General features: G+C 44.2%; 46 protein-coding genes (1 of these 46 only partly in view). 22 read left to right on the forward strand and 24 right to left on the reverse strand.

Annotated features, from left to right (window positions below; all coding sequences use genetic code 11):
- Positions 1 to 810: 810 nt before the first annotated feature.
- Positions 811 to 3,093, forward strand: coding sequence for a formate C-acetyltransferase (gene pflB, locus Q1A86_RS13615; protein WP_299807449.1), 2,283 nt, complete (start codon positions 811 to 813; stop codon positions 3,091 to 3,093).
- Between the two features lie 64 nt (positions 3,094 to 3,157).
- Positions 3,158 to 3,898: a pyruvate formate lyase 1-activating protein gene (pflA, locus tag Q1A86_RS13620; RefSeq protein WP_299807451.1), complete on the forward strand. Its 741-nt coding sequence runs from the start codon at positions 3,158 to 3,160 to the stop codon at positions 3,896 to 3,898.
- 25 nt (positions 3,899 to 3,923) lie between these two features.
- Here the strand turns inward: pflA and yfbV are convergent, their stop codons facing one another.
- A complete protein-coding gene (gene yfbV, locus Q1A86_RS13625; protein WP_299807453.1) occupies positions 3,924 to 4,367 on the reverse strand; it encodes a terminus macrodomain insulation protein YfbV in 444 nt (147 codons plus the stop codon).
- Positions 4,368 to 4,561: 194 nt separating this feature from the next.
- Here yfbV and ackA point away from each other — a divergent pair, with 194 nt between their 5' ends.
- Positions 4,562 to 5,758, forward strand: a complete 1,197-nt coding sequence (gene ackA, locus Q1A86_RS13630; RefSeq protein WP_299807454.1) for an acetate kinase — start codon at positions 4,562 to 4,564, stop codon at positions 5,756 to 5,758.
- Positions 5,759 to 5,860: 102 nt separating this feature from the next.
- A complete protein-coding gene (pta, locus tag Q1A86_RS13635) occupies positions 5,861 to 8,008 on the forward strand; it encodes a phosphate acetyltransferase (RefSeq protein ID WP_299807456.1) in 2,148 nt (715 codons plus the stop codon).
- A 115-nt stretch (positions 8,009 to 8,123) separates the two neighbouring features.
- Here pta and Q1A86_RS13640 read toward each other — a convergent pair whose 3' ends face one another.
- The gene (locus Q1A86_RS13640) at positions 8,124 to 8,567 is read right to left on the reverse strand and encodes an energy transducer TonB (RefSeq protein ID WP_299807458.1); all 444 of its coding nucleotides are present in this window, start codon (positions 8,565 to 8,567) and stop codon (positions 8,124 to 8,126) included.
- An 890-nt stretch (positions 8,568 to 9,457) separates the two neighbouring features.
- Between Q1A86_RS13640 and Q1A86_RS13645 the strand changes: the two genes are divergently transcribed.
- Positions 9,458 to 9,922 carry a hypothetical protein gene (locus Q1A86_RS13645; protein ID WP_299807460.1) on the forward strand — a complete coding sequence of 155 codons (465 nt, stop codon included), beginning with the start codon at positions 9,458 to 9,460 and terminating at the stop codon, positions 9,920 to 9,922.
- Between the two features lie 787 nt (positions 9,923 to 10,709).
- Here Q1A86_RS13645 and Q1A86_RS13650 read toward each other — a convergent pair.
- Together Q1A86_RS13650 and Q1A86_RS13655 are read right to left on the reverse strand one after the other, a co-directional pair.
- Positions 10,710 to 11,621 (reverse strand): class I SAM-dependent methyltransferase, encoded by a 912-nt coding sequence (locus Q1A86_RS13650; protein WP_299807462.1) that lies wholly within the window; start codon positions 11,619 to 11,621, stop codon positions 10,710 to 10,712.
- A gap of 21 nt (positions 11,622 to 11,642) precedes the next feature.
- The gene (locus Q1A86_RS13655; RefSeq protein ID WP_299807464.1) at positions 11,643 to 12,791 is read right to left on the reverse strand and encodes an AI-2E family transporter; all 1,149 of its coding nucleotides are present in this window, start codon (positions 12,789 to 12,791) and stop codon (positions 11,643 to 11,645) included.
- Between the two features lie 89 nt (positions 12,792 to 12,880).
- Between Q1A86_RS13655 and folX the strand changes: the two genes are divergently transcribed.
- Both folX and Q1A86_RS13665 read left to right on the forward strand, forming a co-directional pair.
- Positions 12,881 to 13,252, forward strand: a complete 372-nt coding sequence (gene folX / locus Q1A86_RS13660; protein ID WP_299807466.1) for a dihydroneopterin triphosphate 2'-epimerase — start codon at positions 12,881 to 12,883, stop codon at positions 13,250 to 13,252.
- Between the two features lie 61 nt (positions 13,253 to 13,313).
- Positions 13,314 to 14,219 carry a TIGR01777 family oxidoreductase gene (locus Q1A86_RS13665; RefSeq protein ID WP_299807468.1) on the forward strand — a complete coding sequence of 302 codons (906 nt, stop codon included), beginning with the start codon at positions 13,314 to 13,316 and terminating at the stop codon, positions 14,217 to 14,219.
- A gap of 90 nt (positions 14,220 to 14,309) precedes the next feature.
- Here the strand turns inward: Q1A86_RS13665 and Q1A86_RS13670 are convergent, their stop codons facing one another.
- Both Q1A86_RS13670 and Q1A86_RS13675 read right to left on the reverse strand, forming a co-directional pair.
- Positions 14,310 to 16,763 (reverse strand): FtsX-like permease family protein, encoded by a 2,454-nt coding sequence (locus tag Q1A86_RS13670; protein WP_299807470.1) that lies wholly within the window; start codon positions 16,761 to 16,763, stop codon positions 14,310 to 14,312.
- Positions 16,754 to 17,485, reverse strand: a complete 732-nt coding sequence (locus Q1A86_RS13675; protein WP_299807472.1) for an ABC transporter ATP-binding protein — start codon at positions 17,483 to 17,485, stop codon at positions 16,754 to 16,756. The genes Q1A86_RS13670 and Q1A86_RS13675 overlap by 10 nt, the downstream gene beginning before the upstream one ends.
- Between Q1A86_RS13675 and Q1A86_RS13680 the strand changes: the two genes are divergently transcribed.
- From Q1A86_RS13680 to Q1A86_RS13695, 4 genes are all read left to right on the forward strand, one after another.
- The gene (locus tag Q1A86_RS13680; RefSeq protein ID WP_299807474.1) at positions 17,466 to 18,095 is read left to right on the forward strand and encodes an arylesterase; all 630 of its coding nucleotides are present in this window, start codon (positions 17,466 to 17,468) and stop codon (positions 18,093 to 18,095) included. The two genes, Q1A86_RS13675 and Q1A86_RS13680, sit on opposite strands and share 20 nt — an antisense overlap.
- 124 nt (positions 18,096 to 18,219) lie before the next feature.
- The gene (locus Q1A86_RS13685; protein ID WP_299807476.1) at positions 18,220 to 19,338 is read left to right on the forward strand and encodes a DUF481 domain-containing protein; all 1,119 of its coding nucleotides are present in this window, start codon (positions 18,220 to 18,222) and stop codon (positions 19,336 to 19,338) included.
- A gap of 333 nt (positions 19,339 to 19,671) precedes the next feature.
- Positions 19,672 to 22,326 carry a parallel beta-helix domain-containing protein gene (locus Q1A86_RS13690; protein ID WP_299807478.1) on the forward strand — a complete coding sequence of 885 codons (2,655 nt, stop codon included), beginning with the start codon at positions 19,672 to 19,674 and terminating at the stop codon, positions 22,324 to 22,326.
- Positions 22,327 to 22,436: 110 nt separating this feature from the next.
- Positions 22,437 to 23,624 carry an SO2930 family diheme c-type cytochrome gene (locus Q1A86_RS13695; RefSeq protein ID WP_299807480.1) on the forward strand — a complete coding sequence of 396 codons (1,188 nt, stop codon included), beginning with the start codon at positions 22,437 to 22,439 and terminating at the stop codon, positions 23,622 to 23,624.
- A 17-nt stretch (positions 23,625 to 23,641) separates the two neighbouring features.
- On the opposite strand, the gene Q1A86_RS13700 is transcribed toward Q1A86_RS13695, so the two are convergent.
- Both Q1A86_RS13700 and Q1A86_RS13705 read right to left on the reverse strand, forming a co-directional pair.
- A complete protein-coding gene (locus Q1A86_RS13700; protein ID WP_367277922.1) occupies positions 23,642 to 24,592 on the reverse strand; it encodes a helix-turn-helix domain-containing protein in 951 nt (316 codons plus the stop codon).
- A 307-nt stretch (positions 24,593 to 24,899) separates the two neighbouring features.
- The gene (locus Q1A86_RS13705) at positions 24,900 to 25,868 is read right to left on the reverse strand and encodes a dihydrodipicolinate synthase family protein (RefSeq protein ID WP_299807590.1); all 969 of its coding nucleotides are present in this window, start codon (positions 25,866 to 25,868) and stop codon (positions 24,900 to 24,902) included.
- A gap of 1,216 nt (positions 25,869 to 27,084) precedes the next feature.
- Between Q1A86_RS13705 and yqfB the strand changes: the two genes are divergently transcribed.
- Together yqfB and Q1A86_RS13715 are read left to right on the forward strand one after the other, a co-directional pair.
- Complete coding sequence (gene yqfB / locus Q1A86_RS13710) at positions 27,085 to 27,396, forward strand: N(4)-acetylcytidine aminohydrolase (RefSeq protein WP_299807484.1); 312 nt, start codon at positions 27,085 to 27,087, stop codon at positions 27,394 to 27,396.
- Positions 27,397 to 27,571: 175 nt separating this feature from the next.
- Positions 27,572 to 28,087 carry a GNAT family N-acetyltransferase gene (locus Q1A86_RS13715; RefSeq protein ID WP_299807486.1) on the forward strand — a complete coding sequence of 172 codons (516 nt, stop codon included), beginning with the start codon at positions 27,572 to 27,574 and terminating at the stop codon, positions 28,085 to 28,087.
- A gap of 153 nt (positions 28,088 to 28,240) precedes the next feature.
- Here Q1A86_RS13715 and sohB read toward each other — a convergent pair whose 3' ends face one another.
- Positions 28,241 to 29,269, reverse strand: a complete 1,029-nt coding sequence (gene sohB / locus Q1A86_RS13720) for a protease SohB (protein ID WP_299807487.1) — start codon at positions 29,267 to 29,269, stop codon at positions 28,241 to 28,243.
- A 151-nt stretch (positions 29,270 to 29,420) separates the two neighbouring features.
- Positions 29,421 to 31,919 (reverse strand): VolA/Pla-1 family phospholipase, encoded by a 2,499-nt coding sequence (locus Q1A86_RS13725; RefSeq protein ID WP_299807489.1) that lies wholly within the window; start codon positions 31,917 to 31,919, stop codon positions 29,421 to 29,423.
- Positions 31,920 to 32,181: 262 nt separating this feature from the next.
- On the opposite strand from Q1A86_RS13725, the gene Q1A86_RS13730 reads away from it, so the two are divergent.
- On the forward strand, positions 32,182 to 32,919 hold the full coding sequence (locus Q1A86_RS13730; protein WP_299807491.1) for a YciK family oxidoreductase: 738 nt from the start codon (positions 32,182 to 32,184) through the stop codon (positions 32,917 to 32,919).
- A gap of 126 nt (positions 32,920 to 33,045) precedes the next feature.
- On the opposite strand, the gene rluB is transcribed toward Q1A86_RS13730, so the two are convergent.
- The 5 genes from rluB to Q1A86_RS13755 form a co-directional block, all read right to left on the reverse strand.
- Entirely contained in the window at positions 33,046 to 33,918 is an 873-nt protein-coding gene (gene rluB, locus Q1A86_RS13735) for a 23S rRNA pseudouridine(2605) synthase RluB (RefSeq protein WP_299807493.1), read from the reverse strand.
- A complete protein-coding gene (gene scpB / locus Q1A86_RS13740) occupies positions 33,911 to 34,507 on the reverse strand; it encodes an SMC-Scp complex subunit ScpB (RefSeq protein WP_299807495.1) in 597 nt (198 codons plus the stop codon). The genes rluB and scpB overlap by 8 nt, the downstream gene beginning before the upstream one ends.
- Positions 34,508 to 35,296 (reverse strand): ScpA family protein, encoded by a 789-nt coding sequence (locus tag Q1A86_RS13745; RefSeq protein ID WP_239892815.1) that lies wholly within the window; start codon positions 35,294 to 35,296, stop codon positions 34,508 to 34,510.
- Between the two features lie 117 nt (positions 35,297 to 35,413).
- Positions 35,414 to 36,034: an L-threonylcarbamoyladenylate synthase gene (locus tag Q1A86_RS13750; protein WP_299807498.1), complete on the reverse strand. Its 621-nt coding sequence runs from the start codon at positions 36,032 to 36,034 to the stop codon at positions 35,414 to 35,416.
- Positions 36,031 to 36,903 carry a PHP domain-containing protein gene (locus Q1A86_RS13755; RefSeq protein WP_299807500.1) on the reverse strand — a complete coding sequence of 291 codons (873 nt, stop codon included), beginning with the start codon at positions 36,901 to 36,903 and terminating at the stop codon, positions 36,031 to 36,033. Before Q1A86_RS13755 ends, Q1A86_RS13750 begins: the two co-directional genes overlap by 4 nt.
- A gap of 426 nt (positions 36,904 to 37,329) precedes the next feature.
- Here Q1A86_RS13755 and Q1A86_RS13760 point away from each other — a divergent pair, with 426 nt between their 5' ends.
- Positions 37,330 to 38,733, forward strand: a complete 1,404-nt coding sequence (locus Q1A86_RS13760; protein WP_299807502.1) for a multiheme c-type cytochrome — start codon at positions 37,330 to 37,332, stop codon at positions 38,731 to 38,733.
- A 56-nt stretch (positions 38,734 to 38,789) separates the two neighbouring features.
- Here Q1A86_RS13760 and Q1A86_RS13765 read toward each other — a convergent pair whose 3' ends face one another.
- Positions 38,790 to 39,251, reverse strand: coding sequence for an energy transducer TonB (locus tag Q1A86_RS13765; protein WP_299807504.1), 462 nt, complete (start codon positions 39,249 to 39,251; stop codon positions 38,790 to 38,792).
- Between the two features lie 637 nt (positions 39,252 to 39,888).
- Here Q1A86_RS13765 and Q1A86_RS13770 point away from each other — a divergent pair.
- The 3 genes from Q1A86_RS13770 to xthA are packed head-to-tail and all read left to right on the forward strand — an operon-like array spanning position 39,889 to position 41,557.
- The gene (locus Q1A86_RS13770; RefSeq protein ID WP_299807506.1) at positions 39,889 to 40,434 is read left to right on the forward strand and encodes a septation protein A; all 546 of its coding nucleotides are present in this window, start codon (positions 39,889 to 39,891) and stop codon (positions 40,432 to 40,434) included.
- On the forward strand, positions 40,434 to 40,733 hold the full coding sequence (locus tag Q1A86_RS13775; protein WP_299807508.1) for a YciI family protein: 300 nt from the start codon (positions 40,434 to 40,436) through the stop codon (positions 40,731 to 40,733). Before Q1A86_RS13770 ends, Q1A86_RS13775 begins: the two co-directional genes overlap by 1 nt.
- A gap of 17 nt (positions 40,734 to 40,750) precedes the next feature.
- Complete coding sequence (gene xthA, locus Q1A86_RS13780) at positions 40,751 to 41,557, forward strand: exodeoxyribonuclease III (RefSeq protein ID WP_299807509.1); 807 nt, start codon at positions 40,751 to 40,753, stop codon at positions 41,555 to 41,557.
- Between the two features lie 131 nt (positions 41,558 to 41,688).
- Here the strand turns inward: xthA and Q1A86_RS13785 are convergent, their stop codons facing one another.
- From Q1A86_RS13785 to Q1A86_RS13795, 3 genes are all read right to left on the reverse strand, one after another.
- Entirely contained in the window at positions 41,689 to 43,137 is a 1,449-nt protein-coding gene (locus Q1A86_RS13785) for a methyl-accepting chemotaxis protein (RefSeq protein WP_299807511.1), read from the reverse strand.
- A gap of 146 nt (positions 43,138 to 43,283) precedes the next feature.
- Entirely contained in the window at positions 43,284 to 43,772 is a 489-nt protein-coding gene (locus Q1A86_RS13790) for a DUF1097 domain-containing protein (RefSeq protein WP_299807513.1), read from the reverse strand.
- A 355-nt stretch (positions 43,773 to 44,127) separates the two neighbouring features.
- Entirely contained in the window at positions 44,128 to 44,772 is a 645-nt protein-coding gene (locus Q1A86_RS13795; RefSeq protein WP_299807515.1) for an MBL fold metallo-hydrolase, read from the reverse strand.
- Between the two features lie 305 nt (positions 44,773 to 45,077).
- Here Q1A86_RS13795 and Q1A86_RS13800 point away from each other — a divergent pair, with 305 nt between their 5' ends.
- Entirely contained in the window at positions 45,078 to 46,379 is a 1,302-nt protein-coding gene (locus Q1A86_RS13800; RefSeq protein WP_299807517.1) for an alpha/beta fold hydrolase, read from the forward strand.
- Positions 46,380 to 46,603: 224 nt separating this feature from the next.
- Positions 46,604 to 46,798 (forward strand): DUF4250 domain-containing protein, encoded by a 195-nt coding sequence (locus Q1A86_RS13805; RefSeq protein WP_299807519.1) that lies wholly within the window; start codon positions 46,604 to 46,606, stop codon positions 46,796 to 46,798.
- A 90-nt stretch (positions 46,799 to 46,888) separates the two neighbouring features.
- Here Q1A86_RS13805 and galK read toward each other — a convergent pair whose 3' ends face one another.
- Complete coding sequence (galK, locus tag Q1A86_RS13810; RefSeq protein ID WP_299807521.1) at positions 46,889 to 48,061, reverse strand: galactokinase; 1,173 nt, start codon at positions 48,059 to 48,061, stop codon at positions 46,889 to 46,891.
- Entirely contained in the window at positions 48,061 to 49,119 is a 1,059-nt protein-coding gene (locus tag Q1A86_RS13815; RefSeq protein WP_299807523.1) for a UDP-glucose--hexose-1-phosphate uridylyltransferase, read from the reverse strand. The genes galK and Q1A86_RS13815 overlap by 1 nt, the downstream gene beginning before the upstream one ends.
- Before the next feature lie 344 nt (positions 49,120 to 49,463).
- Between Q1A86_RS13815 and Q1A86_RS13820 the strand changes: the two genes are divergently transcribed.
- Together Q1A86_RS13820 and Q1A86_RS13825 are read left to right on the forward strand one after the other, a co-directional pair.
- The gene (locus Q1A86_RS13820) at positions 49,464 to 50,357 is read left to right on the forward strand and encodes a LysR family transcriptional regulator (RefSeq protein ID WP_299807525.1); all 894 of its coding nucleotides are present in this window, start codon (positions 49,464 to 49,466) and stop codon (positions 50,355 to 50,357) included.
- 276 nt (positions 50,358 to 50,633) lie between these two features.
- On the forward strand, positions 50,634 to 52,505 hold the full coding sequence (locus tag Q1A86_RS13825; RefSeq protein WP_299807527.1) for a methyl-accepting chemotaxis protein: 1,872 nt from the start codon (positions 50,634 to 50,636) through the stop codon (positions 52,503 to 52,505).
- Positions 52,506 to 52,595: 90 nt separating this feature from the next.
- Here Q1A86_RS13825 and Q1A86_RS13830 read toward each other — a convergent pair whose 3' ends face one another.
- The 3 genes from Q1A86_RS13830 to Q1A86_RS13840 all read right to left on the reverse strand — a co-directional run.
- Positions 52,596 to 54,632 carry a glycoside hydrolase family 97 protein gene (locus Q1A86_RS13830; RefSeq protein ID WP_299807529.1) on the reverse strand — a complete coding sequence of 679 codons (2,037 nt, stop codon included), beginning with the start codon at positions 54,630 to 54,632 and terminating at the stop codon, positions 52,596 to 52,598.
- Positions 54,633 to 54,737: 105 nt separating this feature from the next.
- Positions 54,738 to 56,816 carry a hypothetical protein gene (locus Q1A86_RS13835; protein WP_299807531.1) on the reverse strand — a complete coding sequence of 693 codons (2,079 nt, stop codon included), beginning with the start codon at positions 56,814 to 56,816 and terminating at the stop codon, positions 54,738 to 54,740.
- Between the two features lie 167 nt (positions 56,817 to 56,983).
- Positions 56,984 to 57,671 carry the 3' portion of a helix-turn-helix domain-containing protein gene (locus Q1A86_RS13840; RefSeq protein WP_299807533.1) on the reverse strand. The gene runs 203 nt beyond the window's last position, so the window shows 688 of its 891 coding nt (coding positions 204-891); the start codon falls outside the window, past its right edge; it ends in the stop codon at positions 56,984 to 56,986.

The raw sequence follows: 57,671 nt of genomic DNA on the forward strand, positions 1-57,671 counted from the left end.
GAAAGATACCAGCCCTCTTCAGAGTGCGCAGCAACAAGCAACCACATGGCACAACAAAGCACACAGTTGCACCATGGCAGAGGCAAAGTTGAACAAGCTAAAAGTAACCATGGGAGCACAGTAAAACCTATAAAGTGAAGGCTAAGAGTTATTGCGCTGAAAACCGCGAAAATAACTTACACAGGCTTTTGTCGCTACAGATGACTTAGGCAAGCAACAACCGCAATCTCGCTACGGTTCAAGAAAAAATTCGCCTATCACCCACAAACTTAACATGGCGATTTTTTAATCTATAATTCATACCGCAGTCATAGTATTGTCCACTGACTAGGCTCTAATCTCGGTAGCTTTTATTACCATAAAGCGATAAAAGCAAAGGCTTGCTAACGATTTTAAAATGACCTGAAAGCTAAGCTGTGGGAATCTTGCGAAAACCAGACCAGTTTTAAGCTCAAGCAATTAAGCTAAGACGGATAAAGCGGCTATCGTTCAAAAAGTGCTACCTCGGTAACAGTTTTTGCATTTCTCAGCCAGATGAAGACTGATTTGAGTGCAGTGCTTCCTAGGTTATGCTAATATAATCATGGTTAATTGGTCTTACCAATTTAAATCTTCAGCCAGAGATGAGTGCTGGAGAATACAAGACAATTGAACTGAACAGATTACTGCGAAGTGAAATTACTTCGAAACGCGTTATATGTGAATTCACAGATCACGTGTTTAAGAATTTACTATTGGTGTATCGCGCGCCTCATTTAGAGCCAATATCGATACCCAACAACCTTATCTCAAACAGAAGGTAATTGTACGATGACCGAAAAAACTGAACAGTTTGCAGCCGCGTGGGAAGGTTTCACCGCTGGCGATTGGAAAACTGAAGTCAATGTGCGTGACTTTATTCAAGCTAACTACACTCCTTATGAAGGCGATGAGTCTTTCCTTGCTGGTGCTACTGAAGCAACAACCGAACTTTGGGACAAAGTTATGGTTGGTATTAAGGAAGAGAACCGTACTCACGCTCCTGTAGATTTTGATACTTCACGTGTATCTACTATCACTTCTCATGAAGCCGGTTACATTACTAAAGATCTAGAAACTATCGTTGGTTTGCAAACAGAAGCACCGCTTAAGCGCGCTATGTTGCCAAACGGTGGTATTCGTATGGTTGAAAGTTCTTGCGCTGCATACGGCCGTGAACTAGACGCTGACGTTAAATACGTATACTCAGAGCTACGTAAGACACACAACCAAGGTGTGTTCGACATCTATACGCCAGAAATCATGCGTTGTCGTAAGTCAGGCGTATTGACTGGTTTACCAGATGCATACGGCCGTGGTCGTATCATTGGTGACTACCGTCGTATCGCGCTATACGGTATCGATTTCCTAATGGCGGACAAGTTTGCTCAGTTCACTTCTCTTCAGTCTGATTTCGAAACTGGCGAAAACTTGTCTTACACTATGCAACTTCGTGAAGAAATTGCAGAGCAGCACAAAGCACTAGGTCAAATGAAGAAGATGGCAGCAAGCTACGGCTTCGACATCTCTTTACCTGCGACTAACGCTCAAGAAGCTATCCAGTGGACTTACTTCGGCTACCTAGCTGCTGTTAAGAGCCAGAACGGCGCGGCGATGTCTTTAGGTCGTACTTCTAGCTTCCTAGATATCTTCATTGAACGCGACATCAAGAATGGCGTGATCACTGAGCAACAAGCTCAAGAAATGGTTGACCACTTCGTAATGAAGCTACGTATGGTTCGTTTCCTACGTACTCCAGAATACGATGAGTTATTCTCTGGCGACCCAATCTGGGCTACTGAGTCTATCGCTGGTATGGGTCTTGACGGTCGTACACTTGTTACTAAGTCTAGCTTCCGCTTCCTACACACATTGTACAACATGGGTCCTAGCCCAGAGCCGAACATCACGGTTCTATGGTCAGAGCAACTACCGCTAAACTTCAAGAAGTACGCGTCTAAAGTATCTATCGATACTAGCTCTATCCAGTACGAAAACGATGACCTAATGCGTCCAGATTTCGAATCTGACGATTACGCTATCGCTTGTTGTGTAAGCCCAATGGTTGTTGGTAAGCACATGCAGTTCTTCGGCGCGCGTGCAAACCTTGCTAAGACTATGCTTTACGCAATCAACGGTGGTGTTGACGAAAAACTTAACGCTCAAATCGGTCCTAAGTCTGCTCCAATCACAGACGAAGTATTGAACTTTGATGACGTTATGGGTCGTTTAGACACTATGATGGACTGGTTAGCGACACAATATGTGTCTGCACTAAACGCTATCCACTTCATGCACGACAAGTACTCTTATGAATCAGCTCTAATGGCTCTTCATGACAGAGACGTACGTCGTACTATGGCGTGTGGTATCGCAGGTCTATCTATCACTGCTGACTCACTAGCTGCGATTAAGTACGCAACTGTTAAGCCAATCCGTGATGAAAACGGCATTGCTGTAGACTTCGACATCGAAGGCGATTATCCAAAGTTCGGTAACAACGACCCACGTGTTGATGATATCGCTACTGAATTGGTTGAGCGCTTCATGGCTAAGATCCGTCGCATGAAGATGTACCGCAACGCGATCCCAACACAGTCTATTTTAACTATTACTTCTAACGTTGTTTACGGTAAGAAGACGGGTAACACCCCTGACGGTCGTCGCTCTGGTGCACCATTTGCTCCAGGTGCTAACCCAATGCACGGTCGTGATGAAAAAGGCGCTATCGCTTCTTTAACATCTGTTGCTAAACTACCATTTGCTCATGCTCAAGACGGTATTTCTTACACATTCTCTATCGTACCTAACGCACTAGGTAAAGATGACGATGCACGTAAGACTAACCTTGCAGCACTTATGGATGGTTACTTCGCTCACAACGATAACCGTGAAGGTGGTCAACACTTAAACGTTAACGTTATGAACCGCGAAATGCTTGAAGATGCAGTAGTTAACCCAGATAAGTACCCACAGTTAACTATCCGTGTTTCTGGTTACGCAGTACGCTTTAACTCGCTAACACCAGAGCAACAGCAAGACGTTATTACCCGTACCTTTACTAAAGGTCTGTAAGTTTAATTAAGTGTCGATTGAGCTGATGCTAGCGTATGCGAGCATCAGCTAAACAGGAGTATAGATGGCAGTTATCGGTCGGATTCATTCAATAGAATCTTTTGGAACAGTAGATGGTCCTGGCATTCGGTTTATCACCTTTATGCAAGGCTGCTTAATGCGCTGCCTATACTGCCATAACCGCGACACTTGGGACTTACACGGTGGTAAAGAAATGAAAGTCGATGACTTAATGAGTCAAATCATTAGTTATCGACCTTTTCTTGAAGCCAGTGGCGGTGGTGTGACCGCAAGCGGCGGAGAAGCAATTTTACAAGCTGATTTCGTAGCTGAACTTTTCAAAGCCTGCAAAAAAGAAGGTATCCATACCTGTCTTGATACCAACGGCTTTGTTCGTAAACACACACCAATTATCGATGAATTACTCGATAATACAGATTTGGTGATGCTAGATATTAAACAGATTGATGATGCAAAACATATCGATCTGACGAATGTCAGCAACCAGCGCACGCTACAGTTTGCTGAATACTTACACAAGCGTGGGCAAAAAACATGGATTAGATATGTGGTTGTTGGTGGTTACACCGACGATATCCCATCGGCACAAGCCTTAGCTGAATTTATTAAGCCTATGACTAACGTGGAAAAGATCGAGTTACTCCCTTACCACGAGCTAGGCAAGCATAAATGGGAAGCCATGGGTGTGGATTATGAGCTTAATAATATCTCTCCGCCAAGCACAGAAACCATGGAACAGATTAAGAAAGTCTTTACCGATATGGGAATGAACGCGGTTTATTAACCGCGTTAAATATTATAACAATCAGCTAGAGCTCTTCCCAATAGCTGGCATCTAAGCGTTCGAAGGCGGCCTTTAAAATTAGCGCCATATCGAAATAACACGCTTTAGCACCAAGCGGCCGACAGTTAATCCCCATTTGCATTAACTTAGTCGATAACTGGTTACCCCAGTCGAGTAAAGATAACGGTAAAGGGTGGCGAGAACGCCAACCTAACCAAAGTAAGCCTTGTATAGGCAAACTGATAAAGAACAGTGCGATAGTTATCGCTTGGGGTAAATAACTCCAACCGTGTAGGTATAACTGGCTTGCTGCCGCTAATAAAGCCAAAAATGGCATTAACGGTAGCGCAAGTTTAGTGGCTCGCATAACGCGATACTCAGGAAAGTAATAACTGAGTTGTCGAACCATAGGCCAGGTCTTCATATAGCGACGACCTTCGCCCAAGGTTTTGAGAACTTGAATGCTCAAAGATGGCACCTATAAATAATAATACAGCCTAACTTTAGCATAAACACTCTGCCTGCCCCAAGGGCTAGCGCGAGTAAGAAACAAATGTTGCTCCTTTAAAGAGCATACTTTACGACTTCGGCTATAGTTGCCATATGAAGTTTTGTTATTCGGTGAGTCAAACGACTTCACCATTTATTGCGAAAGGTTTAAACATGTCAAACAAACTAGTATTGGTGCTTAACTGTGGTAGTTCATCTCTAAAGTTTGCAGTTATTGATGCACTTACTGGCGATGACCAAATTTCAGGTCTAGCTGAGTGTTTTGGTCTAGAAGATTCTAGAATCAAGTGGAAAGTTAACGGCCAAAAGAGTGAAGCTAGCCTAGGTGCTTTCACTGCTCACAGAGAAGCGGTTGAATACATTGTTAACGACATTCTAGGTGCTTACCCAGAAATCGCAGCTGAGATCCAAGCAATTGGTCACCGTGTTGTACACGGCGGTGAGAAATTCACTCGCTCAGTAATTATTGACGAATCAGTTATCCAAGGTATTGAAGATTGTGCAACTCTAGCACCACTTCACAACCCTGCTCACCTTATCGGTATTCGTGCTGCACAAGCATCATTCCCAGCACTACCACAAGTAGCTGTGTTTGATACTGCTTTCCACCAGACTATGCCTGAAAAAGCATACATCTACGCGCTTCCATACAAGCTATACCGTGAAAACGCTATCCGTCGCTACGGCATGCACGGTACTAGTCACCTATTCATCAGCCGCGAAGCTGCTGCTGCACTAGGTAAAGACGAAGCTGACACAAACATCATTTGTGCTCACCTAGGTAACGGCGCATCTGTTACTGCTATTAAAGGCGGTAAGAGTGTTGATACTTCTATGGGTCTAACGCCACTAGAAGGTTTGGTAATGGGTACACGTTGTGGTGACGTTGATCCTTCAGTTATCTTCCACCTAGTTAACCGTTTAGGTTACACACTAGACGAAGTTGAGTCTGTACTTAACAAGCAAAGTGGTCTGCTAGGTATTTCTGAACTAACTAACGATTGCCGTGGCATCGAAGAAGGTTTCGAGCAAGGTCATAAAGGTGCAACGCTAGCACTAGAAATCTTCTGCTACCGTCTAGCTAAGTACATCGCTTCTTACACAGTGCCATTAGAGCGTCTAGACGCAGTAGTGTTCACTGGTGGTATCGGTGAAAACTCTGACCTAATCCGTGAGAAAGTTCTTAACTCTCTAGCGATCTTCAACTTCAACGTTGATAAAGAGCGTAACGCTGCAGCTCGCTTTGGTAACGGTGGCCAAATCACTACTGATGAAGGTACTGTTGCTATGGTTATCCCTACTAATGAAGAGTGGGTTATTGCGCAAGACGCAATCGAGCTAATCAAGTAATTAAGCAAGAAAATGCAGCTAATACATAGTATTAGCTGCAGTTAGCGCAGTAAAGATTTTAGTCATACTTTGTATGACATCACCGAGTTTCAAGAGGTCAATATGTCTCGTAACATCATGCTCATTCCAGTGGGTACCGGCGTTGGTTTAACTTCCATCAGCCTAGGTATGGTTCGCGCACTTGAACGCCACGGCGTTAAAGTACGCTTTTTCAAGCCAATCGCCCAACAACGTCCAAACGACCACGGTCCAGAGCGCTCTACGACAATTTTGAGCAAGTCTCCAACCGTTAATCCACTCGAGCCATTCGAGATGGATCATGCAGAAAAGCTAATTCGTGCAGACCAAACTGACGTGTTGATGGAGCAGATCATTGCTCGTGCAACAGAATGCGCTGATGATACAGAAACCTTGATCGTTGAAGGTTTGGTACAGACTCGTAATCATCCTTTCTCTAGCGACGTTAACCATGCTATCGCTAAAGCACTTGATGCTGATATCATTTTTGTTGCCACACCAGGTAACGAAAGCCCAACAGCATTAATGAACCGTCTAGAAATTTCACATAACTCTTGGGGTGGCAGCGAAAACAAACGTCTAATTGGTGCCATTATCAACAAGATTGGCGCGCCAGTTGATGACGAAGGTCGCGCACGTCCAGATCTATCTGAAGTGTTTGATCACGACGAAATGCCTCGTCCAGATTCGGCGAGCATGTTCCAGCTTCCAGGTAAGAGCCCACTACGTATTTTAGGTAGCGTGCCTTACAACCTAGATCTTGTTGCCCCACGTGCATCAGATCTTGCTAAGCACTTAAGCGCTAAAATCATTAACGCTGGTGAGATGAATACTCGCCGTATGCGTAAAGTGACTTTCTGTGCACGTAGCATCCCGAATATGGTTACTCATATTAAAACTGACTCACTACTTGTGACTTCAGGCGACCGCTCAGACGTTATCGTATCTGCATGTCTTGCATCTATGAACGGCGTAAAAGTTGGCGCACTACTACTCACTGGCGGTTATGAGCCAGAGCCACAGATCATGGAGCTTTGTGAACAAGCTTTTGAAACAGGCTTACCAGTATTCTTAATCGATACTAACACTTGGCAAACAGCCCTAAACATCCAGCGTTTCGACCACGAAGTGCCTGTAGATGACGCGGTACGTATTGAACAAGTTCAAGAATACGTTGCAAGCCACATCGACCAAAACTGGGTTGAGAGCATCACTAAGAACTCTCCACGTGAGCACCGTTTATCGCCACCAGCATTCCGTTACAAGCTAACTGAACTTGCTCGTGCAGCGCGTAAGACTGTTGTACTACCAGAAGGCGATGAGCCTAGAACAATCGAAGCTGCAGCTATTTGTGCTGAACGTGGTATCGCTCGCTGTGTACTTCTAGGTAACCGTGAAGAGATCGAACGTATTGCTAGCCAGCAAGGCGTTGTATTAGGTGACGGCGTAGAAATCGTTGATCCTGAAACATCACGTAGCCGTTATGTTGAAGCAATGGTTGAACTACGTCGTGGCAAAGGCCTAACTGAAGTTGTTGCTAAAGAGCAATTAGAAGACAACATGGTACTAGGTACTATGATGCTTGCTCAAGGCGAAGTAGACGGTATTGTATCGGGTGCGGTTAACACCACAGCGAACACAATTCGTCCACCACTACAGTTGATCAAAACTGCGCCTGGCTCAAACCTAGTATCTTCAATCTTCTTCATGCTTATGCCTGATCAAGTATACATCTACGGTGACTGTGCGATTAACCCAGATCCAAGCGCTGAGCAGTTAGCAGATATCGCGATTCAATCTGCAGAATCAGCAATTGCATTTGGTATTGAGCCACGCGTTGCAATGATCAGTTACTCTACTGGTAGTTCAGGTACAGGTTCAGACGTTGATAAAGTACGTGAAGCGACTCGTATTGCTCAAGAAAGACGTCCAGATCTAATGATCGACGGTCCACTACAGTACGATGCGGCAGTGATGCCTAACGTTGCTCGCTCTAAAGCGCCTAACAGCCCTGTTGCTGGTCAAGCAACTGTATTCGTATTCCCAGATCTAAACACGGGTAATACAACATACAAAGCGGTACAACGTAGTGCTGACTTGATCTCTATTGGTCCAATGCTTCAAGGTATGCGTAAGCCAGTGAACGACCTATCACGCGGCGCGCTAGTAGACGATATCGTTTACACCATCGCTCTAACAGCGATTCAAGCGGCTCAAAACGAACAAGCCTAATTAGCTGCTTAGCTAACTCCATTAAAAAGCCTGCTGATGCAGGCTTTTTTGTATCTATTTATCAGAGCATAAAGTCTCTTCACGTCACTTCAAGCTTCAACTAATTTTCGCTTAGCTACATGTGCTCGTATTCACATTGCTTTACTGCAACATCTTGATTTCTTGCGTTTTCAACCATAAATTGCAATTTTATCGTCGATAATACTGGCTGCTTTGCTGTATTTTCCGGTGTCGACTGCCAATGCCACTGTGTAAGCGATGCTGCAGCATATTGATCAAACACACCTTCTGGATAAGAGTTCTTCACCTGATAGCCGCTCACTCTTCCTAGCTCATTAATACCGAAGAGAAGCTCAACACAACCCGATAGACGATCAATCGCAGCCTGAATCGGATATTGAGGCTCTACCCTTTTCGTTATCGTCCAGTATTGCTTTAATGCATCTTTCTTATCTTCAGTAGTCAAATTGAGATAATTATCAACATTAACCGTTTTTTCTGTGGTCTGACAGCCAATCGTCGCAAGCACGAAAAGGGCGAATAGTAATTCCTTGTACATTGTTGCTCCATTAAAATAGTCGTTCGGTTATAAGTATTAACGGGCTTCTTGTGAAATAAGATAGCCCTAGATAGGATAGTCCTAGATATAATGTTCGTAAATATGATGCTCTTAGACAGGATAGTGTAAATTTCCCCTTCATCGATATACGCTGTGACAATCGCATCTTCCAAGCCAGTTTCAACTTACACTGGATTTCAAAAAACTTAAATCTGTCAGAGAGTAACGTGCGCAGCCAAAGCTGCTGTACTTTGCCTGATTTCATTAATCACAATTGCGTATTCGTTGCGTGTCGCATTAGGGTGATCAATTTAGCGAGTCAGCATCTATAAAATTCAGTCCTCTTCTCAATATGAATCAGGCTCTAGCACTTTTAATACGTCGAATAACTCAGCTTCTTTACCTGTCTTTGCCTTCAATTGCGCTAAATCTAAATACAGGTAATCATAATTAGCCCCTTTACTTGTAGCCACAACATAAGCTGGACTTAAGAAGTTAAGGAACTAAGGAACTAGGTTTATGCAATTAAACCTATCATTTTTAACACTCAGTGCCACGAAACATTGAGTAAACAGAAAACGATCGCAGGATCTTTACCGTGCATCATACTGAAGGGAACCAGGGGATAAATTTGAAAGAAAACACTATCACGCATGAATGTGACAAAAAATGACCAGCCAATTTACTACTTATATTTTAGAGACTTACATAAGTTAAAAATAGTCGTCAACATACTTGTCCACAGATTCTGTGGATAACCTAAATAAGTTATTCATACAGATATGCCTTAGATCTTTCGCTAGGTCAAGCTTTTCGGCCGATCAAAATGAAAATCTTGCGTTAATGCACAGGAATCGTAATACTGCACAAAATTCATTATCTTCGATATTATGATTAAATCTGTACTTTTTGCAGCAGCCCTCTTAAGCCTAGCCGCTTGTAGCCCCTCAGAGCCCCATAGCGATGATATTCACCGTTCAGATAAGGCTTCCCTTCGTACTCCAGAGTTAACCTCTCTAGGGTTTTTAAACGCAATTTACGTTGATAAGGATGTCGAAAAAGCCAAGCTGTATGTCAATGACTCACTCAAGGAGATCTTAGGCCACTATTATATTGCCTCATCGGTACAGCGATATGTATTGAACCTGTCGATGACTGATGTTGAGCTTGAAGTTGATGACGTTGATATCGATTTCTTTCGTAAGTTTACCGATGACGTAACCGTTATAGTCAAAATTAAGGGAAAACGCGGTGGGCAAGATTGGATAGATGACCGTACCCTACGATTACACAAGCAGAATGGAAACTGGATAATAATTGAGATCATGCCTGAGAAGCGTCAGGTGAATGGTTAGTCGCTCCTTATCTGTGAGCGCAGATTTTATCTTTAAGCCCACTAGCTTAACGTCACGAAAACTCCCTACTGACATGAGTAGCTAATGAGATACTAGCGACAGAAGTCTATGTGCATAAGTAGACAACAAAAAATAGCAACCGAGTGGTTGCTATTTTAGTATTAAAACCAGCATCTACTGCTGACTTTAAGCGATTTTCCTTAATCTAAAAACGCTTCTTCATCCATTTCAACTGGTAGAGACTCTAACATCTCATCTTGTAGTTGGTAATATGCGCCTTCATATTCCTGAATTTCCATAACGACTCCGGATCTTTGATTAAGGTGTAGGGTACAAAAGCATGTCATCAATCGTGTGACATTTCGCCTTTTTTAAAAACATGCCAATTATGCATTGTCTTTAACGGCGAGTATAACAGCTTTGCCACCTGACTTACAAAAAACTTTCAGAATGAGATACAAAAAACAGCTAAAACTCACAAAAAAGCAGTGAAAAACCACAAAAGCCGGAAACCCAGGTGTAAGACTTTCAGTTTTTAATTCAAAAAAGTGATTAACAGGGAGTTTTTAACGACGAAATAATATACCTACAAGATACGATGATGTTGCTTAAGACCTCTCGTTTTCCCCTAAACTCGCCTCTACTCTCCCTCTAAAATCAAAAGTCATCTCTAAAATGAACTCATCAATCAATGCATAAGAGTAGAGCGACATAGTTAAACCAAATAGTTAAGCCATAAAAAAGGCCAAACATCATGTTTGGCCTTCAAAAAGCTGACTTTGACTAACTAGCAATGCTTTCGATATCGAAGCACCTTAAGAGCTTTGTTAGGATCCACATCTGCAAATACAGTAGGGTTTTCTAATTGCTCACAAAACACTAGGCTTGGGCTGTATTCGTTAACCTGATCCATTAAGAATTCGATACTCAGCTCTGGTGCATTTAAGCAAAGCAGCATATCGCCGTCATCTCTTAATAGCTCTGGTAGCCTCTTTAGTAAACGAGCATAATCTTTAGTCGCAACGAAGCTGCCCTTTTGATTGCTTGGCGGATCGGCAATAATCAAATCGTAAGGGCCTAACTTTGTTAGCTTACCCCATGACTTAAAGATGTCATGACCCAGAAAGCGTGCTCCGACTTTGAAATCGTTGAGTATATGGTTTTGCTTTCCAATAGAAAGAGCACCTTTGCTCATGTCGATATTCACAACTTCATCAGCTTTACCTTGCAAGGCTGCGACCGAAAAACCACAAGTGTAGGCAAATAAGTTCAGTACCTTCTTTTGAGCACTGTGTTCGCGTACCCATTGACGACCGTTTGCCATATCTAGAAACAAGCCGTGGTTTTGACCGCGCAACAAATGCACCTGAAAACAAGCACCGTTTTCAGTTACGATATGCTTTTCTGGCACTTCACCTTTAAGTATTTCTGTGTGAGTTTCACCGCCACGACGATATTGAAACACAAGATTGAGTGGCTCATTGCCTTTAAGCTCAAGCCAACGCTGTTCAATAGCTGCACATAAGCTGTCTAGCTCATCACTTTCTAATACTTTAAAACTGGTTAACAGTAAAACAGGCGAAAACCAATCGAGACAAAGATGCTCACAACCCTGAAAGCGCCCTCCTCGACCATGAAATAATCGCCCTACGTCTTCTGATAACTGAACTTGCTTTACTGCTTCAATAAATAACTGCATCAAACTCACTTTTCACTATTTTTACGAATTACTGTCTTGCTGCTCGCTCTCTACTCGAGATTGCTCTGGTTGAGCGTTTTCTAGCTGTTTATTTTCCACAGGGGCATTGGCGATGACTTTCGCCACCTGTAGCTGTTCTTCAGATACATCGTCTCCAAGTAATACAGCTAGCCAACGACCACCAGAGCTAGATTCTAAGGCGATTTTAACAATCATGGTCAATGGCACCGATAACAACATACCTACCGAGCCCAATAACCAGCCCCAAAAGATTAATGATAGAAATACCACTAAGGTCGACAAGCCAAGACCTTTACCCATATATCGAGGTTCAACTGCATTACCCATCACCATATTTGTACCTAAATACAATAAGGCGACTCCACCAGCGGCGCCAGGGCCTAATTGGATAAATGCCAACAGTACAGATGGAATAGCAGCAATAATAGAACCAATATTTGGAATATAGTTAAACAGGAATGCGATAACGCCCCATAGCAAGGCATAGTCAACACCGATAAAGTAAAGACCGACACCAATAATCAGGCCGGTGGCTAAGCTGACTAATGTCTTAATCACCATGTACTGATTAACAGAGTTCAAGAAACGATCGACTTGCTTTAAGCGCATATCGGGATCGTCTAAGGCTAGGTGCATCTTGGTCGAAAAACCATTCGACTCAAATAGGATAAAGACTACGGTCAAAATAATTAAGAACAAGTTTGCCATCACGCTCCCCACACCTGACAACATATTCGTCGTCATTGACAGGGCTACACCGGGGTCAAAATAGGCCAAGATCTGTTCTTTAGAGATCTGAATATTAAATGCGGCAAGCTTCTCAACTACCCAAGAAAACTGCTCAATTAACTGATCACGATACAGTGGCAGTTGTTTCGAAAATTCATTAATCGAAGTTCCCACCACCGAGGCTAACCATAGTCCCATCAACACAATAAAGACCATCAGCAGCAGCACAGCTAGACCACGCGGGGCACGATGACGCGTCATCCAACTAATCATTGGATTACAGATCACAGCAATAAACACTGAAAGTACAAAAGGTACAACAATCGGGCTAGCGGCTTTAATACCCGCTAGAATAACAACGATGAACGCTGAAATAGCGAAGCCTTTAAAGGCTACGCCTTGGTTCTCAAATCGTCTCATTACAATAAAATCCTTCTTGATTCACTATAATATTGATAGGGTTGTATAAACTGCTTCTAACATACACTGCAATAGGGACATCGTTTTATATGAAACCAGAAATCGCTGTGATCCGAATCAAAAACCTCAGGCTACGCACCTACATTGGGATCAAAGAAGACGAAATACAAAATAAGCAAGATGTCACCATAAATACTGTTATTCATTACTGCGCAGATAAGGCGAGAAACAGTGACAATATGGATGATGCTCTGAATTATCGCACGATTACGAAAAAGATCATTGCTTTAGTTGAAAACAACCGCTTTTCTTTGCTTGAAAACCTAACAAGCCAGGTATTGGAGATCGCAAGTGAACACTCGTGGGTTGATTTTGCCAAGGTCGAAATTGACAAGCCACACGCGCTGCGGTTCGCAGATTCAGTATCACTAGAGCTATGCTATCAAAAAGCACAGCTTTAACGGTCACTATCTCGCGCGCTGACAGCAAGGCAATTAACTTAAATTGTATCTATTTGAGCCTATGAATATTTTAATGACTGGCGCCAGTGGATTTATCGGTACGCAACTGGTCAGCGCCTTAGTACCTCAACACCAATTAACCATTCTCAGCCGTGATCCGCTTCGCGCGTCCATTAAACTTGGCGCTAAGCATCACTATTTGAGTTCATTGGATGAACTCGACGACTTAGATAAGTTCGATGCGGTTATTAATTTAGCAGGAGAGCCCATCGCCTCAAAACGCTGGACCGGAAAGCAAAGACTTGCTATCTGCCAGAGTCGTTGGACGCTCACCGAGCAACTCTCAGCACTTTTCCAAAAAAGTACCACACCACCTCATACTCTAATTAGCACCTCTGCCGTAGGTTATTATGGTAATCAAGAGCAAAATACTGTCGATGAGAGCTATCAAGCCAATCGCGCCAATAGAGCCGAGTTTACCCATCAAGTTTGTCATCGTTGGGAAGAAGGCGCGCTAAAGGCCAAGAGCGAGCAAACCCGGGTCTGTATTATTCGTATTGGGCTAGTACTTGGCCCCCATGGCGGCGCTTTGGCTAAGATGCTCCCGGCATTTAGACTAGGACTAGGTGGGCCAATTGCCGACGGAGAGCAAGGCATGAGCTGGATCCATCAATCCGATCTCGTTAACCTTTTTATCCACTTGCTCAACCATCCTAATTGTGAGGGCGTTTATAACGGCTGTGCTCCCAACCCAATTAGTAATAGCCTGTTTACTCAAGCCCTGGGCCATGTGTTAAATCGACCCGCTTTTATTCCAGTCCCAGCATTTGCCTTAAAGCTCATTCTCGGTGAGATGTCGAGCCTATTAATTGAAGGGCAATATGTTTTGCCTAAACGTACCTTGGCATCGGGATTCGAATTCCAATATCCTGAGCTTGAGGGCGCATTCAAACAGTTACTTGATTAATCTTTTCCTGTAACATAATGCGTTGACAGATAGAATAAAAATAAAAAGGGATAGCTTAGCTATCCCTTTTTATTTCGAACTAATATTTTGCTAATGCGCTTTAAGTAACTCACCGCAAGACTTATTCAGCAGCTGTCTACATCGCCATATTCCTAAAGTAGCAACAACCAAGCCGCCACATAATGGAGCAATTCCCCACCACGGCCAATGCATATATACATTAAGCTCAAACACCTGAGTCTTTAACAGGTATAGAGTGAACTCGGCAACAATCACCGCCAATATTCCCGCTATCGTCCCTAGCAAAGCAAACTCAAGCCCTGTTGCAGCACGCAGCAGCCAACCTGAGGCCCCAAAGGTTCTGAGCACGGCAAGCTCTCTTTGTCTTGTCGCCATACCCGCCTCAGTTTGCGCTATCATCACTAAGGCACTCGCTAATAACACTAAAATTAACACCAGAGATAATGACAGGGATACCTGATCGATTATTTGTCTGAGCTGGCTCACCATAGCACCGACATCAATGATAGACACAGTCGGAAACTGCTTAATTAAATCTAAAATAAGCCCGCGCTGCGACTCATCTAAGTGAAAACTCGACATAGAGGTATAAGCAAACGGCGCTAATGCTTCTTGAGTAAAGATCATAAAAAAGTTTGGCTGCAGTGTTTCCCAGTGGACCGCACGAATGCTTGCAACCTTCACAGTGAGCGTCTGATTATCTATGGTATAAGTTAAGCTATCGCCTATTGATAGATCTAAACGCTCCGCCACACCAGACTCTACCGAGACATCAAACTTATCTTGATTGAACGTTCCCTCTAAGATCTCGTTATTGGGCGGCATGGTGTCGCGATAGGTCAGATTTAACTCGCGAGAGATCCCGACTCTACCCTTTACGCCATCTTGCTTTTGCGCGCTAGAGATCAACCCTTCACCATTTATCTCGGTTAAACGACCGCGAACGACAGGATAAATAACCGGTGACGATTTCAGATGCGGAGCTAAAAAATCTGAAATCATTTGCGTCTCTTCTGGTGCAATATTGACTAGAAAGTAGTTGGGTGAATTTTCAGGAAGCTGCTTTTGCCACTCCAGTAATAAGTCTTGCCGTAACGCCAAAATCGTCAACAGCAATACCAAAGCACTACTAAACCCTACTAGCTGCACCGCATTTTGTTTAGCTCGGCGCCTAAGGCCTGCTAACGCTAGCTGCAAAGGGTTGGTCGTTTTCATGCCCACACTATGACCCAAACGGATCATAAAAAAGCCCAATACGCTTAATAACACTCCAAGCAGCAATACCGCCGCAACAACCGTTAAGGTTAATGCCAAGCTTTGCGAGTAGAGATAACCCAGTAGCGCCATGGCACTCAGGCTTAAAATAAGGTGCAACCACATGCCAAGTTGCAAGCCCTCAAGCTGTCTTTGTAGCACCCTTAAAGGAGGAATAGCCAATAAACGCATTAGCGGGTAAGCAGAGAACATAAAGGCGCTGATAAACCCCGTACCTATACCTAACAGAATAGGCCTGCCAATGGGCGGCGAATAAGCCGCTATTTCTGCGGGTAAGAATGCGGTTATGCCTCTATCTAAGGCAAAACCACCGAGCAGACCAAGCAATACGCCAACGGCGGTAACCAATAGTAAATGCGTGCCAAATAGCACTCTTATCTGTTTAGCTGATGCGCCAAAGGTCTTCAGCATAGCCACCACATCATAATGGCGCTGACAGTATCTTTGCGCCGCAATACCAATGGCCGCACAGGCCAGTGCAATGCCTAATAGACTGGCTAGCAATAAGAATCGCTCAGCACGTTTTACCGCTCCAGCGATTGGCGAGTCTCCAGATTGCACATCGACCCATCGCTGACTGGTATTAAGCAGTGGTTTAGCTTGCGCCTCAAATGCCGTTAGTTGCTGGCTATCACCGGTAAACTGGTATCGATAGGTCACACGGCTTCCAGGCTGGATCACCTGAGTTTGCGCCACGTCTTCGATACGCATCAACACCACGGGAGATGATGCAAACGGATTAAAACCAGCATCAGGCAGGCGAATAATCTCCTGCGATAAAGCAAAGTTGGCGTTACCCAATTCAATCTGCTTTGGGTAACCTAGTAAGCCACCGAGCCGAGTCTCGAACCAGATGGTATTCGCTTGCGGTAAGCCCTGGGCTTTACCACCACTCAGCTCGATATCGCCCTTAAGTGGATAACCTTGCTCAACGGCTCTTACTGTAACCAGTTGAAACGCATCACCTGCGTACACCATGGAGTTAAACTGCATGCTGCCAACGCGAGACAATCCAAGCTCATCGGCCACGGCTAGCACCTTAGGATCTATCTTCTCTGGCGAGTCGATGATTCGGTCGGCAGCGATGAATTTAGATGCCTGACCATTAATCGCCAGCTGTAAGCGCTCGCTTACACTCGCAAGGCCTGTTACCGATAATACCGCCAAGGTAATGGCAAGAATAATCAATAACAACTGGCCTTGAGATAACTCCCTTTTAAACAATCGCCAAGCTAAACTTAACTCCATACCCTTGCCTCTTCTGCTCCTTCAGGGTCGAGCACAGACTCGCTTTGCTTTTCACTCAAGCGGCCAGAATCCATGATGAATTGACGCTGACAACGACTGGCAAGCTCCATATCATGAGTGACGAGTACCAAAGTCGTATCACTTTCTCGATTTAGTTCAAACAGCATATCGGCAATCTTATCGCTATTGGCCGAGTCTAGATTCCCCGTCGGCTCATCGGCAAACAACACTTTAGGCTCGCAAATAAAGGCTCTAGCAATCGCTACTCTTTGCTGCTCACCACCGGATAATTGATTAGGAAAGTGAGTGAGTCTATGGCTTAGTCCCACCCGTTCTAGCATCGCCTCGGCCTTTTCTTTTGCCTTAGCGACACCGGCGAGTTCTGCTGGCAACATCACATTCTCAAGGGCATTTAAGGTATCAACCAACATAAAAGACTGAAAGATAAAGCTGACCTTTTGCTTACGCAGTGCAGCCTTCGACTCTTCGTTTAGCAGCTCTAACGCGACACCATCGAGCTTTATCGAGCCACTCGACGGTGAGTCAAGTGCAGCAAGCAGACCGAGCAAGGTCGATTTACCAGAACCTGACGGCCCAAGGATAGCCACACTCTCTCCCTGCTTGACATCCATATTAATGCCGTTGAGGATAGTCAGTTCTCCCTCTTGAGTAATAACTGATTTAACTAGGTGACTTACGGTTATGGCACTATTTTCAGACATAGAATCCTTCTTCGACTTTAAAAACCGACTCGGCGGTTTGGTCTTATTATTGGTTTTCAGCTGCTTTAAGCTGAGTGCTGCCCCTATATTAATCCTAGGTGATAGCCTAAGTGCAAGTTATGGCATGCCAGAAGATCAAGGCTGGGTACAATTATTACGCGAAAAAATGCCTGAGCACAGCATCATAAATGGCTCGGTCAGCGGTGAAACTTCGGCTGGGGGGTTACGTAGACTGCCCGCACTGCTTGACTCCGCGCAGCCAAAGCTCTTATTAGTCGAACTCGGTGGCAATGATGGCTTACGTGGTTTTCCCCCCAAGCAACTGAAAAACAATCTTACAAAAATTATCCAACTTGCCAAGGAACAAGAAATAAAAATTCTACTAAGCGAAATCATGGTACCACCTAACTATGGCCCGAGATACGCATCGCAAATTAGTACAGTTTATAAAGAACTTGCAGAAGAGCATGAGGTCACCCTGATGCCATTTTTCATGGAACAAATCGTCACGGATCCATCTTTAATGCAAAGAGACGGTATTCACCCTAATCAAAAAGCGCAATCTGCAATTGCCGAGTTTATGTTGCCATGGTTTGAGCAGGCTTTATAATCACCACTTAAATCATTGTTTTCTTGTTTAATATTCGTCCAACGAAGATCGCGTTTGCACCTTAATCAAGCTGATAGGACAATAATAAAGTCAGCCAAAACATCGTTTCTTCAGGGAGAGCTTAATGGAATACCACATGCGCTATACTCTTATCGCTGCGACCTGCCTCGCGGCTATTTACTCTGGTTCTGCATTCTCGGCAGAAGACATCATTACCACACAAGTCACTCCTCAGCAGTCGCTAACACCTGCAGAACTTTATCCCCCAGCGGATGTAAAATACGATTGGTTACAGCTGACTTCTCTGGAGCTGTTAAAAGGTGAGATAAAAAATCTTTATGATGACAAGCTAGAGTTTGAAAGTGATGAACTCGATACTGTTTTCATCGACTGGGAAGACGTGAAAGTACTGCAAAGTAGCCGATTAGTCAGCATTGGCTTCACCGATCTTACTACCAAAACTGGCCGTCTTTTGGTAGAAAATGGTAAATCGTATATTAACGGGGAAGAGTTCGATAACTCAGAGATCATGACGATTATTGCCGGCGATCAATCAGAAGCTAATTACTGGTCGAGTAAAATCACTTTAGGTGCCAATTTTCGCAGTGGTAATACCGATCAAATAGATTACAGCGCACTGGCAAAAACCATTCGTCGAACGACAGAGTCGCGCTTTAACCTAGATTATATCGGTAACTACTCTAAAACTGATGGCGAAAACCGCATCAATAATCACCGTATCAACACTAACTTTGACTGGTTTATCTCCAAACAGTTCTACTTAAGACCTGTATTTGCCGAAGTCTATAAAGACCCTTTCTCAAACATCGATTATCGAGTCACACTCGGTTCGGGTCTCGGTTACAACATCATAGATAACTCAAAAACAGAATGGAGTATAAGTGGTGGTCCTGCATACACTTACACCCGCTTTGATGAAGTCGCTGCGGGCGAAAAAATTGATGATGGTAGTGCGGCCATGGTGGTTGAAACGGTTTATGACACCGAAATCACCAGCGATATCGACTTTAATACACTATACCGAATTCAGTATGGTAATGAAAAATCTGGTGGCTACACACACCATGCGATTGCAACATTAGAGATCGAGCTAACCAGTATGTTTGACCTAGACCTTTCTGTCGTTTGGGATCGCACCAATAACCCGCAAGCAGACTCAGGCGGGTTTATACCGAAACAAGACGATTATCAGTTCATTGTCGGTTTTGGTATTGATCTCTAACTTTGTAGCTTCACTTCAATTAAGCAACTACTAAGTATCAAACAAGATCCCTGTCATTAACCATGGCAGGGATTTTTTATGGCAACTATACCAGTCACTAGTCGGTAAATAGTTATAGTGATTTTTTAGGTTTCTGCATTTCCATACAAGCGTTTGAATGTGACGTTGTTCACATTATTTTTCAATACTTAAGCCATTTCACTTCGTTTAATCTTTTCAAAAAAAACAATTGATAACACAGTGTTAATGAATTGTTGTCCACATTTCACATTGCTTATCTTGTACGCCAGTGCAATCTAGTAGTCGCATAATAAAAATAAATTTGGAGACGCTATGCTCAACAAGAAACCTTCATGGCTTATGCCTACCTTGATAGCCAGTGCTGTAGCAATAAGCTTAGGAGCTTGTTCATCAGACGATGACGAACCAAACGTAGTCGAAGAGGACACTGCCGTAGTCACACCGATACCAGAACCTAGCCCAAGCTTCCCTGATGGTGCCATCATGATTGAAGAGGGTGAAAACCTCACGATCCGAATTCAAGAAGCCTTGATTAACGCACAGAGTGGCGATGTCATCGTACTGCCAAAAGGTAACTTTGAAATCGCATCGACACTGCTATTTGATGGTGATGTAGACGGAGACGGCAGTTACGCTAAAAACGTGACGATCATGGGTTACGGCATGGAAGAGACGGTTCTAGACTTCTCTAAGGCTAACTCTGGCGACGGTATTTTTGTTCAGAACGCGCTCAATATTATCATTCAAGACTTATCGGTTAATGAAGCAAAGAACAACGGTATTAAGCTTAAAAATACCAATGGTATTATTCTGCGCCGTGTAGCCACTGTTTGGGAAGGTGAGCTCGATGAGGGCAACGGTGCATACGGACTTTATCCGGTTGAATGTGAAAACATTCTTATCGAAGATACTTATGTACGTGGTAGTGCCGATGCCGGTATTTACGTCGGTCAATCTGAATATATTGTGGTACGTCGCAATATCGCTAAAGAAAACGTTGCCGGTATTGAGATTGAAAACTCAAAATATGCTGATGTCTATGACAATGAAGCCATGGGTAACACGGGGGGTATTTTAGTATTCGATTTACCTATTGGTAACCACAGATACGGCTCGAGCGTGCGTATCTTCAATAACAAAATCTTTGACAACAATACTAAAAACTTTGCCAACGCCTCAGCCAACCCAGCGGGTGTACATATCGTTCCACCAGGAACGGGTATGATTATCCTCTCTACTGATGATGTCGAGATCTTCAACAACGAGATCACCAACCACGACACCATGGGTGTGACTATCTCAAGTTTCTTCATCGCAGAGCCAGACATCTCAACCTTTGTCGCCAACTATGGTCAGCCAGGTCAACCCATCGAAGATGGTTGGCGCCCAACTCCGCGCAATATCTATATGCATGATAATGTGATTGAAGGATATGGCAAAAAGCCTAACGGTTACCTGATTGACGATATTATTAAAGGTTACCTATTTACCCATGGTCAATTCCCTGGCGTACTTTACGATGGCTTAGGTGAGTTACTGTCAAATAACGGCACTGCAGCCTATTTAGGTTTGCAAGAGCTACCATTTGCAGCCGATGGCAGCGATAACATCTGTGCCAGCAATAACGGTGATGTGTCATTTGGTCGCCTATATGCAAACGACAATACAGATATGGCTAGCCCCGAGTTTCTATTTGAGAAGACTCAAACCGATATCATGGATTGCCAGCAGGTGAGCCTGCCAGTTCACACTGTGACCTTTGGAGATCAAATCTTCGGCTGTGGCGTCGATGATGAAACTGAAGGCTGTGACGGCGGTAACCTAATTGGTGGCGGTGGCAGCATAGGTGAAGATGAAGGTGGCCTAGAAGGTGATGGCGATCTGAGTCTTTGTATGGCTGAAGGCTCCAACGCCTCTTGGGATGCTCTGCTTAAAGCAAACTGCCCTAACCTGTCTGACTACAACCTATTCGCTGACATGAAGAACCCTGCAGACGCACCAAACTCTGGTGGTATACCTTACGATATGAATACCCAGCTATTTACTGATTATTCAAGTAAATACCGTTATGTATTCGTACCTGAAGGTCAAAAAGCTAACTATTCAGAGAACGAGTCATTTGAGTTTCCTGTCGGCACGGTTATCGTTAAATCTTTCGCCCTACCAGCTGACACCAGCAAACGAGGCATAGCGAACGAGGAACTGGTTGAAACCCGTCTACTTATCAAGCGTGAAACAGGCTGGACTGCATTGCCTTATGTCTGGAATGCTGAAAAGTCAGATGCTGTTTTGGCAAAGGCTGGAGCCATTCAAGGTAAGAGCGTTATGCACAATGGTACAGACATGGAATTTGACTATGTTGTTCCGAGTATGAACCAGTGTAAGCAGTGTCACCAGTTAAAACCTGATGCTGACAGCCCTGCTAAGTTCGCACCAATTGGCACTAAGGCTCGTAACCTAAATAAAGATTACACCTATAGTGACGGTACCATGAACCAGCTACTTAAATGGCAAGCTGCAGGCATATTGCAAGGTGTACCTGAGCTAGCAAGCGTGGACGCCGTACCATCTTATAACGATGGTGATGAAGTCAATCTTGCCGAGATGTCTGATGCTGAACTGATGAACACAGCCAAAGGGTATTTAGATATCAACTGTGCTCACTGTCACCGCCCAGAAGGTAATGCCTCAAACACAGGCTTAAAGCTTGAGTACTGGAGAGCTTATGATGAAGATGCGGGTCTGTCTCACGGTACTTGTAAGTCACCAGTTGCCTACGGTGGTGGTTCGCTAGGCTACGATATCGTACCGGGTAAACCTGAGGAGTCGATTCTGCACTTTAGAATGGAGTCGAATGATCCAGGTGACAGAATGCCAGAGATTGGTCGTAGCTTATCCCATGCTGAGGGTGTCGCCCTTATCAACGAATGGATTAAGCGCCTACCTCAAGCAAGCTGCTCTAACTAACATAAGAAGCGAGTATGCGAAACTAAGAGCAATTAACGTTCTTATCGATATAAAGGCCGGGCACTCCCGGCCTTTTTTCTAACACCGAAATAGATCATCGTAGGTGATGTATGCGTAAACTAACTCTACTTATGCTACTTATGTCTTTAATTAGCTGTGGCGGCTCAGATAAACAAACTGACACACTTGAGCAACCCGAGACGCCGAGCGTGACTCCTGATCCCACTCCAGACCCGACACCCGATCCAAGCTCCGCCTGTGAAGCCAGCACCAGCGAGGTTAACTGGGACGCACTAATGAATGAGGATTGTGAGTCATTGGCCCAATATGGTCTGTTTATCGACCCAAGTATTCCTACAAGTTCAGCAATGTCACCGGGACTCCCGTATCAGTTATCGACTCAACTCTTCTCTAATTACGCCAGTAAACACCGTTTCATCTTTGTACCTGAAGGAAAGAAAATGGCCTATAACGCCACAGAGACTTTCGATATGCCTGTAGGAACGGTATTAGTCAAAACCTTTTCTCTGCCTTTTGATACTCAGGTAACGGGTGCAGGCAATGAAGTATTAATTGAGACAAGACTACTGATCCACAGAGAGGCTGGCTGGACAACTTTGCCCTACATATGGCAAGACGGCGAGGCATTATTGCAAGTGGCAGGTAAAGATATCGCTCATACACTTAACCACAAAGGCGAAAGCCAAAGTTTTAATTACCATGTCCCGAGTCGAGCAGAATGTAAACTATGTCATCAAACTGGCGGAGATAACAGCAGTAGTATTGACCCCATTGGCCTCAAGGCACACCTACTTAATCGGCCTGTCTTTTTTCAAGGCGATGAAATGAATCAACTTCAACTATGGCAACGGCTGGGATTACTAACTGGCTTGCCAGAGCTTGCTGAAGTTGGCAAAGCCTATGATATTTTTGATGAGTCTGCGCCATTAACGACTAGGGCAAAGGGTTATTTAGATATTAATTGTGCCCACTGTCATAACCCGCAAGGATTTGCCAGCATTTCAGGCTTAAGGCTGGGGTTTTACGTCGACCATACCAGCTTTGAATATGGCATTTGTAAGCAGCCTCCTGGTTGGGATGGCGGCGCAAAGGGTTTGTCCTATGACATCATTCCAGCAGATGGCGAACACTCTATTGTTGTTTATCGTCAAGAGTTAAATGAACCTAAAGATAGAATGCCGCCCATCGGCCGTAGCATAGCTCACACAGACGCTGTCGCGCTCATAGAGCAATGGATTGACGAAATGCCTCCTGAGCTTGGCAATTGTCAGCAATAAAGCGAGTACAGTGCCCTTTAATTCGTTAGAGGGCGATTGAGCCTGTGAAAGTGTCCCGGCGGATGACCAATCCAATGCTTAAAACTCTGCCTAAAATGGCTAACATCACCAAATCCCATCAGATAGGAAATTTCATCGATTGAATAGTCGCTGGTTAAAATCAAATCAATCGCCATCTGACAACGTACTTGGTCCACCAGCTTCTGATAACTGGTATTGGCCGCAGCCAACTTACGCCTTAAAGTTCTTCCGCTAATATTTTGTAACTCGGCCATCTCCTCCATACTGGGAAGTTCAGGGGCTTGCTGTCGCAAAATAACCAATACCTCAGCAATATAGGAGCGTGAATTTTCAATACAGCGTTCGCCCTGCTCATCATCAAACTGAAAGGTAACGGGTAACGCTAGGTAACGGTGTTCAATCGACCATTCAAAAAACTCCGCATCAAATACTAGCTCAGCCCCCGATTGCAGCGTTAAGAAATTAGCTGCTCGATATGGCTCTGCAAGGGCGATATGAGAGACGCTTATCGCCTCTCCAGTCAGCTCCTTAGCAAAAGCTAACAGAGAACAAACACTATGCTGAAATTGGCAGCTGTAGCGTTCGGTATCGACGCGATTGGTGTTTAACCATCTTACATGCAAGCTGCCACCATGATTTCTAAGCAGCGTATCGGAAAAACTGCCCACTAATTCCGGATGAGAAATGGCAAACTGCAAGCATTCACCTAGTGTTGTAAACTGGGCAAGATAGGGCAACAAGGGTTCAAGATCGTTAACTTTATAAATCGATGCAGCCTTGGCTGCCACTTCAGGATCTTGAGTTAAATTACGGATATAGCTCATGGCGTAATCTACCTGCCACACATACACATACTGAGTCAGCATGAGCTCAGCTTCACCTATGCCAATATCGGCATACAGCTGTTCAACAAGCTCATGAGTAAAGTGTAACTTGAGATAACTCATGAGGTTTCTCAGTTCATAGGCTGGATACGATTGATCGCCGACTCTCATATGCGGTTTATAGCTACAGGCTTGTTGCATTACGCTCAATAACAGTTGATTGGTAACAATATTTTTAGCGGATCTAAATAAGAATTAATAGCCTTTTATGAAATTAAGCTTAAATTATGTTTACCTTCGAATGAAGACTACCAGATGTTCAAAATGGAATATTTTGATAACCCCACTCATTAAGCACGCTTTTGAGTTGCGAAGACGCACAAAAAAAGCTCCGTAAAAACGGAGCTTTTCTTTTAAAGATTTGAAAGGATTAGTCAGCTAAACCCAGAACTTCAAGTCTTTCTTTTGCTAGAACATATCTTGCGCGGACGTCATCAATTTGCTCTTGAGTTAACTTATTACCAAGGGTACGAAGACCGCCATCAGCGTCATTATGGTGAATACCATAAGCAAACTTAAGGTATTCCATAAGCAACGGCTGAGCATCAAGATATGAGATAGAATTCATAGCCTGAGAAATTTTGTTTGCCTCAGCCCATTCGCCATTATTGACATACTCTTGCATAGAGACACTAGCTTTTGGGAATATACAACCTACACCGGTAATTCCACCGCATGCGCCAGCAAGTCCTGCATGTACAGTTACAGTGTCAACACCTGCCAGAATTTTTAAATCTTTGTTCTCTAACATCAGCGTTTCAATAGTTGAAACATCTGTCGTTGATATTTTAAGAGCCGTTACTTCAGGTAGCGCAGCAAGTCTTCTAAGAATATCTGTTGAAAGCGCGTGATATCCGGCTGCATCAGGATTGTTGTAAGGCATAATTGTTATGCCAGCCTCTTTTGCAGCTATTGCAGAAAGCTCATAGTACGCATACATTTCATCATCAGAAGGTGTTTCCTTCGTTTTTGGTGGCATCACCATCACGGTATCCACGCCAACCGTCGCGAGTTCTGCAACTATGGTGGCAAGCTCTTCTTTAGTTTCTGCAGCAGCGCCACTGATTAATGGAACATTATATTGTTTAGCAACATCAGAAAGGGCTTTAAGTAAAGAAAGACGCTGTGCAGAGCTTAGGTAGCTATTCTCACCTAGAGTGCCAGAGCCGACAAGCCCACCCATTCTGCTGCCGCCCTTTCCTTGCACTTTTAAAATATCCGCAGCGTATTTTTGGGTTGCTTCAAGGTCGATTTCAAGGGCACCGGATTCTGACTCTTTTAGCCAAGTAAACACGGCCGGCATAACCGTATAGCGCCAATCTGTGTTATTTGTTTCCATCATATTACCTTTTTATTAAAAATTTTATCATACAGAATAGATTGTATAAAATATATCAAATAAATCACACCTGTTAAACCCCTTCAACAAACCTAGGCCTTATTGGTAACAAATAAGATGTGAAACTGCTCTTCATTAGATGCTTCTTTTTCGTTGAACTAGGCTTCGCTTACTCACAGGTAAGCTCCTAATTTCTCAGCTACTAAAGTGGTTACATATTCAGCTACAGGCTAACTTTACCACGAAGTGCTAGTCTTTCGCTAAGTACACAAAGGTGAGTTAGCCTTCGAATGAGGACTGATTACATTATCTTTGTATCGTTATTCTGGGGTAGCCCGTATGAACTTGTAGTTTCGTCGCTATCAATCCCTCCAGCGGGTGCTGGACAGGATGTCCGAATGTCGTGATCACATGGATGTGAATGGATTCACAAATGCCGCGATGACATGGATGTCTTAGAGCGACCCTGTCATCGAAGTCCGCAGCCGTATCTGCACGGCGTCGTTGGTGAACTCATTTATCATGGGATTACACGCAAGCAAAGTGCGCGAACGCACTTTTACCAAAGGTGTATTGAATACAGTTATCAACAATATCACTTAATGCATTGTTATTATTTAAGTTTTACTGAATAATAACAATGCGCATTTTTCCAACAACTATCGACCAAATGTGCGAGCGTCATATTAAAATGTTAGCCACTATTGTGAATTCGTATTAATTTCCATTTAAGATTGAATCTAGAGGGACGAAGAGTTGAAGAAACTAATCGCTATTTTTACGGAAAAACCTAAAGGACTGATTGCAGAAAGTAAAATATATAAATTTGGCTTTCTCACTATTCTATTATCACTCCTTTTTTGGACGTTAAGTATCAGCCTTGATTCTTCGAATCCGTACAGGTATGGCAATTATGATATTCTAATAGTACCAATAATGTTGTTATTAAATCATATATCATTCAGTTTTAAATTTAGTACCACTTACACAGTGATATTACGAATACTGGCTATTAGTTGGCTGGTATTTGGGGCTATTTGGTTCTTCATTACTTAATATCTCTGGAATAGTCAGAGATGGCTAACAAGCTTATAAATCAAAACTCACTCAAGGCAGTCATACCATTTACTGTGCTAATCACCCACCTGCGCTTAGTTCACTTATTAGCAGGGCGTTATATGCTTGGAAGAACCTGTAAGGAAGTTGGTGTAAAACAGTGGATAAAATTACATTTTTCAAAAGGCTAGAGCGGCAAATCCTCTCAGGCAAAAAGACTGCAACGATTAGGGATAAATCTGAAAGCCATTATTACCCGGGGCTAGTCGTTGAAGCTTTTACTCACGAAGATGACCGGAAAATCTGTAAGCAAGAAATAGTTGGTGTTGAGCATGTGGAGTTTGAAAAGCTCAACAGAAAGCACGCAAAAGCAGAAAACCTCCCATTTGTTTTTATGCTCAAATGGGTTTTACGAAAGATATATCCGACAGAAAAAAGTTTGTGTTTTATCAGCTTCAAAGTTGTTGGTTAATCAGTCTTTAAGTTCCGAAACCCCTAGAGCTACGCATATAACAAATTGCTCCTGGGGGATTCGCAACGCGTGACACTTTACTATGCGTTAATTTTATTGATTAAGGTGGTCTGCGGCGGCTTCATTTTGCGTTGCTCACTACTTAATTGGGCGTTAGGCAGCAAAGGATAGCTTAGTGAGCAAGTTGAATATTAGAGTCTTAAATAAAGATGATTGGTCTACGTATAGAGAACTTCGTCTTCTTTCTCTTCAAGAGTCTCCCAACTCTTTTGGTAGTAGTTATGAACAAGAGTTTTTGTTTTCAAGTGATGAGTGGATTGCTCGCCTTAATCTAGGTAATAGTGATAAACGTACACTTCCACTTATTGCGGAGCTAAATGGTGTTTCTGTTGGCTTAGCTTGGGGATTGGTTCATAGCCCCCAAGATAAAACTGCTCACATCTATCAAATGTGGGTTTCTCCCGATGTTCGTGGTCAAGGAGTTGGGAGTTTATTGCTTAAAAAGATAATAACATGGTCAACAGAACTCAATTTAGATTATGTTTCTTTAGCAGTAACAACGATAAATATACCAGCTATAAAATTATATAAAGCTTATGGTTTTGAGCCTTATGGTTCATTGGAAAGTCTTCGGGAAGCATCAGTATTGTCTGTTCAGCCAATGAAATTGAAGTTGAGTACTACTGTCTAACAGGAAACGAAACAAGGACAAAAAACAGCTAGCTTTTGTCCAATAACGAATTATGGCGCTAGTCTAGTGGCATAGTTAATTTAGACGCTAACATTTAGACATAAAAAAACCTGCACTGGGCAGGTTTTTATCTTTGATAAAACTCAACCAAAGTTACTTAAGTGGCTGGTTTTTCTCTGCGAATTTATTGAAAATGGCATTAAAAGATAAAGATGCGCCGTGGGCGATTTTATCTGATAGTTTCTTTTTAAGCTGATACTGCACTTTAATCACGGTACGCTCATTAGCCAGCTTCATGATGACATCATCACTTGTGGCGATTTCATCGATAAGGCCAAGCTCGATTGCTTGTTGACCATACCAATGCTCACCCGTTGCCACCTTTGCAATATCCAGCTCTGGACGGTATTTGGCAATGAACTCTTTAAAAAGCACATGGGTCTCTTCCAGCTCTTGTTGGAACTTCACTCGCCCTTCATCGGTATTTTCACCGAAGATGGTTAAGGTGCGTTTAAAGTCACCCGCTGTGTGCTGCTCGTAATCGATATCATGCTTTTTCAATAAACGATTAAAATTAGGCACCTGAGCAACCACACCGATAGAACCAACAATAGCAAATGGTGCAGAATAGATTTTGTTAGCAACACAGGCCATCATATAACCGCCACTAGCAGCGACTTTATCAACACAGATGGTCAGTGGGATCTCAGCCTGTCTTAAACGGTCAAGCTGGCTAGATGCCAAACCATAGCCGTGCACCATGCCACCACCACTCTCAACATTGACAATAACCTCATCGCCTTTGTCAGCGATGGCTAAGATTGCGCTGATCTCTTCGCGCAAAGAGGCCACTTCACCGGCGTCGATACTGCCCTTAAAATCAACCACAAAAACTTTAGGTTCAGTTTCTTCAATCTGATCTTTTTGCTCTTTCTCTTTGACTTTCTCATCAGCCTTTAATTGCTTCTCATAGGCCTTGAATGCTTTTTTAGATAATAGCTCTTCTTTCAAATCATGCTTCAAAGACTTTAGGCTTTCACTTAGGTTGGTTAACTTAAGCTCACCCTTTTCAGCTTTCTGCTTCATAGAAGACGCTAGGACAACAATCACTACCGCAATAATCGCAGCGACGATAGTAACCGCTTTGGCCAAAAACAGACCATACTCGTACAGAAATTCCAAAATATTCTCCAGCTAGACCAATTCTATCTCTTCAATTTGCTCGCTATTCTAGCAGCCTATTTAGCAATAAAACATGGCAATAAAAAACCCAGCTTTCGCTGGGTCTTTTTTTACACAATTCTAGGTTTTATTGTGCGTATGATTGTCCGTATTACTGTGCACAGGGTGCCACTACATATTGTGCCGCTTCCCCTGTGACTAGACCTAGATAAATACTCGGGCTATCAGCTTCAGGTAGTCCTGCACTGTATGAGAAGAACGCCGCCTGAGTTTGCATCTCTACCGTTGCAATATCCTCAAAACCATCAGTAACTCCATCAACTGGCGATGGGTCGACTAGCGAGCTGTGGTGGCCTTTAGAAAAACGTACAGCTCCTGAGCCAACAGTTGTTCTATCAATACATGCAAGTCCTAAGTTCTCAATCAAAGGTTCAGTACCTGCAGTCGGGAAACCTGCAACACGATTAGGTAGTGTCTGATCAGGAAGGCTGTTAGCTCCATCACCGACAACTTCAATTAAGTGAACTGGAAGTTCCGTAGCCTTAAGCATAGCTGCATGGTTAACCGGATCTGCACTATCGACAGCCGTTTGAACCGCAAAAGCAAAGGTTGGCAAGAAGGCGTCATAAACAGACTTAACCAATGCCTCGTACTCTGGCGTACCCGGTAGGTAACCTAAGTCACTGTTTGCTTCATCGACTAAGTCCATAAATGCATCTGTAGCTACAATGTTCTCAAACAGCATAGGACCAAATGTCGCTGAGCCGATAAAGGTCCCCGCAAAACCACCCGATGGGGCGACTAATGACGTGGCATTAAGTTTATAGACATGACTTAAATCTGCACCCGATGGATGAGTTAGCCCAGTGCTAGCATAAGTAGCAAAGTTGGTACCAACGATAGCACCTAGACTCAAGCCTTGTGCACTAAATTGATTAACATCAAACAACTGCGGCGCTTGTAACTCCATAAGTTTTCCAGCGTAACCAGTAAACGCGGCGCGAAGAGCTAGATGATCGAATGTCGCCTGACGGAAGTTATCACGCACTGTCAATGTACTACCAATATTGATAAAGGCTAACGGGTCGCCCATTGAGAACAAAACATCATCCCCTATAACAGCCCCGTAGGCAGGGTCTGTTGCTGAAACAGTATAAGCACCAGGTACCAGCAAGCCCTTACCAAACGAGCGGGCACCGTGAAGTGGCATATCGATTGCGATCGTCGCCACGCCAAGCTCACCATAGGTGCCTGCAAAAGCAAACGCCATCTCTTTACCACCACCTAAACCATGCATGGCAATAGTCACAGGCCAGCCCGTTGCAGGTGCTGGCGCGAAGTTTGGCACTGTCATTTGCACAGGGACCACTTCGTAATTTCTGATCTGTGGAATGGGGTTAAACTTGGTTAAATGTCTCGCCTTATCAACCGCGGTGCCATCATCTAGCATCCAAAGCTTACCCGCTAGTTGAGCCGGATCGCTCAGCGCCGCAATGGGATCTTCAATTCCATTATCAATTGCTTGAGTGAAATAGTTCTCTTGGCTCAATGTGCCGCTTTCAAGTGCCTTTAAAACAGAAACAGGACTGTCATAAGCCGCAGTCCAAATACCGTTAATCGTAGGGTTACCTTCAGCATCTAAACAGTTTGTCGATGAACAATCACCGTAGACGGGTAGCTTAATTGCTGCAGACCAAACATTGACCTTGCTTGCTCCTGCGTATGCAGGGTGCTGCTCTGGCATCATCAGCGCTTGAGCCAATGTATAGCCACTGTCCGTTGGCATTTGTACGAACTCAGGCATATAACCAGGTTGGCCAGCAATCAAAAGTTTAGAGACTTCGTAAACATCGGCAACGGACTGAGTGGTGAACAGGCCTGAATAGCTAAGCGAGTCAGTATCAACGCCCGCTTCAGCTAAACCTTTCTCATAACTGTTCACTGCCGCTTGTAGCGCTAGCTGCGAAGGTGTCTCAAGTGGTTTAGTATCGATATCAAGCTTTAATAAGCCATAAGATGAAGATGGAGCGATAGCGCGACCCGCAGAGTCTTGAATCAAATCTGTAGTGGCATAGATATAAGATTGATTTGCTTTAAGTGGCTTGAGAGGAACGATAGCTATGGTATTGCCAGACGCTGTCGTCACGAAATCAACACCGAACTGCAGCTCAGCGCCAACTTTACAGGCTGTAATATCCGGTGCAGCTTTACACTCTGGATCCGATGATAAGCCGCCACCGACCGTGGCTTCAAACATCTTAACCGCACCTGGCTGCTCAACGGATGCTTTGCTTAGTGTCAGCATAACGCCATCGTTATCCATGGCAGGTGCCACGTCGATGCTGATTGGGGCCGTTGTCGACCAACCATCTAACGCCCCAAGTGCAATAGTTGGATCGGTGTAATCACCATTTTCTTCACTTGGCGCATCTGGATCATCACTTTTAGGAATATTAATGGTACCGTCAGTTGTACCACTAAAAAGAATATCATTCGGTAGTGGGAGTTCACCTGCCCCCGGATCAAAAACGATAACTGACTGAGGAACCAATGGCTCAGTTTTATCCACTAATTCATTATAACTGTCTTCACTACAAGCGGTTAAACCCAATGCAGAGGTGATTGCTACGCCCAAAAAGAGTTTTTTCATCTTTTTTCCCCAAATCTTGTTGTAATAATTTTGTTTTCATTTAGAAATTGGTCACAATAGTCGACAATGTATAACCAATAGGACTTATTGTTAGTCCTTAACTGAGTTCAAGTTAACGTAAAATTATTGACTTAGCTACAATTTTGTTACAACCGACCATCGATTGAGCGGGTAAAAATTAATCGTTTGTTTTAAACGGCTGTTTATCATATCAGCGACTCTAGAAGTGACGGGCGTTTGAGCTCTGAGGAAGTATTAACTCATGTTGGAATATCAAGCAGCAAAAGATCTATTAAAAGAAAAAACCATTTTAGTCACTGGTGCAGGAGACGGCATAGGTAAGGCCGCGGCAATCGCTTTTGCTAAACATGGCGCGACAGTGATCTTATTAGGCAAAACAGTAAAGAAATTAGAAGCTGTGTATGATCAAATTGAACAAGCGGGATACCCCACTCCCGCGATTGTTCCACTCGATTTAAAAGGTGCAACTGAGCAGAACTATAAAGATATGGCCGACACCATAGAAGAACAGTTTGGTAAGTTAGACGGCTTGCTTCATAACGCCAGCGTATTAGGTGTGTTAGGTCCGTTTGAACACATGACAATGAGCACTGTCGAAGAAGTGATGCAGGTTAATGTGATTGCAGAGATCATGCTGACTAAAGCTATGCTACCTGTGATGCGTAAGTCTCCAAGCGCTTCTCTTCTCTTTACCTCTAGCAGTGTAGGCCGTCAGGGCCGCGCATACTGGGGTGAATACGCTATCTCTAAGTTCGCTACAGAAGGCATGATGCAATCTCTTGCTCACGAATATGAAGGAACTAATGTTCGTGTCAACAGCATCAACCCTGGCGCTACACGTACAGGCATGCGCGCTAATGCCTACCCTGCTGAGAATCCGCAAACGCTTAAAGCACCAAATGAGATCATGGCAACCTATTTGTACTTAATGGGTGAAGACTCAAAAGAGATTAACGGTCAGCAGTTAAACGCTCAATAATTCACAGTTAACACAGAAGTTTTAAAACAAAGACTTAAGGTATAAAGTGTTAAAAAACAAAAAGGCCGCTATTAGCGGCCTTTTTAATACTTGTCTTTTAATCAACAAGCTCAATCGATAAGCGAATTAGCTACGTTGACGCGATGGCTTTGGTCTACTCGAAGCAACTTTATGCTTATGCACGGCGCGCTTGATTTTTGCGCTACGTACTTTATTACGCGCAACACTGTGTTTGTCAGTGCCCAGCAATGTACGAGTCTCCTCGTCCATACCCGCTGTTTTACGTAAGTAGTTAACTTCTTCAATTGGTAACTCAATCCAACCACCACGTGGCAAAGCTTTAGGCAGCTCAATCATACCGTAACGAATACGGATAAGACGGCTGACCTGCACTTCTTGAGATTCCCAAAGACGACGAACTTCACGGTTACGGCCTTCAGCTAGGCTGACGTGCCACCACTTGTTCATGCCTTCGCCACCAGCAGCTTTAACTTTGTCAAAGTGTGCAGGGCCATCTTCTAACGTTACGCCCATGCGTAAGCGTTGAATACAAGCGTCAGTCACTTCACCAAACGTACGTACAGCGTATTCACGCTCCACTTCATTTGATGGGTGCATTAGGCGGTTTGCTAGTTCACCATCTGAGGTAAATAACAATAAACCTGATGTATTAATATCCAAACGCCCTACTGCAACCCAGCGTGAATCGCGAGTTTTTGGTAGACGGTCAAATACCGTTGGGCGTCCTTCTGGGTCTTTACGACTACAAATTTCACCTTCAGGCTTGTGGTATGCAATAACACGACAAACCACATCTTCTTCAGAACGAATTGAAACTGTACGGCCATCGATGCGGATCTTTGCGTCAGACTCAACACGATCACCTAGGCTTGCAATTTCGCCGTCAACACTAACTCGACCTGCAGCAATCCATGCCTCCATCTCACGACGGGAGCCATGGCCTGCACGGGCCAAGACTTTCTGCAATTTTTCACTCATTAGTAGACTCTTCTGTTTTTTCGGTCACGCCGCTCTCAACACGGAACAACGTATCCAATGATTTGGCATCAGTCAGAGGCGGAAGATCCGCAATGCTGTCAATACCAAAATAAGCTAGAAACTCGGTGGTGGTTGCATAAAGTGCCGGTCTGCCCGGAACCTCTTTATGACCAACTACTTTAATCCAATTTCTATCGTTTAAACTCTTGATAATGTGGCTGCTAATCGCAACCCCACGAACAAACTCTATGTCACCGCGAGTGACAGGTTGACGGTAGGCAATCACCGCCAGTGTTTCTAAAGTCGCACGCGAATATTTCGGTGCTTTCTCTTGCCATAATGGTTGTAAGAATGGGCTCAATTCAGCCAATGTCTGAAATCGATACCCTCCCGCAACCTTGACTAATTGTACACCTCGATTTTCATAATCGAGCTGTAACTCTTCAATACATGCCTTAATTTTAGCTCGTGACACATTAAAGTTAGACAATACTGTCTCTTTTAATGCTTTTATCGTCATCGGCTTGGCCAGCACAAATAGACTAGCCTCAATTAACTGTTTAAGCTGATCTGGATTTATCTGAGACAATCAGTACGCCCTAACATGTATAGTTGAAAACGGCTCAGCTTGTACAAGCTCAACCAGCAATTCCTTAACCAGTTCCATCAATGCTAAGAAACTGACAACCACACCACTGCGCCCCTCTTCAAAGTCAAACAGGGCCTCAAATGGCAAGTAAGTTTCGGCATTGAGCTTAGCTAAAATCTGCGCCATTCGTTCACGAGTCGATAAGACTTCTCGCACAACATGGTGACTTTCGGTTGCTTCAATACGCTTTAATACTGATGAAAATGCTCGAGCAATCTCGGTAAGCGATACCTCGGGAGGTAATAGTTCAGGCTTAATGTTGTCAGCAGGAATGGCTTTGGCCTGAAACAGGTCTCGCTCCATCCTCGGCAACTCATCGAGCTTTTCCTGCGCCTCTTTAATCACTTCATAAGCTTTCAACTGACGGATTAGCTGCGCCCGAGGATCTTCCTCATCTTCATGCTCAACCTCGGGTCTTGGCAGTAGCAAGCGAGATTTAATCTCAGCTAAGGTAGCCGCCATCACCAGGTAATCAGCAGCAAGCTCAACACGCGCACCTTGAAGCAGATTAACGTATTCTAGGTACTGTTGAGTCACTGAAAAAATAGGCAAATCAACAACATCAAGTTTCTGTTTGCGGATTAAATAAAGGAGAAGATCTAACGGTCCTTCAAAAGACTCTAGAAAAACCTCCAGCGCCTCAGGAGGTATAAAAAGGTCTTTCGGCATCACCTTAAACGGCTCGCCTCGAACAACGGCTAAAGGCAATTTTTGCTGAACGCCCTCCATCCGTAACACCCTCTATTTTCGCAAACGCGCGATTATACCTGTAAATGTTATATGTTAAAAGCTATTGCCGTTGCCATTTGCTTTTAACAAGTACTAGCTTTAACAACGGCGCTCACTCTAGAGGAAGGGGGTAACGTCGCCGGCGCCTTCACGAATGACTTCTATTTCACCATCTGATAGGTCGATAACGGTAGTCGGCTTTTCACCTAAGTAACCACCATGAATAATCAAGTCGACTTGATGCTCTAGGATGTCACGAATATGTTCAGGATCAGACTCAGTAAACTCTTGGCCAGGCAAAATAAGACTGGTAGACATCAAAGGCTCGCCTAAGGCTTCTAACAGTGCCAAGGCAATCACGTTGTCAGGTACACGAATACCGATAGTCTTCTTCTTCGGGTTCTGCAGGCGCTTAGGCACCTCTTTCGACGCCTTAAAGATAAACGTATAGGCGCCTGGCGTATTTTGTTTAAGCAAACGATAGGCTTGATTATCGACACGGGCGTAGGTGGCAAGCTCTGACTGATCACGGCACATAAGCGAGAAGTTATGGTCGTTGTCGATCTGTCTAATACGAGCGATTTTGCTCATCGCATCTTTATCGCCAATCAAGCAACCTAATGCGTACCCAGAATCGGTCGGATAAACAATCACACCACCACTTTTAATCACGTTTACGGCTTGGCTAATTAAGCGTGCTTGAGGATTTTCCTCATGCATGTAAAAAAACTGACTCATTGTACTACCTTCCATTTATCTGACAGCCAAACCCAATCCACTCCTTGGGGTTGGAACATATTTTTACCGATCTCAATCCAGCTACTCGGGAAATGAAAATCGCTACCTAGTGAGCATGTCAGGCCATTATTGATGCTGAGCGCGATCAGGTTATTGCGATCGTCTATCGTTTGTTGACCCAGTACCACTTCCATCGCATCGCCGCCAGCCTCTTTAAACTCGCGAGCTAAACGCTTAAGCCACTTTGCAGATAGCTTATAACCGCTTGGATGCGCAAGCACTGCGACACCACCCGCTTGATGAATTATCTCAATGGCGCTGGCCATGTCTCCCCAATTGTTAGGAACATAACCTGTCTTACCGCGAGCCAAATACTTCTTAAACACATTGGCCGTAGTGGTCGCGTAACCTTGCTCGGCTAACCAACGTGCATAGTGTCCTCGGCTAATAGCGGCATCACCAGCAAAGCTTTTAGCCCCTTCATAGGCGCCCTCGATGCCAGCCTTGGCAAGTCGCTCGCCAATTTCTTTGGCTCGACTCGATCGTAACTCACGTTGATTCACTAAAAATGCGGCCAACTCGACATTATCGATATCAAGATTAAGCGCAACGATATGAATATCGAAATTATTCCATCGAGTAGAGATCTCAACGCCATTAATTAGTTCTAGTGGCGTCTCATGGGCTTGATTAAACTCATGTGCCTCTCTCAACCCATCAATAGTGTCATGATCAGTAATGGCAAACATCTGCACGCCTTTACTTATTGCGCGCTCAATGAGTTGTGAAGGGGTCAATTGACCATCTGATGCGGTCGTGTGGCTATGTAAATCAACCAATTTAAAGTCTGTGATATTTTCATCGTTCATGGGCATATGATACTTGAGTTTATCGATGAAAGGTGATTTTAATCCGGTTTTTAGCAATTTACTCTTCGCTAACCACCCAAAGCGATAGCCGCATAGAAGGTATATCGACTCACTAAAAGCGTTACTTCATCTTAGACTCTCAATATTCCCCCTAAGCAAACATGCTTTCTAAATAGACTTTATTCGATCGGTTAACACCTGTATAAGCGCTTCACTAATTAAGCCATTTCATTTATTCAATTTCTTGAGCAAACGCAACAAATTCATGCGAATTCAATAGGTTTATGCAGGATCTAAAGCAGATTGATACCAAAGAATTGCTTACTATGCGTGCGCCAAAACGGCATAACTCTGGCCTTGTGAATAATCGCTTATGACACTGTTGGGCTATTGAGAGTTCCCCTTTAGTTACCGAGTAAAAATAAAATGAAAAAGACATACCTAGCATTAATCTTAATGGGCGCCATGCCTTTGCTAGCACATGCCGAAAAAGAGATGGCATTCGCTCCTTCCTACTTGAGTATGGAGGGAGGTAAACAGCCCGAATTAAATCAATGGCGTGATGCAAAAACCTGTAAGGGCTGTCACCCTCGCCAATGGAAAGGCTGGCAAGGCTCAATGCACTCCATCGCATTTATCGATCCGGTATTCCAAGCAGAATGGGCTATGGGTGAAAAAGAGACTAATGGCGCAGCTAAAAACCTCTGTGGGGGCTGTCATACCGTACTCGGCACAGTGACACAAACCGTTGAGTTCAAATCTGAGTCAGGCAAATTTGGTGGGTTTACCACCCAAGCTATCGCTAATCAGGGCGTATCTTGTGAAGTCTGCCATAGCGTCGTTGATACGAACGCGACGCACACCGCCATGGGTGAGCACGGCAACGCATCTCTGGTTATTGCCAACGATAAAGTTAAGCGCGGACCCTTTGATGATGCTAAGCCTCGCGGCCACAAAGCCGAGTATTCAGAGCTGCATACAAAGTCTGAGTTTTGTGCCAACTGTCATAACGTATTTAACCCGGTTCACGATAATTTTGCTTTAGAACATACCTATGACGAGTGGAAAAAATCGCCATACGCAGCAGCTGATATTCAATGTCAAGATTGCCATATGGTACCCGTAGAAACAGCGGTTCGCGTCGCCGATGAAATGCTACCTGCTAAACAGCTCAAAGAGCATGGCTTAGGTGGTAAGGCTGCTTTAGGTGGCAAAGCTCGTGGCCTAGTGCACGACCATGGTTTCGTTGGCGGTAACGCGGTACTCGCACCGCTTCTTGGGGTCGAAAATGGTCAGGCCCATGCTGATGAAGCGATTAAACGCCTCAAAACAGCTGCGGCTTTAGAAGCAAAGGTCTCAGGAACCAGCGCAGCGTCAATGCTTGAAGTAACCGTCTTTAACCGCCGCGCGGGCCATGATTTACCAACGAGCTTAACCTTTATTCGCCAGATCTGGCTTGAAGTGGTTATTCGTGATGACATGGGTAAAGAGATCATGCGCTCAGGCTCATTAACTGCCGATAATGCTTTGCCTGAAGGAACCGTCATTTTCCAAGACACCTCAGTTGATGTTCACGGAAAACCTGAGCACAAACCATGGCGAGTAGCGAGTTTTTCGGTGCAAAATACTATTCCGGCAAAAGGCTCGAAAACCGTTAATTTCCCGTTCACGCTACCAGCAGGGATTACGAACTATAGCGTAGAGACCAAGCTTCATTACCGCTCATTCGATCAAAGCGTTGCGGATCTGCTACTCGAAGATAAAGTGATTGTGCCATCGGTTGAAATGGTAAGCTTGAGCCAAACCTACCAAGGGTTAACACTCAAGTAATCATTAGGCTTGTCACCCCAAATTATTATTTGGGGTGACAAGATGTGTACTTTAGACTAACCACAATTTAATTGCGCTTGCTGCTGACATTGCGCTAAAGACTGTTCTGCAGACTCTAGCCCTAGACAATAATCAAATCTGAGAATTCTCTTTTCAGACATCGCACTCTGTTGTGGTTCTAACTGCTCCCAACGCCAACCTTTAATCTCTTTTTTAGTGTACTTGCCCAAGTGTTTATTCGGAATGGAACTGACTACTCCAACATTTTCAGTCGTTCCATCTTCTGTAATATCAAATGACAAGACTGTGCAACCCTGAATTCTAGCTTTCGCCAGTTCTATTGGATAGTTAACTAAAGGAGTCGGCGCGTCAATTTCTTCACGATGCCAGATTTTAGGCGTATCCATGGCTACTTCTGTCAGTAATACTTCTCCATAAATACGATTTATTTTGCCCGTCTTCGCGTGACTTACTTGCGCTAATAACAGCAACAGCACCGCACATCCGATTAATTTCATATACATTCCTTTGTGTAGTTTTGAACTTTAAATGACTATTTATATCAATCAGTATAAGTAGCTAATCTACTCAGGTCGTTTTTGGCAAACCAATTCAAGACAAATAGCTGAAAGGGTGGTTATTCCCTTGTGAAGCTGTTCAACGCAGAAATAGATACTGTGTTAACGAGCTTAAACATTGAATAACTATGCTCTTCACTCGTTGCAAACACCATGGATTCTGCGAATGTCATTGATGCACGACGATATAGAAGGTGCTGTTACCGAGGAGCAATTAATGATCCGACCTAATAATCGCTAAACGCTCGCTGAGCGATTAAATCTTTATAGTGATTGTTATTAACCTACTTTATTCAAGCGTAAAAAAATATCCTTAATCGATAAGGTGTCGACAAGAAACCAACCCAACCTCAACAAATCACAAGTAAATACACCGCAAACACTCAACATTAACCCGAAGTTCTCTTAGCATTCTTGTAAAAACTATTGCCCTGAACCAGCTTTATATTAAAAGCTTCACAGAGCTTATAACGCTATTTTACAACCAAGATTAAGCCATTGGCTTTCGCCTTTTTCCCTGCTAACTTGCATGCTACACTCGGCCTCACTTTCTTGAATCTTAAACTGATACTCCCCTATGAAACAGTTGCTCGACTTTTTACCTTTAATTATCTTTTTTGCTGTCTATAAATTTTTTGATATTTACGTTGCCAGTGGCGCGTTAATCGCAGCAACAGCGCTGCAACTCGTTATCAGTTATATGCTGTATAAGAAGCTTGAAAAAATGCACCTGATTACATTCGTAATGGTGACTGTATTTGGCTCACTCACGCTTATCTTACACGACGATTCTTTCATTAAATGGAAAGTCACCATCGTTTACGCCCTATTTGCCATCGCTTTGGGCGTCAGTCAAATCATGAACAAGCCCCTGCTCAAGAGCATGCTTGGCAAAGAACTCATCGTCGAAGATAAGATATGGGCACGTGTGACTTGGTACTGGGTAAGTTTTTTTGTGGTTTGCGGCCTAGTGAACATCTACGTTGCTTTTAGTTTATCTCAAGAAACTTGGGTTAACTTTAAGGTATTTGGTTTGACCGCACTGACGCTGGTCAATACTGTATTAACCGTGGTTTACCTGTTTAAAAACATGTCTGAAGAAGATCGTAAGGAACTCAAATAATGTGGTACATGATTTCATCGCAAGATATTGAAAATAGCTTAGAGAAACGTCTATCCGTTCGTGCAGATCACTTAGCGCGTCTACAACTGTTAGCCGACGAAGGACGACTACTGATCGCCGGCCCTCACCCAGCAATTGACAGTGACAATCCAGGTGAAGCGGGCTTTACGGGATCGTTAGTGGTTGCCGATTTCGCCTCACTTGAAGATGCACAGCGCTGGGCCGATGCCGACCCTTATATCGCTGCTGGCGTATATGAAAGCATTATAGTTAAGCCTTACAAACTAGTATTACCGTAATTAAGAAGGACCATGCAGTGAAGATTGTTTCATTTAATATCAATGGATTGCGAGCAAGATTGCACCAGCTTCAAGCGCTTATCGATAGCCATCAGCCAGACGTTATTGGCCTGCAAGAGACAAAAGTGCATGACGAAGCGTTTCCCCTCGCTGACGTTGAAGCCATGGGCTATAAGGTGCACTACCATGGCGGTAAGGCACATTATGGTGTTGCCATGCTGTCTAAGCTTGAGCCTTTAAAAGTGCAGAAAGGATTCCCGACTGACGAAGATGATGCACAACGTCGGATGATCATGGGCACCTTCAGCCAAGAGAACGGCCGCCCATTAACCGTACTCAACGGCTACTTCCCTCAGGGAGATAACATCAGCCATGAGACTAAGTACCCAGCTAAGCGTAAGTTCTACAAAGACCTGATGCTTTATTTGAATGAGTATCACAACAGTGACGAAGATATCGCTATCATTGGCGACATCAACATCTCTCCTGTGGACTTAGATATCGGCATTGGTGAGCCTAACGCTAAACGTTGGCTTAAAACTGGCAAGTGCAGTTTCCAACCAGAAGAGCGCGAATGGTTGAAAACCCTGATGGACTGGGGCCTAGTCGATACCTTCCGTGAACTCCACCCAGAGCGCAGTGAACGCTACTCTTGGTTCGACTACCGCAGTAAAGGCTTTGTGGATAATCGTGGTCTACGTATCGACGTAGTACTGGCGAGTAAATCGTTAGCAGAACGTCTTATTGAGTCAGATGTAGATTACGATCTACGCGGTATCGAGAAACCCTCTGATCATGCGCCGATTTGGAGCACATTCAGCTAATTGAGCTCTATACTGGTTAGCTTATTTAAAGCTAACCGCCATAAAAAATGCCAGCAATTGCTGGCATTTTTTTATTGGGCTTATTTAGACTCGTTAAAATAAAAACATTTAACTAACAACATAGTCTACACCTAACTGACCTTATATTGGCCTAAAATCTGTTCTAAACCTCTAGAAGAACCCGCTAAATTAGTCGCTAGATCTACCGAACTTTGAGCCGTTTGCTTAATTGTTTCAGCCTGAGCGCGAATATCATTCAACTGAGTTGCAATTTCACGTGAAGCCGCGCTTTGCTCCTCCGATGATGCCGCTATCAGAGAGCTCATATCAAACACTATGCTGATAGACTCGGCCATACTATTCACATCTTGGCCTACTGACTCAATGGCCGTCCTGCCTTTATCTGCTTGAGATACGATATCATTGGTAATATTTGAAAGCTTACCGGTGCCCGTTTGTAATCCTTCAATCATAGATTGGATCTCAACCGTCGCTTGCTGGGTTCGGCTCGCCAGCGTCCTCACCTCATCGGCCACTACAGCAAAGCCTCTGCCCTGCTCTCCCGCGCGAGCAGCCTCAATAGCCGCATTAAGTGCTAGGAGGTTCGTCTGCTCCGAAATACTATTAATCGTTGTCACTACAGCGCCAATATCTGAAGCCGCTTCAGACAAGTCTTGCACCGATACCGAGGCTTCAGAGATTTTTGTACTGAGTACAGCAATACGCGCAACCGCTTCTGTAATTAACGTCTGACTATTGGAAGCCTGCGCCGCATTCTGCTGAGTCTGATCTGAGGTATTAGAGGCACTGTGGGAAACCTCTTCCACCGCTGCCGTCATCTGTGCCATGGCTACGGCAACGGTATCGAGGAATTGATGCTGGTAATCGGTTAGCTCTACGCTATGTCCCGCTTGCTGAGTAAACTCATCCGCCGCCTCATTTAGGGTCTGTGCATTACGTGAAATCGCCTGCACCATCTCACTCATATTATCGGCGCTACGGTCAATCTCTCGGGCAATAAGGCTAAAATCATCTTTACCAAAGAAGTTAAGCCTTTGACTTAAATCGCCATCGGCCAAACGCTTGATGGCCATATACATATCCCATAAGCCGCCACCGAGTGAAGTCGACACCCAGTAACTTATCAAGAACAGGGGTAATAACCCAGCAAAGGCTAACAGCAGCAGCTTATTGGCATGAGACTGCGCCGCTTGCTCCCAACTCGTTACGTCAACTTGAGCCGTTAACGCCTTATCGCCAACTTCAGCACTGACGGTCAGTAAGTTATTGCGTCGCTCGGTAATCGAACTGCCAGAGACTCTGAGATCGGCTTGTTGAGCAAACTCGGCCAGAGCGCTTCCTGTCAGAGCTTGAGATTTAGCGATAACAGCATAGGCATCGATACTCGACTGAGCACGGTTTAAAGAGGAGGATTCGATTAATGATTGGGTATTGCTGTAGTTGAGCGTGGCGATAGCAGCAGTGATCATTGCCACCATGGTACAAATCACCCAGAATTTACCGTTCAAGCTAAGTTTGATTAGTACAGCATCGACTTTACGAAAACTAATCTGTTTCATTATGATTTTCCTTGGCTTAGCCTTACGCATACAACTTAACTATCGCTTAACTCTGACAAAATTAGGCGAGATAAGGGGTATGCGTAACTATTTTTATAATTATTAATAACACACAGAATTAATATCACACAGAGCGAAAATACATGCTATGACTCTTTAATCTCAGCTCCTAAATTACCCTGCATTTTCTGAGTCAGGTTAATAAGCTGACCCGTGAGCAAACTCATGCTATATCCAAGCACGGCTCCAATTAGCAATGGCGGAAGAATCGCCGCAACATCACCACCCATCGCAAAAGTAATACAGCAACCGATAAAGGCGCCTGGAATAAATGCCAACTTTTGGTAACTCGCTTGTAAGCACATCGCCGCAGTTGCAATCCCCGTAAAGGTATACCCCATCACTGGCGATACAAAAAAGCTGCTACCCGATATGATTAACCAGCCCCAAAATACACCGGACAGATTAGTCGTCATCGCCATCAGCATGCCCTTTATACCTGAATGGGTTTGAGCAAAGAAAGTGCTGCAACTTAGAAAACCTATCCATGTCACAAGATGGAGTGCATCAGCAACACCGGCCCATACTGCTGCGAGTAAACCTGCTGAAATAGCAATCTGCCAACGATTTTCCATAGCGAACCTCTTTACATTAAATCTACTCGACTAATACGCTCATAGAGAGTCGATTAGTATCAGGTGAGCTAAATTACCTTTTTTATATGTAAAAAAACACGATCTAAACCCAATTATCCGGCTTAATTGCTGACAAATCGCACAAAAATGCCAATTTTGTAGTAAAAAAACTGATTTATCGCTAACGAAAAGTGAAATTTCAGCGTGATATAAAATATTCAATTACTGGCGATTTGGGTTCAGCTTAGTGGTCTAAGTGATGTGAACTATTGAAACGTTGAGGAACTGCGATATCAAACAGCCTCTCCTATTACGAAGAGGCTGGTAAAGGTATTTGAAGTGACTGATTTAGCGACTAGCTAAATAGTTGATCGGCTACAAAGGGATTTTGTACTCGCTCATCACCAAAGGTCGATAGTGGACCGTGACCAGGAATAAACTGGACATCACTGCCTAGTGGCCAAAGTTTTTGGGTGATCGAGTCAATCAAATCTTGATGATTCGATAGCGGGAAGTCAGTTCGGCCGATAGAGCCTCTAAACAACACATCACCGACCCAAGCTAACTTTGCCGATTGAGCAAAAAACACCACATGACCAGGTGTATGCCCAGGGCAATGCAGTACCTGTAAAATTTGATTACCGACCTTAACTTCGTCGCCCTCTTCGAGATATTGCGTTGGCGTAAAAGCGTCACAATGCACAAAACCAAAATGTTGGCTCTGTTTCGGTAAACTATCTAACCAGTAATCATCGGCCTTATGGGGGCCAATAATGGGCACACTAAGTTGCTCGGCTAATGATTTCGCCGCACCAACATGATCAATATGGCCGTGAGTCAGTAATACTTTTTCCACCACCACATTATTTTTGGCCGCTTCTTCTAGAATACGCTCGATATTCCCACCCGGATCGACTACCGCCGCTTTCATGGTCTGTTCGCACCAGATTAAACTACAATTTTGCTGAAATGGGGTGACGGGTATTAACTGATACTTCATCGATAATCACCTAAGGCTCTATGTTTCGCTGTGAATGAATAAAGATTACGCCATGTTGGCCGCTTCGACTATCTATAATTAGGATAATTTGATCTAACGCTCACAAAATCTGCATTATATTTTTTCCTCATCCAATCTCGGTTTGTAGCGATCCCTTTCCATTAGTATAAACACTGCATTGCTAATAAAAATTGGTATAGAATCGGGGGTTATTCGTTCGCCTTCATTCTGGCAAGTGATTGTCCGATTGATGTCGCAACCTTAAGTTACAACCTAACAAGAACTCCTAATAAAAGGTCGACTCTATGACTTGTGAATTGTCTACACCACTCACTTTTTCTGGCATGATTGCCCGTAAACACCAGTTTTGTTTGCCCCTCGATTATCAAAAGCCTGATGGCGAGCAAATCTCGGTATTTGCTCGTGAGATCTCAAGCCCTGAAAATCAGGATAAAGCCTTGCCTTTTATTGTTTTCTTTCAAGGGGGGCCAGGTTTTGGCGCGGTCCGTCCCGCGGCAAATGGTGGCTGGATCCAGCGAGCCCTCAAAGAGTTCCGAGTATTGCTACTCGATCAACGTGGTACAGGACTGTCAACGCCGGTGAGCTTTGCCAGTTTGGCGCATCTTTCGGCCGAGCAACAAGCCGAATACCTTAACCATTTTAGAGCCGACAATATCATTCGTGATGCAGAGTCTATTCGTAAACAGCTCACCAATGATGAGAAGTGGACCATTCTAGGACAAAGTTTTGGTGGTTTTTGCGTACTCAAATACTTAAATGATGCACCCGAAGGACTCGCAGAGGCCTATATTACTGGCGGTATCCCCTCACTGACCCGCAGTGCCGATGATGTGTACCAAGCAACTTACAAACGTGTGCTGACAAAAAACCAAGACTTTTTTAACCGTTTTAGCGATGCTCATGATCTGGTTAAAGCCCTAGCACGCCACATCCAAGACAACGAAGTGATCTTAGCCACAGGCGAGCGCCTAACAGTTGAAATGTTGCAGTTACTTGGGATCAATATCGGCATGGAGCAAGGACCAGAAAGCGTCTATTACCTGCTAGAACAAGCGTTAATCGAAACGGCATCAGGGACACAAGTTAACCCTCTTTTCTTGGCGCACTTCTGCCAACTACTCGATTTCAATACAAACCCCATATTTGCCATGTTGCATGAGTCTATCTATTGCCAACAATCAGCGTCTAACTGGGCGGCACATCGTGTTCGGCAGCAGTATCCAGAATTTAACTATCAAGCCGATAAGCCATTCTTGTTTACTGGCGAGATGGTCTATCCGTGGATGTTCGAGCAGTTCAATAATCTCAAACCGCTACAGCAAGCGGCACTGAAACTCGCTCAGAAACAAGACTGGCCTAACCTATATCAAATCGACAAACTTGCCGATAATCAGGTACCTGTCGCCGCCGCGATCTATAGTGAAGATATGTTCGTTGAGATGCAGTACAGCCTTGAAACTGCAGCTCAAGTCGGCAACCTAAAATATTGGTTAACATCGGAGTATGAACACAATGGTATTCGTATGGATGGTGAGCATATTCTAGATAGATTAATTGCAATTAATCGCGGGGAAAAGCTGCGTTAATTAATAAACTCTTAAGCTTGATAGGACATTATGTAATCTGTTCCTCACCTGTATCACTTTCGCAAGCCTTATCAAGGCTTGCTTTTTTTTACCTAGAAATCCCCCCTTCTTATCCGCATTGGAAAATCCACGCTTTAGCGCACATACTTTTTACTATCGGCTCGGTATTTATCCGGTTAGGCCCGATCCAAATTTTGTGTACATGGTCTGCTTAGGGGGCATTTATGAACAGTGACAAACTCGCCACGCTACCGGCTGAGATCTTAGTTGGTATTGCCAATGAGCACCTGCGTTTACACTGTAAAGACCAGCAGGCGCTGTTTTATGATCTTGATATATCAAGTGAGCTATTGGAGCAAAAACTGGCTGCTAGCGGATTTGAGTACGACCCAAGCTGCAACCAATATAAGCCCCGCTGACAACTAAAGCTCTGAAGCCCTAATGCTTTGAGCTACACAGCAACAGTCATCTCTTAGCTTCATTGATCGCGTCATAGTCTAAACCTAAGTTTAGCGACTAAAGGCGCCTACTTTAGCCGAGCAAATATATACATCGGCCTTGAGACCAGTTTCTCTTTGGTAATCACGCTCAACCACAGTTTTTACAACATCTACCAGACCGTGAGGCACTAAAGCGACAACACACCCTCCAAAGCCCCCACCAGTCATTCTCACCCCGCCATTGCTGCCAATAACCTTAGATACACAGTCAACCAGATAATCGACTTCTGTAGTGGTCACCTCAAAATCATCCCTAAGAGAAGCATGGGAGTCCTGCATCAACTGACTCATCTTAGCGATATCACCTATGGTTAAGGCCTCGAACGCCTGTAAAGTTCGCTTGCTTTCCAGTATCACATGCCGCGCTCGTTTAAAGATCAGCTCAGGGAGATCCCCCTTTGCCGCCTCTAAGTCTTGTATGCTGACATCGCGCAGCGAAGGCTGATTAAAAAACTGTGCGGCTTGATTGCATTGCTCCCGCCTATCGTTATATTCACTCCCCACGAGTTGGCGTTGAACATTGGAGTTAATCACCACCACTCGTAACGAGTCAGCAAGAGTGACATAGCGATAACTCAAGTCTTGGCAGTCGAGAAGCATGGCTTGATTATCTTGGCCTAATGCCGAAATAAGCTGATCCATAATGCCGCAGTTACAGCCTACAGAGACGTTTTCGGCTTGCTGGCCAATCAATGCCGCACTGATCCCATCCATCTGAATATCATAAAGCTGCGTCAAGGCTTTGATTAATGCGATCTCTAAAGACGCCGATGAACTTAGCCCAGCTCCCTGTGGAATATTGCCGCTGATCAAGAGATCGCAACCCTGTATAGAGCCTGCATTATCGATAGGCTTGTCGAGTGAATCGAAATGGCTTAACAAGGCTTGGAATACGCCTTTAACGTAGTGCCCCCAGCCAACATGCTCATCAAAGCTAATAGCGTCCAGATGAAAGCTTACTCTTTCGTCATTAAGATCATTTGCAATCACATTGATACGAAGATCATCGCGCTTTCTCGCCACGACATAGGTTCCCATATCAATGGCAGCAGGCAACACAAAGCCGTCATTATAATCGGTATGGTCACCAATGATATTCACCCGACCCGGTGCATAAGCTACCCGCTCTGCCTCGACTTGATAGAGCTGCTTAAACCTATCGCGTATTTTAAGTTCATCCATCACTCTTGCTCCAATTTGTAATGAACGCCACGGGCATCTCTTAGGCTCAGAGCTGCCTGCTCTGGCGTGATATCTCGCTGGGTTTCGGCGAGCATTTCATATCCGACCATGAACTTTTTAACGCTAGCACTGCGCAGTAACGGCGGATAGAAATGAGCATGTAAGCGCCACTCACTATGTTTTAACCCGTCATAAGGTGCGCCTTGCCAGCCCATAGAGTAAGGAAATGAGCACTGAAATAAATTGTCATAACAGGTCGTCAGCTGCTTTATGATCTCCGCTAACGACGTTTGGGCCGTCTGATTTAAATCGGTCATTCGCTGGATCTCAAAGCGGGGTAGCAGCAAGGTTTCAAAGGGCCAGGCAGCCCAATAAGGTACTACCACCAGCCAGTCATCATTACATACAACTATGCGCTCTTGGCGCTCCAGCTCTTTATCCACGTAATCTGCGAGTAAGTTACTGCCGTGGGTTTGGATGTAAGCCAATAAGTTACCTTGCTTAATATCAACTAAACTTGGCAGTTGTTGTTGCGCCCAAATCTGCCCATGGGGGTGAGGGTTAGAACACCCCATGGCCGCACCTTTGTTCTCAAAAATCTGTACCCAAGAATAATCACGTCCAAGCTCAGCACTCTGTTCTCGCCATGTCTTAACCACCTGCTCTATTTCTGCTACAGACAATAAAGGTAAAGTCTTGGAGTGATCGGGGGAAAAGCAGATCACCCGGCTTTCGCCTCTTTCGGTACTAAATCGAAATAATGGATCGTCATCACTCGACACTGGCGTATCGGGAACTAAAGCTGAGAAGTCATTTTTAAACACGAAAGTAGATTGATAATCCGGGTTGATCTCACCGTTAACCCGAGTGTTACCCGCACATAAAAAACATTCGCTATCATGGCTAGGTGATGAAGAGGTATCTGATGCTTCTACCTGTCCCAGCCAAGGTCGCTTTGCCCTGTGGGGAGCCAGTAATACCCACTCAGACGTTAGTGGGTTATAGCGTCGATGAGAGTGTTCACAGGGATCAAAATGTACATCTGTTATTTGCGTCATGACCATGATTGATAGGCTGAGTATGAATACCCCGTATGCTCATCTAGTTGAACCTAGGAGTCATTCCTGAAAAGGTGCTTTTAACTCCCAATAAAACTCCCATCATCGGCTACTTGAATGACAATCCCCTATTAAAAAGATAATCAGGCCTTTCAATTGGCAAAACCCTTTGGAATATCAACCAGATAAACTTGCATCATAAGTTATGGTATTTGGCTATTTTGATAATTTTTTATTATTGATATATTTACTGTTATCATCCAATTAAGTACCGCACTTCATTGTGAATTAAATCACGTACCGACAGCATGCTCAGAAGGCATGTTGAAAATTCGGAGAACGCTATGCTTAATCCTATTTGGCTAAAGACCTTTACAACCCTTATCGAGACAGGCCACTTCACTCATACCGCAGAAAAGCTGTATATGACTCAACCGGGTGTCAGCCAACAAATCAAGAAGCTCGAACAGGCCTGTGGCTACTCTCTGATTAAAAGAGTGAAGAAACAATTTGAAATTACCGAGCAAGGCAGGCAAGTCTACGAGTACGCTCAACAGATAGCGGCACAAGAAATTAAACTGATTGAGAACCTAGGCTTCGATGATCCAGATTCAGGCCAATGCCGTTTATCTTGTTCAGGCACTTTAGCACTTTTGTATTATCCGAAACTGATCAAACTACAGCAGGAACATCCGGCACTGTCGATGCATATAGAGGCTGCACCAAACTATAAAATACTGAAAGATATTACTGAAGGAACGATCGACATAGGCGTTGTCACCCAGCGGCCAAGTCTAGGTGAGTTCAACATTGAAGATATCGGCCTTGAAGCACTTTGCCTTATCATGCCAAAACGCTATCAAAATAGCGTCATTGATCCTCAATCTCTGAGGCAATGTGGTGTTATTAGTCACCCAGATGCTCCACACTACTTATCACGCTACTTTGACCTGTGCGCAACCCCTGAGTTTGCAGAAGTGAATATCAACCAAATCCCCATAACAAGTTATGTTAATCAGCTCAGTCAGATCTTGTTGCCAATCTCCCAAGGGCTTGGGTTTACCGTACTGCCAAAGAGTGCATTAGACAGTTTTGTAAATAGAGATCAGCTTCATGTACATAGCCCACATAAAGCCGTTACAGAGTCACTCTATTTAGTTTCTAAACGAAATAGAGAGCTGCCTGCACGATATATTGCCGTGAAAAACATCTTAAAAACGAGTCACAAAATATCATAACAACTCGGACCAATCTTGTACTCCTAGCGTAAATTTTATGTATTGATAACGATAGTAATTAGTTAACTTGCATTTTCACTCGATTCAGTTCAAGAAGTGTTAAATAGGTCTAATTGTGTAATTTATTTACACAATTAGACTTGAAACACTATTTATTCACGGCCTAAGTATGCGAAAATACCATTAATGAGTGGTTAACTTTCAGTTCGCCACTCCTTCAGTCGCCTTATAGCTTACAAGCCTACTTTTCACCTACAAGCCAAAATTAGACCTGAAATGAACTCATATTCGCTCAAGAAAAAGATCCTTCTATCAGTTGTGCTAGCCTTTTCCGTCGTAATAGGACTGCTATCATGGCAAAGTTATTCCAGTCAAAAACAACTGTTAATGAAAAGCAGTACCGATCAAGTACGCCAACTTGGCGAGCAACAAGCAAAACAGATCGAGGAATGGCTAGCCGATCGTAAAAGAATCGTAGCCGCAATGGCTGAAAAAGTTAATGGTGATAGCCTAAGTGTTCTGCAGCAGGCTCAACTATCTGGTCCTTTTGAATTGTCCTATTTCGGCTCTCAATCTGGCCAAATGTTAGACTCTGATCCTAGTATCGACCGTACTGGCTACGATCCTCGCAGTCGCGGATGGTATCAGCAGGCCATCACTAAGCAAGGAGCCATTCTAACCAAGCCTTATATCGATGTTGCCTACAACATTCTTGTCGTTTCCATGGCACAACCCGCTAAAGGCGGCGTTGTGGGCAGTGACCTCTCCATTGCGAGCCTGGTAGATAATGTTAACAACATGAACTTACCAGCCAAGGGTTACGCCATCATGATGCATAAAGATGGCACAGTTATCGCCTATAAAGACCATGCTAAATCCATGGGACCAATACAAAATATTGATCGTCAGCTTAACGCTCAAATTGCTTCTAAAAGCCGTCAGGCAGGTAGCTTATTGCCGCTGTACTTTGAAAGTGAGGGGCGAGATAAATTACTTTGGGGTGCAGAGATCCCCAATACCGACTGGGAACTGATCTTTGTTCTTGATAAAGAAACCTTAGAAGCGCCGTTAAGTAAGCTGCTGATGACGCAACTAGGTTTGTCTGCGCTCGCTTTGTTATTTAGCGTCTTAGCTATCTCTTGGTTCTTAAGCATTCTACTCGCCCCTTTGAGCCGTGTATCACAAGCTTTAGCCCACATAGCAGACGGTAATGGTGACTTAACCCAGCGTATTGAAGTCGACACTCAAGATGAAGTAGGTGTATTAGCCACAAGCTTTAACCGTTTTGTAGGTAGCCAACATCAACTCATCAGCCATATTCGTCAACTAGCCAGCGAGCTAGATAGCGATGCTCAGCACAGCTTAGTGACCAACCAGACGACGGTTGATGAACTACAGCGTCAACAGCAAGAAGTCGCCATGGTTGCAACGGCGGTAACCGAAATGGCCAGTGCGACTCACGAGATCGCAGCCAACGCAGAAAACACTGCTACTGCGGCACAGCAATCTGCCACCAGTAGTGAGGAAGGTAAAGGCTTAGTCGACAAAACACGCGGTACGATTAACTCGTTAGCCAACGAAGTCGGTGAAGCGACTAATGTGATTGGCGAATTAAATCTTCATGCACAAGCTATCTCTGGCATTTTAACGACCATTCAAGGCATTGCGGAGCAAACAAACTTACTGGCATTAAACGCAGCTATAGAAGCGGCTCGCGCGGGTGAGCAAGGCCGTGGCTTTGCAGTGGTTGCTGATGAAGTCAGAGTGTTATCACGTCGAACTCAAGATTCGACGCAAGAGATCTACACCACTATTGAAACCTTGCAAAACACCACCAAAAAAGCGGTGTTATTAATGGAAAGTAGCCAAGGACTTGCCACTGACAGTGTTACTGACGTTAATGCAGCGGCCCATGCACTTGAAGAGATCACTCAAGCTGTTAATGTCATTTCAGATATGGCAGGCCAAATCGCAACCGCGGCAGAGGAACAAACTCAAGTGACCAATGAGATCACACAAAACACGGTAGCGATTAAAGATGTGACTGATGACATTACTGAATCAGCATTAGCGCATCTCGATCAAGCGCAAGCACTCAAAGATAGAGCCGATAATCTTAACTCGAAGGTAGCAACCTTTATCTTATAATCGCTAAGTTACGATAAATAGAGTAATAAAAAGGGAAGCCTAAACTGTGGATGACACAGCTAGCACTTCCCTTTTTTATTTCTAAACCGATTAACGCGGCGTTAAGTTCGCCACCCATCCGCCACTTGGTGCAAGAGTGATGCTTACTTTACTCTTTGATGTCACCGTTTCAGTTCTAGTTTGATAATCACTGGCATATTTATCGGCATTAATACCATCGGCGAAACTGCTCATCTGATATTTCTGTGTCTCATTCAATCCGAGCAAACTCAAGTCCAAGGTAAATTCACGCGCCATTGAGTTGCCCATGACACCGATAAACCACTGCTCACCTGAGCGCCTCGCGATAATAATGTGATCACTTATTTTGGCAGACAATACCTTAGTTTCATCCCATACCGTTGGTACTCGGCTGATAAACTCAGTGCTCTCATGCTCACGAAGATAGTGCGATGGTGTATCGGCTAGCATCTGCAGCGGGCTTTCAAACACCACATACATCGCCATCTGGTGCACTCTTGTGGTTTTACTCATTGGACGATTAAAATTAATCCTGAAATTATTAGGCTGAGCATTCACCATCGCGCCAGGAGTGTAATCCATAGGGCCTGCAAGCTGGCGGATAAAAGGCAGAGTTAAGTTGTGCTCAGCGGTGATGTAATCGCCCCATTTGTTGTGCTCAAGACCACGTACGCCTTCTCGAGTGATCACATTTGGATAAGCACGGCGTAGACCCGCTGGCTTATATGAACCATGAAAATCGACCAAGAGTTTGCGCTTAGCAGCTTGCTCAGCAATCTTCCAGTAATAGTTGACCATGGCTTGATCATCTCGCTGCATAAAGTCGACCTTTATGCCCGCTGCGCCCCACCGCTCGAATTGTGTTAATGCCTGCTCAAGTTCATTGTCTAACGTCTTCCAGATCACCCAGAGGATCACATCGACATTTTTACTCTTGCCATAGGTTATAATCTCCTTAATATCAATATCATCGACAACATTTAATACGCTATCTAAATGGTGCCACCCCTCATCTAACACTATATATTCGATACCATACTTGGCTGCAAAATCGATATAGTACTTATAGGTCTGGGTATTAATACCCGCTTGAAAATCGACACCAAACACATTATTAGCATTCCACCAATCCCACGCCACTTGCCCAGGTTTCACCCATGAGGCATCGATTGCTAACTCGTCTGCTAATAAATACGACAACTCGTTGGTGAGCAAGTCTGCATCAGCTTGGCCAATGGCAAAAATTCGCCAAGGAAATACGCCCGCTTTAGGTGCATGATCTATCACCAGCCTCTTAGCAATATAGTCTGCGCGCTTGAGGATATTCTCGTTTCTATCAGAGTCTTGTTTAAGCTCACTGTCGAGTACGACAGCAGGGAAGCGTGCATTAAAGCCCTGCTTATCACTGCCCTCTAGCCACAATCCAGGGTAATCCCTCAACCCTGTTTCGGTAATGACCAGCTTAATGCCATCAGCATCGACTAACAGCGGCAAGCTAGCAAACTGCTTAGGCGTAATTTCAGATAACTTTTTAGGTAAGTACAATCGCTCATTATGGCTAATAAAGCTGGTTTCTTCAGGAAACATTACCGAATGATCAGCAGCAAAATTAACCCCTACCGTTTCAGCCATCACCACTAATTCTCCGTGCTGTTCAGTGCTAAAGCGGTAGGCTAAACCTTGATCAAAGAGTCTAAAAGTAAGTGTTAGCTGGTTATCAAAAGTCAGTGCTAATTGGTTGTATTGCTCATCTATCCATTTAGATTTTTGCTGTACATGGGGCTGCAACTGACGCTCGACACTCGTACGCGCCAGATCAACAAGTTTCGCCTTAGATAAATTAGCCTGCATATCTTGAATCATTATGTCGGCAACGGCATTTTGCAAAACGAGCTTATCCGATACGATTAATGAGTAATGAACCCCTTGTTCGACATCTTGAGCAACACGCAATTGCAGTTGTCCATTGGGAGAGGCTAAGGTGTATGGGTCCGTGTTTTGACCGGCGTTAGCTAGATTAGCGGCATTAACCAGAACACATAGCGAAAGGGCCAAATTGATAACAAACAAAAACAGTGCTGGAAATTGAAAGCGTTGGGTAATCATAGCGATCTCGTAGGCAAGTTTGAGTCAATAACGTCGAAGGTAGTGTCAAAGCCAAATGATGATTAGGTTAAGTCGTTGCGACTTAACCTAATCTGTTTAACCTTTTTATAGGCTAACGCTGATAGGTGATTGTCCGTCCCAGTTGATCTGCTGCAATTGACCTTGCTCCTGCTCAATGGTGACGCTAAACCCTTTATCGGCGCCTTGTACGCGGCTCACACAGACATCGAAATTACTCTCAAACGCGCGAATATGCTTCAGGCACATATTGTTCCAACCAGTAGGTAAATACGGCGCGACATCGAAACGTTTGAAGCCTGTCGGCTCTATACCAAAAATGCCTTCTGTAACGACTCGAGCATAAAGGGCACTCTCAGCTGATAGATGGCGCTGATCGCCTTCAGGCCAAGCTTCTACTGCGTAAGGTACATGCTCGCCGAGTAAACGTTTGCGCGAGTAATACTTAAAGTAACGCATTGCCGTATCAGTCTCTTGAGCCGCAAAAATGCCTCTAAACGCATAGAGTGTTGCCCTATCCCAGAAAGTCTTATTGCCCGCCTCACTGTAGATCCCCTCAGGACTCCACAATTGTTCCGACAGTACAGCGGCAAGAGTTTGATCTTTGCGGTCAAAAATGCCAAATGAAAACGGTAGTGCAATCCAAGCTCTTAACTTATCGTTACCCTGATAGTATTGATAAGTATCGAAGCCTTGAACACTTGCACCGAAGTAACTCTCAATGTCTTTGGCAAGTTTAGTCGCACGCTGCTGATATTCAGCAGCGATACCTGTTCGCCCAAGCTCATTATTCAAGTGGCTGGCAGAAACCAGAGCGCCGTAGGTCAGCATATTGGTACTTAAATTAACATCACCTGCCGGGAATCGTCCTTCTAGCTCGTCGCTATCCGATGCAATCACTCCCTCGCTTGTTTGCTTGCCGTAACTAAAGTCGATACACCAATCAATCAAAGGCAGTAGCGCCTTAGCTTGCTCTTCATCGCCATAAGCCAGAGCAAATCGACTAGCGCCATAAGCGATCATGGCACAGTCGCCTCTGTCGCCTGCGCCGTTCCAGATATCATCCCCCTCGGCAATAATTGAGGATGGAATAGCCTTGCCTTCATCATTCATAAAGCGAGCAAAGTGCTCGAAACTATTAATCGCCGATTCATTACCGACTGCATTGCCTAAAAATGGGAAGAAAGGGTTGATATATTCAGCCTGATCATTAGCCCAAATAGCGGCGTAATAACGTCCGCCACCGGGAGCATGCATCAAACCTCCCTTAGTTCTAAAAATTGATTCAGCGCTACGAATTTTGGCGAACTCAAACATCTTGTTGATGTTTTCATCCGGGGTGACTAATTGAAGATTGTTATTCAAGCTAGCCACATAGGCTTGACGCAGTTCAAGTTCTTTTGCGGCATCAAACTCGCGCTTTTGACCAGCTTTAGTGGCTTTGAATTCTAGGTAAACCGTTAATGTATCACTCGGTGTTAATTCAAATACCCCGGATTTATCGCTAGCCCCTTCTATGCGATAGCTACCATATACCCCATCTTTAGCTGGAGTATCAACGCGATAATTGAGCTCGCCGATGCTCAGTTTTACGCTTTCATTACTCCTATTACTAAAGGTCAAAGCTTCAACCATTACTGGCTGAGCCGTACTTGGTGATAACAGACGCGTTATTTCGATTCCTTCGGCAATTTGACTCGTCAATGACAGTCGGCCATCGATACGAGCCTGCTTCAGCTTCTCTTGCGTAATAATCTGTTCATTGACGGTAATAGACGGCGAAACTGATAACGGGAAATCATGAATAAGACTGGCATGGGTATCATTTGGAATAGTGCGCAGCATAGGCCACACCAGCTTTCGCGTTAAGCTCAAATTTCCGTTAGCGTCGCTGCCATAGTAGATAATAGCTGAGGTTTGTTCGCCACTCATTTCAATATGATCTTCATGGCTATCTTTCACATTCCACACTAGACCATCGCCAGTTTGCTGCCAGCGATCGGTCAAGGTATCCGCTAAACCATTTAGATACTGCTTAGCTTGCTCTGCTTTGAGCTGTTCAGCTTTAATTTGTTCTTGCTCGGCTTGAGCAACTGATTGAGAGTCATTTGAACAAGCAGATAAAATAGCGATGGCACAGGCTGAGGTGGCAAATAGTTTTCTCATAGTTATCTCGTGATATAGGGCAATATTCAAGTCAGCTACTTAGCTAATAATCCAGCAATGTCATCGCAGGTTATTAAAACTAATCAAAATTAATTAAAACTGATTGAAGCACGAACCGTCACAAGCACTCTTACTATAAAGCCGTTATGCCTTCCTAGAAAATCACCTTACCCAATCACTTTTCGTCTGAACTCCAGAGGTGACATGGAAAATTCACGCTGAAAAATATCATAAAAGCGACTCACAGAGCCAAAGCCTGCTTCCAGCGCGATATTAAGCACAGGGCTTTGAGTATCTATGAGTAGCGCCTGAGCATGTTGTAGCCTCAGCTGATTAATGTACTGCTTAATCGACACCTTCATCACGCGGTTAAACAACTTCATGGCGTAATTTTTATGTAGCCCTGTTGAGCTTGAAACATTTTCAATTGTGATTTTTTGATCGTAATTATCGGCAATATAACGCAGCATAGTTTGAATATGGTTTAAGCCACCAAAGACCTGCTTATCTTCCTGCAGTTCTCCCTGCTTAGTCACTCGATTCGCTAGTTCGAAGGTACTGTAATCCTCTATAGACATGCGTCGAATACGACCGCGGATCTCATTAATTACCTGGCTAGTTAACAGGGGGGCATTTCGCTTAACATCAGCTTCCCAGATCTGCGTCAGCTGCTTGTCACAAGCATATAAGCTGTCAGACACAATGACCTCGCCATGTAACAACTGGCTCACAAAGCTACTTGGTAGCATCCAGGTTAGAAAGGATTGCAGAGGGATATAGATGTTGACCAACTCGCCATCTCCGCGAGAGGCGGTCATTTGGTGGGGAAATGATGCCCAAAAGATGATCATGCGT

The organism is uncultured Shewanella sp., from assembly GCF_947497935.1.
Lineage (GTDB): Bacteria > Pseudomonadota > Gammaproteobacteria > Enterobacterales > Shewanellaceae > Shewanella.

Coding starts and splice junctions, on each gene's coding strand:
- pflB (WP_299807449.1), top strand. CDS start 811: ATGACCGAAAAAACTGAACAGTTTGCAGCCGCGTGGGAAGGTTTCACC.
- Q1A86_RS13785 (WP_299807511.1), bottom strand. CDS start 43,137: ATGAAACAGATTAGTTTTCGTAAAGTCGATGCTGTACTAATCAAACTT.
- Q1A86_RS13795 (WP_299807515.1), bottom strand. CDS start 44,772: ATGAAGTATCAGTTAATACCCGTCACCCCATTTCAGCAAAATTGTAGT.
- Q1A86_RS13815 (WP_299807523.1), bottom strand. CDS start 49,119: ATGACGCAAATAACAGATGTACATTTTGATCCCTGTGAACACTCTCAT.
- Q1A86_RS13750 (WP_299807498.1), bottom strand. CDS start 36,034: ATGAGTCAGTTTTTTTACATGCATGAGGAAAATCCTCAAGCACGCTTA.
- Q1A86_RS13645 (WP_299807460.1), top strand. CDS start 9,458: ATGATTAAATCTGTACTTTTTGCAGCAGCCCTCTTAAGCCTAGCCGCT.
- pflA (WP_299807451.1), top strand. CDS start 3,158: ATGGCAGTTATCGGTCGGATTCATTCAATAGAATCTTTTGGAACAGTA.
- Q1A86_RS13700 (WP_367277922.1), bottom strand. CDS start 24,592: ATGAGTTATCTCAAGTTACACTTTACTCATGAGCTTGTTGAACAGCTG.
- Q1A86_RS13695 (WP_299807480.1), top strand. CDS start 22,437: ATGCGTAAACTAACTCTACTTATGCTACTTATGTCTTTAATTAGCTGT.
- Q1A86_RS13820 (WP_299807525.1), top strand. CDS start 49,464: ATGCTTAATCCTATTTGGCTAAAGACCTTTACAACCCTTATCGAGACA.
- Q1A86_RS13725 (WP_299807489.1), bottom strand. CDS start 31,919: ATGAAAAAACTCTTTTTGGGCGTAGCAATCACCTCTGCATTGGGTTTA.
- Q1A86_RS13765 (WP_299807504.1), bottom strand. CDS start 39,251: ATGAAATTAATCGGATGTGCGGTGCTGTTGCTGTTATTAGCGCAAGTA.
- Q1A86_RS13830 (WP_299807529.1), bottom strand. CDS start 54,632: ATGATTACCCAACGCTTTCAATTTCCAGCACTGTTTTTGTTTGTTATC.
- pta (WP_299807456.1), top strand. CDS start 5,861: ATGTCTCGTAACATCATGCTCATTCCAGTGGGTACCGGCGTTGGTTTA.
- Q1A86_RS13665 (WP_299807468.1), top strand. CDS start 13,314: ATGAATATTTTAATGACTGGCGCCAGTGGATTTATCGGTACGCAACTG.
- Q1A86_RS13835 (WP_299807531.1), bottom strand. CDS start 56,816: ATGAGAAAACTATTTGCCACCTCAGCCTGTGCCATCGCTATTTTATCT.
- Q1A86_RS13760 (WP_299807502.1), top strand. CDS start 37,330: ATGAAAAAGACATACCTAGCATTAATCTTAATGGGCGCCATGCCTTTG.
- Q1A86_RS13640 (WP_299807458.1), bottom strand. CDS start 8,567: ATGTACAAGGAATTACTATTCGCCCTTTTCGTGCTTGCGACGATTGGC.
- galK (WP_299807521.1), bottom strand. CDS start 48,061: ATGGATGAACTTAAAATACGCGATAGGTTTAAGCAGCTCTATCAAGTC.
- Q1A86_RS13770 (WP_299807506.1), top strand. CDS start 39,889: ATGAAACAGTTGCTCGACTTTTTACCTTTAATTATCTTTTTTGCTGTC.
- Q1A86_RS13755 (WP_299807500.1), bottom strand. CDS start 36,903: ATGAACGATGAAAATATCACAGACTTTAAATTGGTTGATTTACATAGC.
- Q1A86_RS13730 (WP_299807491.1), top strand. CDS start 32,182: ATGTTGGAATATCAAGCAGCAAAAGATCTATTAAAAGAAAAAACCATT.
- rluB (WP_299807493.1), bottom strand. CDS start 33,918: ATGAGTGAAAAATTGCAGAAAGTCTTGGCCCGTGCAGGCCATGGCTCC.
- Q1A86_RS13690 (WP_299807478.1), top strand. CDS start 19,672: ATGCTCAACAAGAAACCTTCATGGCTTATGCCTACCTTGATAGCCAGT.
- Q1A86_RS13680 (WP_299807474.1), top strand. CDS start 17,466: ATGGCACTATTTTCAGACATAGAATCCTTCTTCGACTTTAAAAACCGA.
- Q1A86_RS13805 (WP_299807519.1), top strand. CDS start 46,604: ATGAACAGTGACAAACTCGCCACGCTACCGGCTGAGATCTTAGTTGGT.
- ackA (WP_299807454.1), top strand. CDS start 4,562: ATGTCAAACAAACTAGTATTGGTGCTTAACTGTGGTAGTTCATCTCTA.
- Q1A86_RS13685 (WP_299807476.1), top strand. CDS start 18,220: ATGGAATACCACATGCGCTATACTCTTATCGCTGCGACCTGCCTCGCG.
- Q1A86_RS13745 (WP_239892815.1), bottom strand. CDS start 35,296: ATGGAGGGCGTTCAGCAAAAATTGCCTTTAGCCGTTGTTCGAGGCGAG.
- folX (WP_299807466.1), top strand. CDS start 12,881: ATGAAACCAGAAATCGCTGTGATCCGAATCAAAAACCTCAGGCTACGC.
- Q1A86_RS13790 (WP_299807513.1), bottom strand. CDS start 43,772: ATGGAAAATCGTTGGCAGATTGCTATTTCAGCAGGTTTACTCGCAGCA.
- Q1A86_RS13655 (WP_299807464.1), bottom strand. CDS start 12,791: ATGAGACGATTTGAGAACCAAGGCGTAGCCTTTAAAGGCTTCGCTATT.
- Q1A86_RS13800 (WP_299807517.1), top strand. CDS start 45,078: ATGACTTGTGAATTGTCTACACCACTCACTTTTTCTGGCATGATTGCC.
- Q1A86_RS13775 (WP_299807508.1), top strand. CDS start 40,434: ATGTGGTACATGATTTCATCGCAAGATATTGAAAATAGCTTAGAGAAA.
- Q1A86_RS13675 (WP_299807472.1), bottom strand. CDS start 17,485: ATGTCTGAAAATAGTGCCATAACCGTAAGTCACCTAGTTAAATCAGTT.
- Q1A86_RS13825 (WP_299807527.1), top strand. CDS start 50,634: ATGAACTCATATTCGCTCAAGAAAAAGATCCTTCTATCAGTTGTGCTA.
- Q1A86_RS13650 (WP_299807462.1), bottom strand. CDS start 11,621: ATGCAGTTATTTATTGAAGCAGTAAAGCAAGTTCAGTTATCAGAAGAC.
- Q1A86_RS13705 (WP_299807590.1), bottom strand. CDS start 25,868: ATGGAAACAAATAACACAGATTGGCGCTATACGGTTATGCCGGCCGTG.
- Q1A86_RS13670 (WP_299807470.1), bottom strand. CDS start 16,763: ATGGAGTTAAGTTTAGCTTGGCGATTGTTTAAAAGGGAGTTATCTCAA.